We start from the raw sequence: 57671 nt of genomic DNA on the forward strand, positions 1-57671 counted from the left end.
CTACTCATGCCTGCATTTAGGTGCAGCGTTGCGTGTTTCTTGCCGGAGGTAGAGCTACTGGATGGCCGATGGGCCCTAAAAGGTTACTGACGTCAGCTAAACTCCGAATGCCGGTAAGTGAGAGCGCAGCAGTGAGACTGTGGGGGATAAGCTTCATAGTCGAGAGGGAAACAACCCAGATCACCATCTAAGGTCCCAAAGCGCGTGCTAAGTGGAAAAGGATGTGGAGTTGCTGTGACAACCAGGAGGTTGGCTTAGAAGCAGCCACCCTTGAAAGAGTGCGTAATAGCTCACTGGTCAAGTGATTCCGCGCCGACAATGTAACGGGGCTCAAGCACGCCACCGAAGTTGTGGCATTCATATTACAGGTAGGCCTTCGTGGTCCAGCCGTATGGATGGGTAGGAGAGCGTCGTGTGGCGAGTGAAGCGGCGGTGTGAACCAGCCGTGGATGCCACACGAGTGAGAATGCAGGCATGAGTAGCGAAAGACGGGTGAGAAACCCGTCCTCCGGAAGACCAAGGGTTCCAGGGTCAAGCTAATCTTCCCTGGGTAAGTCGGGACCTAAGGCGAGGCCGACAGGCGTAGTCGATGGACAACGGGTTGATATTCCCGTACCGATTAGTAACCGTTCAAGACCTAACTAGTAGTGCTAAGCAAACCAAAGCTTCATGGATCCTTCGGGTGAAGTGGGGTGGCGGCTGCGAACCCGAACTGGGGTGGTGAGCGTGAGGTGTGACGCAGGAAGGTAGATGATCCCGGGCGATGGTTGTCCCGGGCTAAGCATGTAGCCCGAGTCGTAGGCAAATCCGCGACTCGTATAAGGGTGAGATGCGATGGGGACCCGTATGGGGAAGTCATTGATCCTATGCTGCCAAGAAAAGCATCGACGTGAGGTTGCTAGTTGCCCGTACCCCAAACCGACACAGGTGGTCAGGTAGAGAATACTAAGGAGCTCGAGATAATTATGGTGAAGGAACTCGGCAAAATGCCCCCGTAACTTCGGGAGAAGGGGGGCCATCCACTTATTAGGATTTACTCCGAAAGGGTGTGGTGGCCGCAGAGACCAGTGGGGAACGACTGTTTACTAAAAACACAGGTCCGTGCTAACACGCAAGTGGACGTATACGGACTGACGCCTGCCCGGTGCTGGAAGGTTAAGAGGAGCGGTTAGTGTCTTCGGACGCGAAGCTGTGAATTTAAGCCCCAGTAAACGGCGGTGGTAACTATAACCATCCTAAGGTAGCGAAATTCCTTGTCGGGTAAGTTCCGACCTGCACGAATGGCGTAACGATTCCCCAGCTGTCTCCACCATAAACTCGGCGAAATTGCAGTACGAGTAAAGATGCTCGTTACGCGCAGAAGGACGGAAAGACCCCGTGACCTTTACTACAGCTTGGTATTGGTGTTCGGTGTGGCTTGTGTAGGATAGGTGGGAGACTGTGAAGCTGGCACGCTAGTGTTGGTGGAGTCATTGTTGAAATACCACTCTGGTCATATTGGATATCTAACGACGAACCCTGATCGGGTTTTCGGACAGTGCCTGGTGGGTAGTTTAACTGGGGCGGTTGCCTCCTAAAAAGTAACGGAGGCGCCCAAAGGTTCCCTCAACCTGGTTGGTAATCAGGTGGCGAGTGTAAGTGCACAAGGGAGCTTGACTGTGAGACTGACAGGTCGAGCAGGGACGAAAGTCGGGACTAGTGATCCGGCAGTGGCTTGTGGAAGCGCTGTCGCTCAACGGATAAAAGGTACCTCGGGGATAACAGGCTGATCTTGCCCAAGAGTCCATATCGACGGCATGGTTTGGCACCTCGATGTCGGCTCGTCGCATCCTGGGGCTGGAGTCGGTCCCAAGGGTTGGGCTGTTCGCCCATTAAAGCGGTACGCGAGCTGGGTTTAGAACGTCGTGAGACAGTTCGGTCCCTATCCTCTGCGCGCGTTGGAAATTTGAGAGGATCTGACCCTAGTACGAGAGGACCGGGTTGGACGAACCTCTGGTGTGCCAGTTGTTCTGCCAAGGGCATGGCTGGTTGGCTACGTTCGGGATGGATAACCGCTGAAAGCATCTAAGCGGGAAGCCGGCCTCAAGATGAGATTTCCGTAGGGTTTAACCCTGTGAGGCTCCCAGTAGACTACTGGGTTGATAGGCCAGATGTGGAAGCACGGCAACGTGTGGAGCTGACTGGTACTAATAAGCCGATGACTTGATTTTATCCCACCTGTTAGTGGTGGGGCATGAGTCTGTTATGTAACGATGTTCGCGTCTACTTTGTGGTTCTTGACGTACGGCCACAACCCCCGAAAGTGCATCCGTGTGGTGCTTGTCTGGGTGGGTTGTTGTTTGTCAATAGAGTTTCGGTGGTTATAGCGTCAGGGAAACGCCCGGTCACATTCCGAACCCGGAAGCTAAGGCTGACAGCGCCGATGGTACTGCGAGGGGGACCTCGTGGGAGAGTAGGACACCGCCGAACAATTATTGGAAAGCCCCGGAGCAGTTATGCTCCGGGGCTTTCGTCATTTGTGGGTTGTTTCACCGAGGCGATAGTGGCGAAAGCTCCTCCGCCCCACACAGCCCAAGGTGCGTAAATGCCTGTGATCAGGTAAGCTATTGAGGTTTGTGTTTGCGAGCCATCGCTGATGCAACAACACCGCGCGCCGGAACGGCCGGCGAGGCGGGAGAACGGGTGCGAACGCACTCGTTCGGCGAAAGGAAACAATCATGGCAAAAGCCAAGAAGGTTACCGGTCTGATTAAGCTTCAGATCGCAGCCGGCGCAGCCAACCCGGCACCCCCCGTGGGTCCTGCGCTGGGTCAGCACGGCGTCAACATCATGGAATTCTGCAAGGCGTACAACGCTGCGACGGAATCCCAGCGCGGCAACGTTGTGCCCGTTGAAATCACTGTCTACGAGGATCGCTCGTTCACCTTCATCCTGAAGACCCCGCCGGCGGCGGAGCTCCTCAAGAAGGCTGCTGGCGTGCAGAAGGGCTCGGGCACCCCGCACACCGTTAAGGTTGCGAAGGTTACTGCTGAGCAGGTTCGTCAGATCGCCGAGCAGAAGCAGGCTGATCTGAACGCGAACGACATCGACGCAGCGTCGAAGATCATCGCGGGCACCGCTCGCTCCATGGGCATCACGGTCGAGTAGGGATACGAACATGGCACAGAAGTCGAAGGCGTACCGCGCCGCTGCCGAGAAGATTCAGGCAGACAAGTTCTACACTCCCGCCGAGGCAGTTGCCCTCGCGAAGGAGACAGGTTCGGCAAAGACCGACTCGACCGTTGAGGTCGCAGTTCGGCTCGGCGTCGATCCCCGCAAGGCCGATCAGATGGTTCGCGGCACCGTGAACCTCCCCCACGGCACCGGCAAGACCGCACGCGTCATCGTGTTCGCGAACGGTGCAGCTGCTGAGGCAGCTATTGCCGCTGGCGCTGACGAGGTCGGCGGCGACGAGCTCATCGAGAAGGTAGCCGCTGGCTACACCGACTTCGATTCGGCAGTCGCGACCCCCGAGCTCATGGGCAAGGTCGGTCGTCTCGGTAAGGTGCTTGGCCCCCGTGGCCTCATGCCGAACCCGAAGACCGGCACGGTCACGATGGACACCGCTAAGGCTGTCACCGAGATCAAGGGCGGCAAGATCGAGTTCCGCGTTGACAAGCACTCCAACGTGCACTTCATCGTTGGCAAGTCCTCGTTCTCAGCTGAGCAGCTCAACGACAACATTTCGTCGGTTCTCGACGAGATTGTCCGCCTGAAGCCTTCGTCGGCTAAGGGCAAGTACGTCATCAAGGGCGCCGTCTCGACCACCTTCGGTCCCGGCATCCCGCTCGACGTTTCGGGCATGTAATTTCGTCGCTTGGGCATCGCGCCCAGGCGCACAACGAGGCCCCCTCCGGGTTACCGGAGGGGGCCTCGTTGCGTCTAGCCGAGGCGTCGCACCGGTAAATAAGTTGTGCACAACTCAACGTCGTGTGCGCGCAGGGCCGCGGCACTGCGTAGGATAGCTGTATGCACGCCGCCGCCTCTCATCTGGTTGCGCGCGCACGCCACTTTGGGGCGTGTGATGGGTGATCAGCGACAGCTACGACCCCCGGGAATCCCGGGGTTTTCCTACGTTCGACCGCTGGGCTCTGGCGGATTCGCTCGCGTGTATCTCTACGAACAGGACATGCCGCGACGGGTAGTGGCGGTGAAAGTGCTCGATGGCGGCAACGGTTCACCGGACGCGCAGCGATTGCGCGAGGTCTTTGAAGACGAGGCAGACGTGATGGCGCGGCTCGCGAGCCATCCGTCGATTGTCACGATCCACCAGGCGAGCATTTCGCTCGATGGCTCTCCCTACATCGCGATGGAATACTGCCCTGCGTCGATGGGGGCGCTCACGAAGGGCAAGCCCGCCCCGCTCGCTGACGTGCTCGATGCGGGCGTGCGGATCGCGGGTGCGCTCGAGACGGCGCATCGCGCCGGTGTGCTGCACCGCGACATTAAGCCCTCCAACGTGTTGCTGACGACGCTGGGTAAGCCCGTTCTCGCCGACTTTGGTATCGCGTATGTGACGCAGCGCGGTCAGGCGGAGGAGGCCGAGGTAGCGATGTCGATCCCGTGGTCGTCGCCCGAGGTGTTGCAGCTGAAGGTGAGCGGATCGGTGTCGAGCGAGGTGTGGTCGCTTGGGGCGACGCTGTATTCGTTCGCGGCGGGACGTTCGCCGTTTGAACTGCCCGATCGAACCCAGAATTCCCGGTCGAAACTGTCCGACAGGATCACGAAGGCCATCTACCCGTCGATCCCTGGAGCGCAGGGCTACGAGCCGCTCGACGATGTGCTGTCGCGGGCGCTGCGCCGCGCGCCGGAGGATCGGTTCGCGTCGATGGCCGAGTTTGGGGCGGCGCTGCAGGAACTGCAACGGCACTATCGCTTCGACGTCACCCCACTCGAGGTGGTTTCGGAGGCCTGGTTGCCCCGCACCGAAGCGATCGCCGCGGGAACCCGGGGGCCGGTGGTGTCGAGCCTCGGGAGAGTCTCGCGCGCCGAGGCCCGCGCGGAGCATCTCGCCCAGCTGCGCGGAACGGATAAGGATGGCCTGGTGCTCGATCGGCCGACGAGCTCGCCCGTGCGGGCAGGGCTGATCGGTGCGGGTATTGCGGTTGCCGCGATCGCGGCGATTGGCGCGGTCATCTGGGCGGTCGTCGGGGGTGCCGGGTGAGTGCCGCCCGCGTGCGACAGGCGGCAGAGCGCGGCCAGCCGCGGCCGAGTGGCAGTAAGGATCAGTCTGCGCGAGGCCGGTTTATTCGGGCTCGCGGGTGGATCGCGGGAGGCGTCGTCGCCGCGCTCATTGGCACCGTTGCGGTCATCTCGAGCGGCTTTGACGCGCAGGAGGTTCCGCGCAAGGAGCCGAACGTGTGGGTTGCGCGCGACGCAGGCCAGTACGCGAGGGTGAACACCGAGACAGGCGAGATCGACACGGTGCGCAAGGTGTCGGAGCCGAGCGGGGTCGTGCAGCTCGGAGCGGAGAGCCTTGTGCTCACGAACGGAAACGGCCGCGCGTGGCCCGTGAACCAGGCACAGACTGTTGATTTCACGGATTCTGACTCGGCCGCGTCGACGGGCGAAGCCGAAGCGGGCGACGAGGGTGCGGAAGGCGAGGGTGCGGAAGGCGAGGGTGCGGAAGGCGCCGAGGGCGAGAACGCTGACGCCAGTGCGACAGTGAGCACTGCGGGGAGCACCGAGGGCGAGGGTGCGGCCGAGGCCGTTCGGCTTCCCGACGGTACCCGAGAGGTGCTCGCGGCTGGTGACCACCTCATGCTCCGTACCGAGGCGGGCGCCGTGTACGTTGGCGCGCTCGGTGCGGACGCTGCGCTCGCGGGTGCAGGGGACGGCACGGGTTTTGCGCAGGGCGCATCGTCCGGGGCATTGTCGCCTGAGGAGCTAGCGGCAAGGGTCCAGTCGCTGCAGCAGATCGATCCGCTTGCCGAGGAGGCCGCTGCGGCCCGAGAGGCGGCGGAGGAAGCCGCGAGCAAGGCCGAAGCGAAGGGCGATGGTGCCGGTGATGGTGCCGCCGACGTCGACCAGTTGGGGCTGAGAGCTGACGCGATTGCGCTGTCGCCCGACGGCATCGCGGCGATCTACTCGGCGAGTGACGGCACGATCTGGCGTTTCGACCTGCGGCGCGGCGAGTTCGTCGGCGGCGCTGAGAAGGTCCCGAGCTCGGCGGCCGAGCTTGCCGGTGCCCAGCTCGCCCTCGTCTCGGGCGACTGGGTGCTGCTGGACGCAGAGTCTGGCACCCTGTGGCGTCAGGGAGCCGGTGAGGTCGCGCTCGAACTCGACGGCGCGGCGAGACTGCAGGCGAGCGGCGAAGGCGATGGGCGCGGTAGCGGCGGCGGCACTGCCGCGCTCGTTGCAGACGTTTCGGGGCTGTGGCGCGTTCCCGCACAGGGCGGGCCGGAGCGGATCGCTGAGGGGAGCGGAACACCGGCCCAGCCGAGCAGCGTCGACGGCACGCGGTATGCCGCGTGGGTTGGGCAGAACGGTGGCACCCTCTGGGACTCTGAGAACGCTTCGACGCGTGAGCTGAGCTTCGACGAGGCCGCGCGTGATCTCGGTGAGGTCGCGCCCGTGTTCTACACAAACGGCGACAGGGCGGTGCTGGGTGAGGCGCGCACAGGCATGCTGTGGACGCTTCCAGAGGGCAGGCTCATCCCGCTCTCGCAGTGGACGATTTCTGATCCGCCGAAGGAAGACCAGGGAACCGTCGTCGTCGAGGAGGTGACCGAGCAGGTCCCCCCGACCGCCGTCAATGACTCCTTCGGCGTGCGCAAGGGCGAGCCGGCACCGCTGCCTGTGCTGCTCAACGATTTTGACCCGAATAAGCGCGATGTGCTCACGATCGTGCCTGAGTCACTCGGTGAGTCGCCGCTCCCGAGCGAGTTCGGGGTGGTTGAGCTCATGCCTGATGGGCAGTCGCTCATGGTTCGCCCGCAATCGGGGGCAACCGGCACAGCGACGTTTACCTACAGGGTGTCTGACGGTGCGCTCAGCTCCGAGGCGGCGACGGTGACGCTAACGGTGGTGCCCGAGGGCACGAACACCGCTCCCGAGTGGTGCCCGGTTGAGGGCTGCCAGCGGGCCTGGGAGGTCCCCCCAATCGCTCCGGGTGGCACGCTTGTCTATCCGATTCTTGAGGGGTGGGTGGATCCAGAGGGGGATCCGATGATGCTCGCCGAGGTCGAGTCGCTTCGAGTTGAGGATCCAGCTGCGGCGATCGTCACGGCCGATGGTCGGCTCGCGCTGCGCCACACCGATGCGAACGCCGGAGCCTCCGAGCTGATGCTGCGGTTGACGGTGCGTGACGGGCACGGCGCGGAGCAGACGCGCGACCTGCAGGTGTCGGTGCAACCGGGCGCGGTCGCAGAGTTCCAGGCGATGGCGACGACGGTGAAGGTGGGGGACCCGACCCTGCTGAAGCCGCTTGAACGGGTCGCGGGTGGCTCGGGTTCGTTCCAGCTCGTCGACGTGACGGTGCAGAGCGGCTCGGAGCGGGTGAGTGCGGTTGCGCGGACAGCTGATGGCAGGGTGGAGGTCACCGCGTCGGACGCTGGCGAGGCACTACTCTCGCTCGGTGTGCGTGACACTGTCACGGGCAACGAGTTCGCCGGCCTTATCCGGGTGACGGCTACGCCTGGCTCGCCCCCGCTCACGTTGCCGCCGTTGCGGGCATTCGTGCGCCCGCTGGCTGATTCGACGGTAGAGGTGCTCAACGCGATCCCTGGCGGCTCATCGCGCGCCGTTTCGGTCGAGGCGGTGAACGTTGTTGACGGAGACGTGCGAGCCGACGTGATCGAGCACTCGCGGGTGCGCGTCGCCGGAAGCACCCCGGACGGCGGGCCGGGACGCGTTGGAGCGGTCGACGTGACTGTCACCGAGGGGGCCGCTGGCGCTCAAGGCAGGCTCACGGTATTCCAGGTGCCGGAATCTGGCATGAAGGGCGCGGTCGCGGTCGCGGATTCCGCTACTGTCAGGGCAGGAGCGGTCGTCGATATCCGCGTGCTCGACAACGATGTTGCCGCGCCGGGAGAGCGCCTCATTCTGCACCCCGAGGTGACCGGGTCGGGAACGGAGGGCGAGCTCGCGTTCGCCTCGGGCAGCACGCTCCGTTATCTTGCCCCGCAGCAGGCGGGCACCTATCGCCTGAGCTACACGACCTACGGCGCATCGAACCCCGAGGCTGGCGACGTTGGCAGCGTTACTGTTACTGTCGTGCCGCGGGGCGCGAATCAGGATCCGCAGCCCGCGACCGTCACCGCGCGCGTGGCGGCCGGCGAGCGTGCGCGTGTGGACGTTCCGCTCTCGGGGGTTGACCCCGATGGCGACCGGGTGCGACTCATCGGTGTGGACGCGATCTCTGATCCACAGCTCACCGCGAACCTCGCGACGACAGGCACCGCGATCGAGGTCGCGGCCTCCGGGCAGGCGAAACCCGGTGTGACGAGCGTGAGCTACACGGTTCGCGACGGCGAGGGCGGCACGGGTACGGGCACCCTGCGGATCATCGTGAACCCTGCGACGCAGGATTCAGGCGCGCCGATCGCTTCGAGCGACTACGTGCGGCTCGTGCGCGGCTCAGCAGACGAGGTCGCGGTACGTCCCCTCGACAACGACATCGACCCAGCGCATGGCACGCTCAAGATCCTCTCCGTTGTTCCGAACCTGCCGGGCGGCGAATCAAACCCCGACTTCAAACGAGCGAAGAACCGACTGAATCTGTCGAAGCTGAAGGAAGGCATTGTTTCGATCGCTCCGGGCGAGGAGCTCGGCACCGTCTCGTACCGCTACACGGTGAAGTCTTCAGCGTCATCGAGCACGGCCGAGGGCCTGCTGCTCGCGCAGACTTCCGAGCGCGTTGGGGCGCAGGCTCCGCGGGTGACTGACACCGTGCTCAACGTGCGTGAGCGCAGTGAGCTCGCGCAGGGCGGCGTCGACGTTGTCACCGACAAGGTGCGGTGGGCTGCGGGTGATCCCGGGTCGCTGAAGCTCTCGCTGTGGGAGGGCAACCGCTCCGGTTACCGCGTCTCGGGCAACTCGATCGTCGGTGAGTACAACCCTGACGGCGACCTTGTCGCGTTCGAGCTTTCCGGCCTTGATCCGTCGGGAACTGAGGTGTCGAGCTTCGGTTTCCTCATCATCCCGCCGCTCGACGAGCTGCGCATCACATTGAAGCCCGGCCTCGCGCCGCTGACAGTCGACGAGAACAAGTCGGTCGACGCCAGCCTGCGTTCGTTCCTCGACGTGACCGCGAGCGACCGCGTCGAGCTCGCGCAGCGCGCGTTCCCCGTTGGGAGGGGACAGGCGAGCTGCTCGGCGGTGTCCCAGGACACCATCCGGTACGCTGCCGGCGGCGAAGCCCCGTGGGATGATGCGTGTCTCGTGAGCGTGCGCCTGGTCGGTCAGAAGAGCTGGACCATGCTCCCGCTCCCCGTCGAGATTGTGCCGCGCGCCCCCGTTGTGCAGTTGAACGCGCTGACCCGCACGGTGCCACCGGGCGGGGCCGAGACGATCGATCTCACCGACATGGTGCAGTGGCAGGGAAACCGTGAGGGTGACGTGTCGAAGCTGCGCTTCGCCGTCTCCGGTGGCGGTTCACTGTTCAACGTGCAGCAGTCGGGTTCGAGTGTGACGATCGACGCCCGCGCGGATGCCGCGCCGGGCAGCCAGGAAGGGCTCAGCGTCTCAGTGTCGGGCGCGGGCGAATCCCTCGCACCCCTCACGCTGCGCGTCGGCGATGCGCCGCGTGAGCAGCCGCGCGGTGGCACCGTCAACCTGACGTGCACGGTCGGCTCGAACTGCGCGATCGACGTGATCGGTGCCTCAGGAGAGTATGACCCGTTCGCAGGGAAGCGCGGCGGCGGGCTGCAACTCGAGACGGTGAGCGGGGCGGCGTGCACGTTCGGCACGGTCACGCGGGCGAGCGAGCGCGGTGTCTCGGTGTCGTGGCCCGACAACCGCGGGCCGGGCGGACGTTGCACCGTTGGCTTCACGGTGCGCGATGCGCAGGGCAGGATCGGCGAGGGCAGCATCGAACTCGACGCGCAGGGCGTGCCGCGCGCGCCCGCCAGCCTGAGCCTGCAGAGCTACTCTGGCAACAGCGTCACCTTTGTCGCCGAGCTGGGTGCAGCGCAAAGTGCGCACCCGGCGGTGACCGGCGTTGAGGTGTCTGGCGCGGGATCGAGCTCGTGCACCCCGACCGGGCCGGCGAGCTACCAGTGCGTTGTGAGCGGACTTGAAAACGGCGCGCAGCATGCATTCACGGCGCGGGCTGTGAACAGCGTCGGGTCGTCTGACCCGAGCTCTGCCGCGACCGCGTGGGCGTACAAGAACCCGGATGCGCCGACCATCGGCGAGCCGAGGAGCGTGAGTGGCGCGGAGGTGACGGCGTCGACCGGTGTGGTCGAGTTCACCCTGCAGGGCGGCTCCGACGTCGCGAAATACGTTGCGACGATCGGTGGATCCCAGCGGGAGTTTGTTGGGCGCGACCAGACGCCTGCGCGCATGCCGGCCGGTGTCGGGCCGAACCAGACGCTCACGGTCGTGGCGCTGAGCAGGTTCGAGCCGCCGGGCGGCGGGTCCGTGCCACAGGCAAACCCGGCGACCGCTTCGGTGACTGTCGTCGGGTTGCCGACGACGGGAGCCCCGCAGCTCGCTTCTCCTGGGAAGGGGCAGCTGACGGTTGCCGAGTCGGGCACCAACGGCAACTTTGCTCCTCCGAGCAGCCTCAGGTATTCGTTCTCGCAGCCCGTGCCACAGGGCACGAACCCCGCTGAGTGTTCGGCCAACTCTGGCGGCTACGGGGGCGAGACTTCGAAGACGTTCTCCGGGCTGAACGACTTGGAGGTTTACTCGGTTCGGGTGTGTGTGCGGAACAGCGTCGGCGTTGGAAGCAGCACTGTCGTGAGCGGCAGGCCACTCGTCCTCCGCGGCGACCGGATCGACCCGATTGCAGGGCCGCTGACGTTCGCCGTGAACAACAGGCCCGTCGTTACCGGCGGCACGCTCGGCGAATACCGAATGAGCCGGGAAGCGAAGCCGAGGCCGCAGCGCGGACTCGAGCTGCAGTACCTCCTCGACGGGAACCCAGTCGACGGACCGGTGCACAGTCTCGACTACGTTGGGCAACTCGCTGTGAAACAGTGCGTGCCTGGCACCAACGGGGAACTGTGTTCAGACCCGACTCCGATCACCCCGGAGGGGGCCCCGACGATCGTGAGGGCCGAGCTCACGGACACGTGTGTGCCCGTTGGCGATGCGAAGTCGATTGTGAACATCTCGGCGGCCGCGAGAGATTTCGCGACTGTCGTCGGTGATGACACGGGCAAGGTGACGATCACCTGGGGATACCTCTTCTCCACGCTTGACCCGCTTGTGCTTCAGGGCAAGGCCTGCGCGCAACCCGGGGAGCCCAACCAGCAGCCCGACCCAGGCACTCCCAACCCAGGAACAGCCGGCACCGCCACACCCGGTCCCTAACCTCACCAGCCAAGGGCCGACAGGCCCGGATCCACCGAAGGACACCATGATCAGCGAAACCTCTTCCAAGACCGAAACGTCGCAGGCGATGACCGCCGAGCAGGCGCAGTGGGTCGCGCAGGTGTTCAACGCGAGCGCGAGCGCGATCGAGCAGGTCATCCACGGCAAGCGTCGCGTGATCGAGCTGGTGCTGGCCAGCGTGCTCGGCGGTGGACACGTGCTGCTAGAGGACGTCCCTGGAACGGGCAAGACGGCACTCGCCCGCGCCCTCGGGCAGGTCATTCAGGGCACGTCGACGCGCATCCAGTTCACCCCGGATCTGCTGCCTGGCGACGTGACCGGTGTCTCCGTTTTCGACCAGCGGGCCGGGGTGTTTGAGTTTCACGCGGGCCCAATCTTTGCAAACGTTGTGCTTGCCGACGAGATTAACCGTGCGAGCCCGAAGACACAGTCGGCGTTGCTTGAGGTCATGGAGGAGGGGCACGTCACCGTCGACGGCACGAGCCACGACGTCGGTACGCCATTTCTCGTCATCGCGACGCAGAACCCCGTCGAGCAGGCGGGAACCTACCGCCTGCCCGAGGCGCAGCTTGACCGTTTCATGATCAAAACATCGGTTGGCTACCCCGACGATGCGGCGATGGCACGGATCCTCCTCGGCGATCAGGGCCGCGCAACAGTCATCAAACCGGTCGTCACGACCGAGATGATCGCGCAGGCCCAGGCCCTCGTGCAGCGCGTGCACGTCAGCCCGCTCGTCGCTGACTACGCCGTGCGCATCGTCGAGGCGACGCGCAGGGCGACCGACGTGCGTCTCGGCGCGAGTGTGCGCGGCGCGATCGCGCTTGTGCGGATCGCGAGCGCGTGGGCGGCGGCGAACGGCCGTCACTACGTGGTCCCCGACGACATCCGCGATCTCGCGCTTGCGACGCTTGCGCACCGTATCGTGCTCGAGCCAGAGGCTGAGTTTGACGGTGTGACGGCGCTCGACGTTGTTGGCCGGGTGCTCCTCGACATTCCCGTCCCGCAGGAGAACGGCACCGCGTGAGCCACGATACTTCCCGGGCTCCCGACTGGGGAACCGGAACCGGGAGCCGTACCTACGGCACGACGCGTTGGGGTGAGACCGGCACTGGCCGGGTGCGCACCCAGCGCACGCGTGCGCGCAGGTGGTGGCGGCGCAACAGGCGGCGGTTGCTTCGCACCTGGCGGCGATGGCTCCAGACGGTCACGCCGACCGGCTGGTGTGTGCTCGCGGTGCTGCTGGTTTCGGTGATCCTCGGTGCGACGCTCGGCTGGGTTGAGGCGTGGTTCGTTGCGATTGCTGCGGCGGTGCTGCTCGTCGTCGCGCTGCCCTTCCTCATCGGCAGCAGGGCGTACCTCATCCGGCTCGAGATCGACCGCAAGCGCGTCGTCGTTGGGGGTGCGGTACATCTGGGTATCGATGTTGAGAACGCGGGCGTGCGGCCCGCGCTGCCCGCGACGGCAGAACTGCCGGTTGGCGACGCGCTGCGCGAGGTCCCTGTGCCGTTCATCGCGGGGCGCGGCCGCACGGTCATCCCCGTACCGATCGCGGCGGATCGGCGCGGCATCGTTGAGGTGGGGCCGATCACCCTCGCACGGCGCGACCCCCTGAACCTGTTTCACCGCGAGGTCACCTGGCGCGACAAGCACCTTGTCTACGTGCACCCGCGAACGGTGCTGCTGCCGCAGGGCTCCGCGGGCCTCGTCCGCGACCTTGAGGGAACGGCGAGCAGGCGGCTCACCGACTCCGACCTGTCGTTTCACGCGGTGCGCGAGTATGTGCGCGGCGACGCGTTCAGGCATGTGCACTGGAAGTCGACTGCGAAGACGGGCACGCTCATGGTGCGCCAGTATGAGGAGTCGCAGACGGCTCGCGCCGCCGTGCTGTTCGATGCGAACCGTGATGAATACGCGAGCGACGAGGAGTTCGAGCTTGGCGTAAGCGTTGCGGCCTCGGTTGCTGCGAAGGCGGTGCACGAGGGCCGCGAGCGGTTCATCGCGTCCGCGTGGTCACCCGGGCGGATCCGCCCGAGTATCGACGGCCTCGAAGAGCTTCCGTCAACCACGCCGCAGCAACTGCTCGACGCCTGGGCCGAGCTCGAGGGAGCGGAGGAGCCGCGGCCCATCGAGAGGCTGACACGAGCCCTCGCGGAGTCGCGCAGGCCGCTCTCGGTCGTCACGATCGTCACGGGCTCGGTGCCTGATCCTTCGCGGTTGCGCCGGGCTGCCGTCGCGTTCCCGCCCGACGTCGCCGTCATCGCTGTGCGGTGCGAGCAACTTGCCGATCCGAGCGCGCAGCTCGTTGACGGCACGTGGCTGCTCACTGTCGGTGAGCTTGGCGATCTGCCGCAGCTGCTCCTGCGCGGGGGGCTCGTATGAACGCCGGTGCGGAGCGCGTGCGTGCGCGCGGCGCGCGAGCGCGATCGGGCGGCTCAACACTTGTCGCGCTGCTCATCGCGGCACTCACCCTGCTTCCGATTCCGGTGCTCGCGGTGTGCGCAGCGTGGCCGATCTATGAGACGGCTCGGCTCTGGACAGTCGCAGGACTCGCAGCGGTGTGTGTGTTTGCCATCGTATGGCTGGGAGTGCGGTTCCGCTGGGGCGCGATGACGCTCGTCGCCCTCGCTGTCGCGTTTCTCGTGATGGTGCTCCCGCTCGGGGTGCCGAGCGCCCTCGCAGGCGGCCCCCTCGGGTGGCTGCGCGGTTTGGGCGATGGGCTCGCGGCCGTCGCCCTCGGCTGGAAGCAGCTGCTCACGCTGTCGCTGCCGCTGGGGAGCTACCAGACGGTGCTCGTGCCGTTCCTGCTCGTGGTCTGTGTGTCTGTCGCCGGATCAGCCGCTCTCATGCTGCGCGGCGGCCGGTGGGCGCCGTTCGCCGCGCTCGGGTTCGTGCTGCCCGTCATGTTTGGCACAGTGTTCGGTTCGTCCGCGGTAAGCGCGCCGCTCCACATCGCAGGGATCACGGTCGCCGCGCCGCGCGAGCTTGCGCTCTGGATCGCCGCGTTCAGCGCTGCCATCGCGTGGGTCGCGTGGTCCTCGGGCCGGGATCGTCGTGCGGCCCTCCGCCGCGGACGCATGGCCGACGCAATGCTTGATTCCTCGGCCGAAGGCGAAGCGGCCGATCCGCGCCCGCTGACGGGCAGGGGTGCCGTGCGACGGAACACGATCGTGCGCGGCGTTGTCGCAGGGCTCACCGTCGCCGCTGCGCTCGCGGGGGCCCTCGTGATCGCCCCGATCGTGACGCAGGGCGCCCGAACGGTGCCGCGCGATGCGATCGACCCCGAGCTCGTCGTGCGTGACACGGTCAGCCCGCTCACTGCGTACCGGGCGTGGAAACGCGACGCCACACTGCAGGCCGAGCTCTTCGCCGTCACGGGCGACGACGGCGCACTTCCTTCGCGCCTTCGGCTCGCGGTGTTGCCGGCCTATGACGGCGTTGACTTCACCGTCGGTGCTGGGTCGCAGGCGGGGCGCTTCGCCCGTTTCCCGAGCGGTGGGGCGGTGCCGAACCCGGCCGGTGTTCGCGTCGAGATTCGGGCGGGCTACGCCGACGTGTGGGTGCCCATCGCACCCCCGCTCGCTGAGCCGCCGAGCTTCTCAGGGTCGCGCGCCGGCTCGCTCGAAGACAGCTTCTACCTCAACCGTGACACGGGCAGCGCAGTCGCGGTGCCCACCGCGGCGGGGCTTCGCGCCGGAGATGGATTTCGCGTGACAATGGACGCGTCGCCAGACGCCGCACTCGACACGAAGCCGGCGAGCGAGGGTGCGCTCATCGACCTCGAGGAGTACCCAGAGCTCGCTCGGTGGGTGCAGCTTCAGGAGCTGCCGAACAGCGGCGAGGGGCTCGCTGCCGCTGTCGACCGGCTGCGCGAGCGCGGCTACCTCAGCCACTCCCTCACCGACGGCGACGGCGAGAACCTGTGGCTGCGCGACCTCGCTGCCGAGCAGGGCCTTCGCTTTGTCTCGAGCCCAGGTGGTCACTCCTCGTCGCGCGTTGAGCAAGTGTTCTCGCAGCTCACGGAGCAGCAGCTTGCGGCGGGCGAAGACAGCAAGCCCGCGATGCTCGTCGCCGGAATCGGCGATGACGAGCAGTTCGCGGCGGCCGCCGCGCTCATCGCGCGCGCGATGGGCTTCGAGTCGCGGGTCGTTGTCGGCGTGCGCCTTGGTGGGCCCGACGATGGCGTGCCTGGGATCCCCGCCTGCGCCGACGTGTGCACAGGCGAGCATGTCGCCGCCTGGGTGGAAACGGCGGGAGCCGACGGCGTCTGGGCGCCCATCGATGTGTCGCCGCAGGTCGCGATTCCCCCGACGATGCTGCAGAAGGGCGAGCAGCTTCCCGAGTTTCCGACGCAGCCTGAGGATCGCGATGCCAGCGAAAGCGATCCACCCGTCGGCATGACGAATCAGGAGAGCGGTGAGAACAGTGACACCGACCCGACTGGGCTGAGCGCGCTGTGGCCCGTGTTGCGCCTGATTGGGCTGACGCTGCTCGGCGTCGCATTGCTCGCGCTGCTGCTGTTGTTTGTACCGGTCGTGAAGCGCACCCGCACACAGCGCAGGCGCGCGATCGCCGAACCCGAGGTGCGTGCGCTCGCGGCGTGGGATGAGCTGCTCGACACCTACCGCGACGGCGGCCGGCGGCCCTCGGCCGGCAGCAGGGCAGCGACGATGCAGGAGCTCGGCGTCGACGGCGGCGACTGGATCGCGTGGACGGTTGACCAGGCGGTCTACGCCCGCGAGGGTATAAGTGCGGAGACAGCCGATACGCTCTGGGAGATCGTCGATGCTCGGGTTGCTGAGCAATGGGATGATCGTAGCGTGTGGCAGCGCCTTCGGGCGCGATTCTCGTTTGCTTCGTTTGGGAGCTTTACGTGGACGAGTGTGCGCGACGCGTTGCGTCGCCGCGGACAGAAGGAGGCATCGAAATGATGCGTGGCGTGGAGCTTGACTTTGCGGTCATGAGCGACGTCGGTCAGCGGCGCGCGGTGAACGAGGATTCGGCGCTTGCGCTCGCTCCATCGTTCCTCGTCGCAGATGGCATGGGCGGACACGAGGCAGGCGATCTCGCGAGCCAGGCAGCGATCGCGGCGTTCGGCGAGCGCATCGCGCCGGGTCGACCGTCGACGGTGCCCGAGGTGTCGGCCGCGTTAGACGCGGCGCGAGTTGCGGTCGCAGCCGTCGCTTCCGGCCGGGAGAAGGGCGCTGGCTGCACGCTCACAGGAGCGGTGCTCGTCGAGAGCGAGGGCGAGCTCGCCTGGCTGGTGCTCAACGTCGGTGACTCCCGCGTGTACCTGCACCGGGGGGCCGAGCTGCAGCAGCTCACAGTCGATCACTCGCTGCGCGACGAGGTCGAGCCCAACTTCCTTGGCAACCGACCCCCGCGCAACATCATCACCCGGGCGCTCGGATCTGCAGACACCACGGCAGACTCGTGGCTGCTGCCCGTCGAAACGGGTGCGCGCTTGCTGATCTGTTCGGACGGACTGACGACGGAGCTCGAAGATGAGGAGCTCCGGGCGACGCTCACGATGGGTGGCCGGGCCGAGGCAGTTGCCGAGGAGCTCGTGCGGCGCGCGAACGAAGCGGGCGGCCGCGACAACGTCACCGTGATCATCGTCGACACCGTCGGCGGCGGGCGCGCGTGGCATTTGCCTTCCGAGCACCCATCGGTCGGCGAAACCGACGGCGATGACACCGTGACGGCGACGGTCCCGCGGCGCCGTGCAGCCGGAGGAGTTGCGCGATGACCGAAGACGAGACCGAGGCTCGCAAGCGTGCAGCAGAGGGCGCGAGCGAAGACGTCGAAGTTGACGATGCCACGGTCGTCGTAGCCCAGGAGGACGCCACCGTTGTTGTGGCGGCCGCCGACAGGCCAGGCCACACTGATGAGGCGACGATCGCGGCGGCCCAGCGACCGGGTGCCGCCAACGGCGCCCACGCGAAGCCGGGCGCGGTAGCTGGCAGGCGTGCCCCCGTCGGGGCTCCTGTCGCAGCGCCGGTGGAAGAGCCCGATGAGATCCCGCCCGAGCTCGCGAAGCTCCTGTTTAAAAACCCGCTGGATGCGAAGCGGCGTGCGCCGGCAGCCCCGTTCCCTGTCGAGCAGTCATCGTTGCCGCGCGGTGGAGTCCGCGGCGGCATTCCCGTCGTGTACGGCGCGCGGAGCGAAGCGTTCGTGGAGCGCAGTGTCGCTGGTGAACTCGGGCGGAGCCTCGGGTCGCCGCCAGTCGGCTATGACGTTCCTGTCGCGGTGCGCGAGGCCCTGCCGTCGCTCGCGAGGCTCAACCGGCGCTTCAGCGCGCTCGCGTGGGCTGGTGCCTTCGTGGTGCCCGTCGTTGCAGGCGCTGGGCTGTGGTGGGTGCTCACTCAGCTCCTGCGCCCCTAACCAAGCGTTACCGCGGCCCGTACGGATCGTCGTCGTCTTCGTCACTGGTCTCTTGAGTGCCAGCTGCACCCGCGTCGCCGGCAGCTGTCTCTGACTGCGGGTTCGCTGCGGCAGCCCGGCGCCGCCTGAGCTGAGCGACAAGCGCGAGCACAATGATGAGCCCGCCAAGCGCGGCAGCCCCGATGATCGCCGGCGCCGGGTTCGGCTCGGCGGTCTCGCTGCGTGCGATCTGCGTGTGAGGGCGCGCGACGGCCGAGCCGCTGGTGTCGGCGAAGGGGCTTGCCGGCCCCCGGGTGGTGCGGTCGGGCCGCAGGCTCAGTGCCGCGGCGGGCGAAATGCGGCCCCAGCCGATGAGATCGTCGCGACCGTCGGGGTTTGGGCGGTCGGCGGTTGCTTGCAGGCGATACATCCACCCCTCGGGGCCCTCGTTCGGGTACGCCTCGGCGAGCAGCGCTGCGGCGCCCGCCGCGTAGGCGGTCGAGAAGCTCGACGAGGGTGCGTCGCCGGCGTAGACGCAGTCGCCGGCACCGGTTGCGGTGGTGAGCACATTCTGGCCGGGCGCGGCAACGTCGACGTGGCTGCCGTGAATCGAGTCGTCGGTGGGGCGCCCAGACAACGTCACCGCGGTGACGGCGAGGGCGCCGGGGTATGCCGCTGGGTAGCGGGGGCTGTCGGTTGTGACCTCGGTGGTGCTGCGGTTGCCGGCGCTCGCGACAACCAGCGAGCCGCGCGCGTACGCGTCTTGGGTTGCCGCGCGCAGCGCGGCGGTGTCAAGGTCGTCGCTCATCGCCACGACGATGATTTTGGCGCCGAGGTCGGTGGCATCTCTGATGCCGGCGGCGAGCCGTTCGGCATCGGGGCCGGTGCCCGCGCGCTTGGCCTGCTCGTCGGTGCTGCTGAACACCCGAATCGAGACGAGTTGCGCGTCGGGGGCGATGCCGGTCACGCCGGAGCCGCTCTCGGGCCTGGCAGCGATGATGCCGGCCACCGCGGTGCCGTGGCCGAAGGGGTCGCCGAGGCCGTCTGGCCTGGCGTCGTCGCTGACGAGGGAGCGGCTCCCCGGGGCGAGCGCCGAGGCGAGCTGGGGGCGGGTGCCGTCGACGCCGGAGTCGACGACCGCGACGAGCACGCCCTTGCCCGTGTACGGCAGTGTGCCGGGCGCCGCATTGAGTGCCTCGAGCACGGGCGGCGGCCCGGGAATGCGCGCCACCGCACCGGGCGAGCAGGCCTCGGGCGCTGCGGCGTCTGCCGTCGGGACCGCAGCGGAGGGTTGCGCGGTCGTCGCGAGCATGCCGAGCGCGAAGCCGGCGATGAGCGCGGCACCGACCCCGAGCTGTGCAGCCCCGGAACGCACGAACACACGCTTGCCCGTCACGGGCTCTCCGGTGTGGCTCCAGCGGCCTCGGGCGTGAGCTCTGGGCCCGCGGGGAGTAGCCGCACCCAGCCTGCCGGCACCGTCGTCACGTTCTTCGCCGTGTAGCCGAGCTGCTTCGCGTTTACCCCAACGCCGCCGGGTAGCTGATAGGCCGTGCCCGTCGAATCGATGAGCACGAGGGAACCGGTCTTGCCGCCGCGCACGAGCGCGCCGACGTTCTCCGGCACGTGCACGGTTGCGCCGCCTGCGACGGGGGCGACCCCCGCGACGGGCCGAGACTCCCGAGCGAGTGTTGTGTGCTGATCGGTTGCGGGCCCCGCGAGAGTCGCGCACGGGGCTCCGGTGGCTGCGCTCGGCGCGAGCGTATCCTCCGGCCAGTCCTCGCCGCCCGCGCGCTGAACGGTCGGCAGCTGTGCGATCGCGGCAGGGCTGATCTCGGCTGGCGTGCCAAGCCCATCGCCGCCACTGCCGAGCAGGTACAGGCGGTGCGCGAGCGGCGATAGTGGGGCGAGTGCGCCCTCGGCGGTCAGGATGTAGCGCTCGTCTTCGGGGCTCCCGGTGGGGCGGATCACGCTGCCAGCGGGCAGGTCTTGGCCGGCAACGGCGGCGCCGGCGCCTGCGAACTTGAGCGGAGCGAGTTCCTTGCCGGTTTCGAACAGGGCGAGCCAGTCGCCCCGCACGGGCTGGGGCGTGACGCTTTCGAGGCCGATTGCGCGCAGCACAGCAGTTTCTTGCCCGGCCGGGATTGCGTAGCTCACACCGTCGCCGATGACGAACATCTCGCCGTCGCGGGTGACGACCGAACCGACGCCGGCAGGGGCCGCAGTGCGGTTCTGGCCGCCGAGCCACACCTCGGTGTTTTCATGGGTCCCGCATGACAGCCAGTTGCGGCCGTCGAGATCCTTCGCCGCAGGGAGGGTGTCTGGGCCCCCGAGAATTCCGATGGTGCCGCCGATCGGGATCCCTGCCAGCGACGACTGATTCACACTCACGACCGCGAACTCGTCTGCCGGAATGAGTACGCGGGCGCTGACGGTGTTGATCACCGGGTGCAGTGTGCCCTCGACGCTGACGTAGCGTGCGCCGGTGTCGCGGGCGACGACGAGGCGGTTGTTCTCCCAACCGCCGGGCAGGCCCGGGCGGAGCAGGCCGATGAAGACACCGGCGAGAATGACCATGGCGGTGAGGGCGATTCCCCCGAACACGGCGCGCAGCGGTTTTGCGGGCTCGAGCTCTTTGCCGCCGGGCGCCCCGCCAATGAACGCTGAGAGGAGCCGGTTGCGGCTGAATGCCTGCGCCTCGATGAGGTCTTTCTTGGTTGCCACGGTTACGCGATCCCTGCGGCGATCACGGAGAGTGGCAGCAGCAGCGCGAGCAGAATGACCTCAATGGCGTCGCCGACCCGCGTGAGCCGCATGCGCACCCGGTCGCTCAGCAGTGTCAGCCCGGTGATGATGCCGGTCGCCGCGAGCAGCACGATGAGCAGCATGGGGGCTTCGTCTGGGTGGCTGAGGATCGCGGCGAGGCCGCTGACCGCCATGATCGCCGTGCCGCCAATGAGCAGCACCAACACTGAGGCGCGCCGCGCGGACTGGCGTGACTGGAACATGAGCGTCGCACCGGCCGCGACCGTGAGGATCGTGCCCATCCAGTTTCCGGCGGCAACGACGGGGGTCGCAACGAGCACCGCGAGCGCGAATGCTACGCGCACGGCCACGAGCAGCCGGTGCCCCGCGCTGATGCGCGCCTTCACGCGGTCGCCGTCGATCGGTGGCGGCGGCGCAAACATCTCGGTCTCGCTCGTCGGCGACACCACGCGCACGCGGGTGCTGCTGAGGGTCAGCCACGGCAGCGCGCCGGCGACCATTGCGGCAACAGCGACCATGATCGCGTACGGCCCAGCCGGGGCGATGTCGGTGACGCCGACCACGCTCGCTGGCAGCGCGATAATCACGCCGAACGCAATGGGTAGGGAGAACATTTCTACGGGAGGTTTAACAGTGAGCATCGCGGTGCCGCCGGCAGCGATCGCGCCGACACCGGCGAGCGCAAGCGGGTAACCCCAGAGATCTGCGCCCTGCGGCGCAAAGAGGTAGCCGCTGAGCGCGCCAAATGCGGCGGCGGCGATACCGAACGCGACGCCCGACTCGTGCTGCCGCAGGCGGCTCAGCGTCGCAGCGAGCGCGAGTAACACCGCGGAACCGACGCCGGCGATCACCGCGGAGGTGAGACCGGTGCGTGGCTGCAGGGCGAGCAGGATCGCGCTGAGCCCGAGCAACGTGAGGCTCACGGCGGTAGCGGTGCGGGCCGCATCTTCGGGCTTCCACGCCGCGTGGTGCGCGGAGGTCGCGTCGATGACAGCCTCAACGAGATCGTCATACTGCTTGGGGGCCGCAACCAGGCCGCCGAGCGCGAGCGTGAGAATCTCGCCCTGGTCAATGCCCTGCGCGAGTGCGCCACGGGTGGGGTCGAGGCTGCTGCCGTCTGCGCGAGTAAGTCGGTACCCGCCGTGCAGCACGGTTGGGTCGAGTACGCCAAGCCCGCGAGCGATACCGGGGAGTACCTCAACGAGCGGGAGCCGCCCGGGGAGAACAAGGTCGACGCGGCGCTCGGCATGCACCACTGAGACGCGCACAATCGCGTCGAGTTCGGCGGGCGCTGAGGCTGGCAACATCTTCTCCGAAGGTTTGCGGATACGGGCGAACGCTATTGATCCTATGCCCTGTCTCCCGCAGCGCCATAGCTGCTTCTGCTCAGGGGTGGGCGCCCAACCGCCCCGCAAATCTGTGCACACCAACGCGATTAGGCTTTGTGCTTCGCGGAACCCTGCCGTAGGTTGGTGGGTAGGCGAGCGTTGTCTCCTCGGTTTTGGCTTGGGGCGTCGGGTTCGTCTTCTCAGAACATTCACCCCACCGCGCGCCCGAGGGTGCGTTATCCGAAGGAGGCTGAGTTGGCACAGACCATCTCCGCAGAAGAAGGAGCCCTACGCCGCGGTCAGCAGGCCGTCGCCGAGGCAAAGTCAGGGATCGACCAGCGCACCAAGCAGGTCCGCAGCGAGATCGAGCAGCTTCGCGGTTTCTGGACGGGCTCTGCTGCGCTCTCGTTCACCCAGCTCATGGCGCGCTGGGACGCAGAGACCGTAAAGCTCAACAACGTGCTCATCGAGCTCGAGACCGCACTGCGCGGCACCGAGCAGGATCAGGCTGCCACCGAGCAGGAGCACCAGTCGGCCATTTCAGGGCTCGGCGCAATGATGGGTGGCAACTAGTTTCGGCCCGCCGAGACCGGTTGTAGAAAGGTTTTAGATTATGCAGTCAATGTCAGTACAGACCGCACAGGTCAGTGCATCCGCAGCTCAGATTCGCCAGGGCTCACAGCAGATTCGCGCCGAGATCGACCGTCTCGAGTCTGAGGTCGGTAAGCTCCGGGCAGCTTGGAGCGGCGACGCGCAGAACACTTACGATGCCGCGCAGCGTAAGTGGACCCAGTCGCTCACCGAGATGCAGTCGCTCCTCGAGCGCATCTCGGCAAGCACTGAGCAGATCGCTCAGACTTACAACCAGAGCGACGCGCGCAACGCGGGCCGCTTCTCGATGTAGCACCAAGCTCAGGGGGCCACGGGGGTTTCCCGTGGCCCCCTTTGCTTCGCCACGGTTTAGTCCGCGCCCGTGGCCCGACAGTGAGCCCTGAGCAATCAGGCAACGATTGGTGTTGCGACAAGCGTTCCCGGCAGCACAACGACGAGGTCGAGGAGACCCCTGCGATGAGTAGCAAGATCAACTACGACTCCCCAGTCATGGAAAACGCGGCGGCCGGTGTCGCCGAGTGCGCCAAGGCGGCGCGCGAGATAGGCCGATACGCCCAGCAGCACTGCTCGCTCGACGGTGCCTTCGGCATTCTCCTGCAGCCGCTGCAGCCGATTCACAACGCGGCACGCGACGCCGTCATGGACAACCTCACCGCGCTGAGCGAGGCTTTGTACGCGACCGGAATGAGCGTACTCGCCGCCCGCGACGACATGGCTGAGGTTGAAAAGGAAGCCGCTGCAACCTGTGAAGGGCTTGCGGCGGAGATCGATGGCGGCGTTAACACCGGCGGAGGCGGCGGTGACTTCGGCGGTGGTGGTGGCGGTGGTGACTTCGGAGGCGGCGGAGGCCCCGCGCCCGTCGCAGAGCCGCCAGTCTCTGAGCCCCCGGTGACGCCGCCGGTAGTTGTTGAGCCCGAGATCGAAGACCCAAAGCTGCCAGAGACGCCCGATGGTGAAGACACCGATGGTGAAGACACCGATGGTGAAGACACCGATGGTGAAGACACTGACGGCGAAGACACCGATGGTGAAGATACCGATGGTGAAGACACCGATGGTGAAGACACCGATGGTGAAGACACCGATGGTGAAGATACCGATGGTGAAGACACTGATGGTGAAGATACCGATGGTGAAGACACTGACGGTGAAGACACTGACGGTGAAGGCGGTACCGGGGGCAACGGTCACCCGGTCGGGTGCCGCTGCGGTGAGTGCGACGCGCACCCCGCCGGTTGCCAGTGCAACGTCTGTCTCGGTGAACAGGTTCAGCAGGGCTGCCCGCCGCACTGCGGCCGCTGCCACGCTGGTACAGCGCACGCCCCGGACTGGGTGGTCGAGTGCGGGCTGCCGCCCGAGGTTGCCTCGAAGATCGGCACCTCTGAAGAAGTGTTCGCCGAGCGCTGGGCACAGCGCGACCCGATCGTGGTGGTGCGCCCCAGCGAGGCCGGAGGCACCGTGACCATCGGCTTCACGCCAGCGGGTGCCGACACCACGACACAGGCGATGCCCGGGGCGATCGCCTTTGACTTTGATGATCTTGTGACCGCGGCATACGCCCGCGGTGAGAGGAGCCCACTGTGACCGGCACCGCTACCCCCATTGACCTGAGCTCGGTACTGGTTGCGCCTGTGGCGCCCAGCCAGGTCGACCAAGCGATTGATCGTATTACGTCGAACGCCATTCCCGGCCTCTCGCAAATCGATGCGGTTATCGGGCTTTTTCTAGAATTTAGCCCTCTCGAAGAGTTCGTGTTCAAGCCCTTCGTCGGTGACTGGAACGCGCTCGAGCGCGCCGCCGTCGCCTGGCCCCAGTGCGGCGAAGCCGTGGCGCTCGTGAATCAGCGCGTGATTGGTATGGACGACGTTGTCGGCGATGGTTGGCTCGGCGAGGCTGCCGACGAGTTCGCGCGCTGCCAGCGCACCCTCGGCCAGTTGCTTGCAGACCTCCCGCAGCAGTGTGAGCAGGCAGGAGTGATGGATGCCGAGCTCGCCGCGTTTGCGCGTGGCATCGTCGAATTCATCGGCGAGGTGCTCCAGGGCATCATCTCGTACGGATTGGCCCTGGTCGCAGCGCTCGCCACGCCACCGGTCGGGACCGTCGCCGCCGTCGGACTCGTCGCCTCGGCGGTATCAACGATCATGGGGTGGATGGCGAGCATCGCCGACCTGTTCAACCAGTTCGTCGGATTCCAGGAGGCCGTTGCGGCCATTCACTCGGGCATCGTGGGCATGTATGCCTCGGTCCGACAGGCCGCGACGGCGCTCTCGCAGGCGGCGACGATCGTCTCTACCCTCGCCGGGCTCGTCGATTCTGGAGCTGGGATTGCCGGGAAGGTGACGAAGATTGCCGGCGCGGGTAACACGGCGCTGGCTGGTGCCGGAAACACCGGCGGATTCACGAGAGGGCGTTGACATGTTGAGCGCAGAAGAGGCAATCGCGCAGCTGCGCGAGGCGACGAAGAAAGTCGCAGCACAGACCACTGAGCTCCGCGAGGCCCGCGAGGCTCGCGAGCGCGAGCGCGCGGTTGCAGCGAAAGCGGCCGCCGAGGCCAGGCGGCGCGGCGACAGCGGCAAAGACTGGCAGGTGTTGCAGCAGCGCATCGACCTTGGGCAGACAACCGAGTTCGACATCATTCAGGGCTTCGACCTGTCGCCCGAGGCTCGGGCGGTGCGCAAGCAGATGGGCGAAGACATCGGCAAGATTGCCGACGAGCGCGCCAAAGAGGTTGGCGAGGGCGCAAAGCTGCCGCCGAACTTCGCGGCGGCGCAGGCCCAGCTCGCCGAAACCGTCGCGCGGCTGCGCGACCTCACGCCCTGAGCGCGTGCGACTCGTGCAAGGAAAATAGCGGATGATTCCCGATCCGAACCTGGCGAGGCTGCAGCGACAGGTTAACGCCGTCGCCGCCCTCTCGTGGGTCGCACTTGGTGTAGCCGTGATGTTCCTCGTTGGATATCTTGTGTTCACTGCGCTCTACCACACCCCGGTGATTTCGCGCGTGCCGATCGCCCTGGGATTCGCATTGGTGACCGTTGCTGCGACACTGCAAGTTGTCTTCGCCCAGCAGGCGCGGCGAAGCTTTCCGCACCTGGATGGCATGGTGCGTAAGGTCTCATTCGGTGTGATCGGCGTCGGTGCCGGCGGGTTCGCACTCGCCTTGCTGCTCAACCTCATAGTGATGGTCGCGTTCGGGAGCGGCCGAGCCGCGTCAGGCTCTAACTTGCTCTTTGGCTGTTGCGTCTTCGTGTTTGTGCCGGTGGCAAGTTACCTTCTCATCGCTGCGCTCAAAGTGCGTGAGGTCAACCAGAAGTACGGGCCAGAGGGTGCCTCGCAGTTGCTGGCGTACCAGCTCTACCAAGAGCAGCGAACGCATCAGGTGCCCCCGATTCATGGCTGACCCGAAGCGAAACGCTGTGACAAAACCGGAGAGAACTCTATAACCCTGCGTGTATCCGTCTTCGCCACCGATCGCTAAGCTGACATCGTGACTTCTGCCCCGGCTCCGCTTCGACGCATCGCCGTGCATGCCGCGGGATCTCGTGTGGATCTCGTGGTGCCAGCCGGCGATGCGCTCGACCACGCGCTCGCGGTCGCGGGCGTGCGGCTCGGGCCGGGAGACCGCGTCTTCGGCCCTGGCGGCACCACGGTCGAGCCCGGCACACAGGCCGCCGAGCTGCGTGAGGGCGGGCTGTACGCGATCGCGAGTGCGCGGGCCGCCATCGACGAAGATCGCCGGCGGCGCGGCGCGCGCTCGGGCGTGCGGTTGCTGCCCTGGGGGGTGGTCGCAGGGGCGCTCGCCGCCGCGGTGATCGCCGTTGCCTCTGACTCGGCGATGCAGCGCAACGCAGCTGCTCTCATCGTCGGCGTTGCCGCATTCGTGCTGGCGCTCGGCGTCGCTGCCAGCCCCGGAGCTGCACGGGTGGCTGCCGAGGCGAACCGGGCCGAGCCTGGCGAGAACGAGGCCGGCCCGCAGATCTTCCCGGCGCTGCTGCTCGGCGCGATCGCCGGGGTGCTCGCCGCACCGCGCGGAGCCGACGGCATACGCGGCCCGCTGTGGGATGCGATGCTCGCCTGCTCCCTGGGGTTCGCCGGCATCGCGCTCATCGCCGTGCTGCTCTCGGCTCTCGCACGCGCGCGCGTGGTGCGGGCCGGGGCGGCCACCGCCGCCCTCATCGCCACCGTCGCCGCGATCCTCGCCGCGGCGTGCCCGCTCATCGGGTGGGGCGCACGCGAGTTTTTCATCGTCGCAGCTGGGGCAAGTGTGCTCATGATTCGAGCGCTCCCCGCGCTGCTCGTGAACGTCGACGAGGGGTACTCGATCGACTACGGTCGCTACATGGCGCTGCGCTGGACGGTGCGGGGCAGGGTGCCGCGCTACATCGAACGCGTCGACGGCGACGAGGTGCTCGACATGGTTGCTGTGACCGAGTCGCGACTGCGCACGGCGACCGTGATGTTTGCGGTGCTCGCGGTGCCGGGCATGGCGCTAGCGGTTGAGCCGCTGTCGACGGGCAACCTCGTCGAACGCATTGGGGCAGGCGTCTTCGTGTGCTTCGCGACCACTGCGCTGTTGCTCGTGTCGCGCCGCACGGTCGCCCCGATGCTGAAGCGGCCGCAGCGCGTTGCCGCCCTCGCCGGAGTGCTCGGGGCCGCGGTGATGTTCGCTGTGGCGCCCGGTGTGCCGGTGCAGTGGCTGCTGCCAGCCGCCGGCGTGCTGCTGTTCGCGGGCGTTGCAGTCGGCGCGGGAAGCGTCGCACTGCAGCGCGGCGCCCGCTCGCTTGGCTGGTCGCGCACTGGAGATATTGTGGAGGCGTTTGCGGTAGCGATGGTGTTGCCGGCAGGGCTGCTCGCCGCGGGGGCGATTGACGTGCTTCGAGGAGTGTTGTCGTAATGAGTCATTTTCAGCCGCAGGGCCCGCCGAACCACGCGGGGCCGCCGAGCGTGCCATCTCTGAGGCCGCAGCAGACACCATCGCAAACGCCGTCGCAGACACAGTCGCGCCGCGACCGCCGAGCCGGCTCGCGGCAGCGCACGCAGCGGCCAGTTTTGCGCCCGGGCGCCGCCCCGAATGGCGCGGCGCCACACGCGAACCCTGCCGCCCAGCAGCGCGGTGTGTCGACGAGGCTCGCGCAGGCGCTCGCTGGCGCCAGGGCGTGGGCGCGCCCGGCGACGACGGGCGCGCGCCTCGGCGCGTTTGCCATCGACCTCGTCGCGGTGGTGCTCGTCGGTGTGGCGGTCTGGTTCGGCTCGCGGAGCCTGTGGCTCACGGGCATCGCGGTGCTCGAAGCGGCCGCCGTGCTCGCGTTTGTCGAGGCTCGCACCGGAGCGACGCTGGGAAATCTTGCGTTGCGGATCCGCACCGTTCGCGACGACGCACCCTATTCGCCGGGCGTCGCCCGTGGCGCCGTGCGCTCCCTCGTGCTCGGCGCGGGCACCCTCGTCGCGGTGATCGGCGGCTTCATCGTGGTCGCGACGAGCGCAGCAGACCCGATGCGCATGGGGCGCAGTTGGGCAGACCGTGCCGGGCGCACGCTCGTGGTGCGGGTGCCGACGCGGGCCGAGCGCGAGGCGTGGGCGCAGGGCGCAGAGGCCTGGGCCGCGAACGCGCTCGTCGCGCCCGAAAGCTCGCCAGCGCAGGCGTCGCCCCAGCAGGCGCCGGTGAGCCCGCAGCCCGCGCCGGCGGCCGTGCCCGCGGCAGCGCCCGCGGCAGCGCCCGAAAACCAGCTGCCGAGCGGCGTTGTCTCGGTCGATGCGCCGATCGCCGCGCCGCCGCCCGTGCAACAGGTTGTTGTGGGGGAGCAGCTGCTGCTCACCCTCGACACGGGCCAGCGTGTGCAGCTGCCCATTCCGCTCGCCCTCAACCTCGGCCGCAAGCCAGACCCGACAGAGGCATCAGACCAGCTCTGGGTCGTCGAAGACCCAGACAGCTCAGTGTCGAAGACCCACCTGCGCATCGAGTGCCGCGGCGAAAGCGTATGGCTCACCGACCTCGGCTCGACGAACGGCTCGGCAATGCTCGACGAGACGGGCACAGCGTCGCCGCTCGCACCGGGCGTGCGTGTGCGACTCGAAGACGGCTCGCGCGTGAAAGTCGGCGACCGCAGCTTCACCGTCGCCACGGTTGTCGGAGAAATGCCGAGATAGGGAGCCGGCCCTCAGCTGGCGACAAATTGACTGGGCGTGGCCTGTGCAGTTGCGATTAGAGTGAAAGTGTCCACTCCGCACCGTTCGAAGGAGCGCACACTGAGCGCGTCAGCAGCAGAGAAGATCGTCATCGATGACAACGTGTGCGACAGCCAGCAGCAGGGGCTCGCTGCACAGGCGAGCACGCTGGCAGGGGCCGTTGGCCCCGCGTCAGCGAGCCTGGGGTCGGCTGCGTTCGGGGTGATGAATGGCCTTCTCGTCGGCCCAATGAACAGCCTTGCAAGCCGAACGGGCGAGCTCGCCAGTACGGCATCGGCGTTCGCCTCCCGCATGTCAGAGGGCGTGGGGGCTGCGAGGGCCACGTTCGCGGAGGTCGAGGAGGCTGCCGTGGCAGCGTTCGACGGCACGGAGGTCGGCGAGTGAGCGTCGCCCTGGGCGGGCTAACGGGCGCGGTAAGAGGCGGAGCGTGGGCGAACGGCCTCATGGCCCCGACGCCAACCGGTGTCCCGAATATTGCGCCCGATATTGTCGGCTGGGCGCTGAGCTACGTGCAACCGCTCGAGGCCTGGTTCCGCGAGCTCCTCGGCGACCCCGGCCAGGTGGAGGGCGTCGCTGCCTCGTGGGAACAGGTCGAGAGCACGCTCGTCGGCGTCGCTGACGAGCTCAGCACCCTTGAGCAAGAGCTTGGCTCGCTCGAGGGCCGCACTGTGCGAGCTTTGGAGCTTCGCTACGAAGACTTAAAGCCTGTGGCGCGTGATGCCGCCGACTGGTCGGGGGCGGTTGCCGCTGCTGCGCGGCTTGCCTCCCGCGTCGTCGCCGGGGTGCGACAGTTCATCTTCGACTTCCTAGATAGGCTCGCCCGCTTGATCGGGGCGCTCTTCGGCTTCACGCTCAACCCGTTCGAGAAGGTCGAACAGCTGTACAAACTCGCCTCGGCCGCAGCCGAACTCATCATGGCGGGCCGAGAGCTCATTGCAAACATGCTCGGCGCATTCGCAGACCTCGCCGGCTTGCTGCAGAAGCTCGGCCCGGTCATCGATGAAGCGCTGAGCCAGCTGCGCGAGACGCTGGCACTCATGCTGCCGGTTGCCGGCGGGTTGGTTCTCGGCCTGCCGGGCGTAATTCTGGGTGGGGCAAGACGGGACGCGCTCACCGCGAGTGGCGACGTGAAGCGATATGACGATGAGGCGCTTGCGAGCATTCGGTCGGAAGTGGACAAAGACGTTGCCAGCGCGACAGGGAGAACCGTGGCAACAGACCGCCTCGATTCGCTCGCTGATCTGGTGCAGGCCAATTCGCTCACTGACAAGCTCGGGGAGGCGCGCTCGACCGCGATCGACGTGAAGCTCGTGCGCGGGCCCGATGGCAGCGAGCACTGGGTCGTGTCATTACCCTCCACGCAACAGTGGTTCGATCTCTTCGGCGGTGGGGCGATGAACGACCTCAACACGAATGCGGCACTCATGTTTGAGAAGAACCCCGAGATGGCATCTCAATACGAGCGGGCGGTGATGCGCGCCATGCGAGAAGCCGGGATGTCTGCGGGAGACCCTGTCGTGTTCACCGGGTTCAGCCAGGGCGGCATCATGGCCGCCAAGCTCGCAGAGAACACGAACCTGCCGTATACCACCATCGGGGTGGTAACGAACGGGTCGCCGATTGACACCTTTAACATTCCCCCGTCTATTCCGGTCGTTGCGTTCCAGCATGCAAATGACCCAGTTGCAATGCTTGACGGGAACATTTTTGGTGCGACGGCGCCGAACGTTGACCGCGTGGTGTTGCCGATGCCGGGGGATCTTGGAGATATTGGGCAGGCCCACAATAACAACAACTATGCGGCGTCAATCGACAAGTACGCGAGCGAGCTCTCTGCTCAGTACAGCTGGATGGGCGGTGAAATCATTGACCACCAGGTCTTCGAGAGCGTACAGCGATAGCCGGCGGCGCAGACTTGCCGCGGCAGCCGCGGCAATACCGCTCGCCATTGCTCTGTCCGGTTGTGCAGCGTTGCTGCCTGACACCCATGCGAAAGCGGTCCCCGAGAGGGTTGCTGCGGCCGAGGCCGGCGCTTCGAGAGTGCGAGCGAGCACTTCCTGGGAGGGGTTCTCCAAGAAAGTCACCGTTGATCTTCATTTCGGGACCAGCAGCATCACGCCCGATCAGGTCACCCGCTCCCTTGTCGCCGTGAGCGAAGGCTTAGGGCCGAACTCTGGCGCGAAGTTGACGGTAGCCTTCTTCAGCGAGGGCCCAGATCAGTTGGGCGGTGTGGCGGAGACCCTGCAGTCGCTGAACCGACAACTTGGCAGGAGTGGCAAAGACGCGGTGGACGACGACAACGCGATCATCGTTTTTTCCTCCGGCAAAGAGCTGCAGGAGTTCGTCAGCGACCTGCGCAACGCGGGGCTGCTATGAGGCCCAAGGTAGCGGCGGTCGTCGCCCTCGTGTTGGTTGCCCTGCTCGCAGGGTGTGCTTCACTGCTGCCAGACACGTTTACACGGGAGGTGCCCCAGAAGCTCTCCGACGCCGACATCGGTGTTGTCGGCGTCGATGCCTCGACGAGCTGGGAGGGTTTTTCGAAAGTCATTACTGTCAGAGTGCAGTTTGGGCCCGATACGATCACAGACGAGCAGTTCCGTGGCACGCTGGTGGCGGTCAGTGAAGGGCTCGGGGTGAATGCCGGCGCGAAGTTGATGCTGTCGTTTCGGGGTCAAGAGTTTGAGCCGGCAGAGGGCGTTGTAGAAGCAACGCAGACACTCAACCGCGAGCTGGGGCTGAGCGGGGGCGAAGCGCTCGACGGCAGTCTTTCGCTCCTGCTGTTCTCATCGGGTAAAGACCTGCAGGCCCTCGTCACCGAAATGCAGAACGCGGGGCTGCTGTGAGGCCAAGAGTAGCGGTGAATGTTGCCGCGGCGTTCGTGCCCTGCGCGCGGGGTGTGCTTCACTGCTACCAACCGGTCGCGACCTGGCAGCGCTTCAGTGGGTCACGGCGCTGTGATGCGCTCCGCGAATGGGCAGAACCGAAAGGGAGGCAACATGTCACCAGAGAATGACGCTCAAGAGGCTGCCGCGGCTGCACTCGCCAAGGTCGACGCGCAGGTAGCCGAGGCTGAGGCCAGGCGCGCTGGCATCGACCAGCTCGCTGGCGAGATCGCAACACTGACAGCGACGGCGCGCTCGCCGCAGGGCGAGGTGAGCGTGGAAGCACAAAGCGGCGGCAGGGTGCTGCGGGTGGCTGTGACTGAGCGGGGCGCGCAGCTCTCGGCAGCACGCCTCTCTCAGTTGCTCACCGACACCGTTGCCGATGCGCAACGCAAGGCGGCTCTCGCTGCCGTCGACCGAAGCGCGCAGGTGCTCGGCACCGAGTCTCCGTTCGTCGGCCAGCTACGGGCTGAAGCCTCCGAGGCGTTTCCGGGCGCGAGCACTGGCTCGGACGATATTGGGTACCGGTAGGGAGCGCAGATGAGCACGCTAGAAGTCACTCCGTCAACACTGCGCACCGCTGCCAAGGTTCTCGGTGATGCAGCGTCGGGAATCAACGACGAGCTCGAGCAGCTCAGCAATGCCGCTGACGCGCTTCGGCTCGCATGGGAGGGTGACGCGCAGACCGCGTTCGATCGCTCCCAGACCCGTCTGCGTGCACGCATGGAAGAGCACAGGGCGCAGCTTACCGCGATCGCTGCGCAACTCGCGAAGCTCGCAGACAACTATGGCACCGCAGACCGGAACGCCGCCCGCGGGCTTGGTGGGCAGTAGCGCGGGTCGCATAGAATCGCGGTGGGGGCGATACCAATCACACCTGGAGGTACGCGTGGCCGTCTGCGATGACAACGGCGTTGGTGAACCCACTCGGCGAACGGCTGGCTTGCAGTGCTCGCCGGCGCGGGCCTGGCGCGCCGCGGGCACGCGCACGGGGTGCCCCCGGCACCGCGGGTGGCGTGCGGCGGAGCGCGCAATGCCGGGTGGTGGATCTTGGCTTGAAGAGAGGGCTGTCTGATGGTGCGTAGCGTGGTGACGTTGCTTGCTGGTTGTGTGCTGTTGGGTGCTGCGGTGCTGGGTGGTGTGGTGTCTGGTGGGTCGGCGGCGCAGGCCGCTTCGTTGACCGAGGAGGAGCGTGTCGCTGGGCTGTGGTACGCGGATCGGTTGGGGTTCAATGAGCTCCAGGCGCAGGGCGCGACCGGTGCGGGTATCAAGATTGCGGTGATTGATATTGCCATTAACCCTGACGTTCCCGAGCTTGCTGGCGCGAACATCACCGTGAAAGGTGGGTATTGTGCGTACCCCGAAACGGGGGAGACTGTTCCTGCGGTGAGCGATGACGCGGAGCGGGCTTCACACGGAACTGGAGTCGCAGCGATGCTCGTTGGGACCGGGGTTGCAGCTGATGGTGGGCCGGGTACTCGGGGGATTGCGCCAGAGGCCGAGTTGTGGTTTTACGCTACGGGTATGCCTGGCGAAGAAGCGGCAACTGAGTCTGCCGGGTGTGAACACTATGACGCTTCGCGCGGTGAATTCTATGAGCAGCCTCAAGAGGGTGAAGCGTCGGCAGACTTCTTTAGGGGTTCTGCTGGTGCGTACGCTGCCTGGAACGCGGTGCGCGATGGGGCAGATGTAGTTGTCTATTCGAATAGCGGAGCCGACGCCGAGGGGTGGTCGGCAGTAGTAGTTGAGTCCGCGCGGCAAGGGACACCAGTCTTTGCGGCTACACATAACCCTGATGGTGATATCGAGAGCCAACTCCTGCGCCGATTTCCGTTCGTGCTGAACGGCGTTGTCAGTGTCTCTGGTGTTGACTCCGATGGCAACCTCCTGAGCGGAGGTGGAATAACAGCGGGGGTCGATGGGGAAGCCGGAGGGTCGAACAACCTTGCCTTCCTGTCGGCAGGCTCGGGGCTATTGACTCCTTCGTCCGAGAAAGCATGGGGGCCGAAGATCGGTTTTGGCAATTCTCTTGCTACGCCGTTGGCTGCCGGTACTTTGGCTTTGGGTTTGCAAAAGTACCCAAACGCTACCGCGAATCAAGTTCTTCAAGCAATGATTCGTACCACTGGCGCTGACGGACTACATGAACCCAGCTGGAGTGGGAGCCAACTTGGGTATGGAATTGCGATGCCACTAGCACTGCTTGAAATTGACCCATCACAGTTCCCGGACGAGAATCCGCTGTTCGTGATGAATATCGACGACCCCAGGTGCCTTGATCCGGGAGACACGTCAGCAGCAGCTCCGACCTCGATGGACACCTGTGCATGGGCAGGGTATCCGACCTCTGATGTCGTGTGGCCCAGCGGGGCAGAGGAGCCAGGCGGAACGACAGAGGTCGGGCAAACGAAGGCCCCTGGGTGGGTGCCGATTGCAATTGCTGGTCTTGCAGTTCTTGTCGTAGGGCTGATCGCAACGGCGATTGTCGTGCCGATCGCAGTGTCGCGCTCGCGCAAACGCGCGGCGGGAGTCGTCTCTCGAGGGAGGTTATCTGATGGCGCGTAGCGTGGTGTCGATGGTTGCTGGTGGTGTGCTGTTGGGTAGCTTCGTGTTTGGTAGCGCGGTGCCTGCAGAAGCTGCACCGTTGGCACCCGATGAGCGTTCGAGTGCTCTGTGGTACGCGGATGGCCTACGGTTTGATGAACTTCAGGCGCGGGGCGCGACGGGCGAGGGTGTCAAGATTGCGGTCATTGACGCGGCGTTGAACCCTGATGTGGCTGAGCTTGCCGGGGCGAATATTACGGTGAAGGGAAGCTATTGTGCGTTCCCGGATACTGGCACCCCGGTGCCAGCGGTGAGTGATGATGTGGCGCGTGCCGGGCACGGGACAAGTGTTGTTGCGATGCTCGTTGGGAATGGTACGTCTGCTGACGGTGGCCCGGGTACGCGGGGCATTGTGCCTGATGCTGAGGTGTGGTTCTACTCGACCGGGTTGCCTGAGGAATCTGCCGGTGATGATGGTGGGGTGAAGTGCGAAAACTACGATGGTGCTCGAGGCGAGTTTTACGACACCGATCTGCCGGCTAGCTCGCCTGAGTATTTTTTGGGTGGGCCGGAAAGTTATGCGGCTTGGAATGCGGTCAGGGACGGTGCAGACATCGTTGTTTACTCGGGTATCGACGGCGATATTTATGGGTGGACGCCTGCGCTTGTGACTGCGCTGCGAGCCGGGGTTCCTATCGTCGCGGGTACGCCGAATCCGGATGGGGATATGCAAAGTCAGCTGAATCTATTCTTTCCGTTTGCCCTGAATGGTGTTGTAGCGGTGTCTGGATTGGATAGAGAGGGCAGTATCCTCAGCGGAGGAGGAGACCGTTTGGACCCCTTGACCGGGGAGGCGCTGGGTTCTAAGAACCTTGGGTTCTTGTCCGCTGGGTCAGAACTCTTGGTGCCCTCTGGGCGGGACACGTGGGGCCCAGAGTTGGGGTATGGCACCTCGCTTGCCACGCCCCTGGTTGCTGGTGTGATTGCGTTGGGGCTGGAGAAATTCCCTGAGGCCACTGCGAATCAGGTGTTACAGGCGATGGTGCGAACCACCGGCCCGAACGGTTTGCACGAGCCAGAATGGGTTGACCCCAAAAGGGGGTATGGTCTGGCGAACCCGGTGTCGCTGTTGAACGTCGACCCGACGCAATATCGTGACGAGAATCCGCTTTTTGTGGCTTCACCGGACGACCCAAGGTGCTCGGAGCCTGGCGAACCAACACCGGAGAGCATGGAAACCTGCCTTTGGGCTCCGGGGCCCACCTCCGAGGAGGTTTGGCTCAGCGGAACAAGCGACGAGGTTGGGTCGAGAGAGCCGAGCTCTGAAGCCACAGCTGTATGGCCGGTATGGGTGACAGTAGCAATCGTGCTGCTTGTCGTTGGGGTAGCCGGCACAGCAATTATCGTGCCGATCGCGGTGACGCGATCACGGAGGCTGCGCGGCTGACCACGAATGAGTGGCTGCAATGGCTTACTCGCGGGCGAACTGTTGAACCTCACTCAATTCGGTGGTCGACGAGTAGGGTGTGAAACCCGAGCGCTATCTCGGCCAGCTAGATAGTGACAGATCGAAAACTTCGCCCCCAATAGGCGCGGAGGTCGATTAGACTCAAACCGGACCGAGACCACATCACACCTGGAGGAACACCCATGGCTGGCGGCGACGAGATCCTAGTTGATGAAGAAGCACGGGGCATCATGCTTGCGCTTGGTAAACACGACCCTGGGACCCCGGGCTCGATGGACGTTGCGCGAGTCACTGGCCCGGCCTCTTCAGCCGGCACTCAGAGCTACCGTTTGGCGATGCAAGACGTAGGAGCGGGGGCCCATTTGTGGTTTTTGGACTACCTTGGGAGTATCCGTCGCGATTGTGCAAATGGGGCCAAAGCTCTCGACGATTTCACTGCACAAGACGCGGAAATTATGGCTCTTCTTCGCCAGTATGAGGAAGAAGCCGCGTCGGTCGCATCGCAGAGTTCTAGTCAACGAGCGTCTTCGGCTGGCGGAGAGCCTCTGACGACTCCAGAGCTCATCGTCCAGGAGAACCCCGGTGGATCTGACGTTACATCCTGGGGTAAGCCCGTTGGGGGCTAGGGCAGCGAGCGCAGTGGTAGGCCTTGCGGTGGCGTCTACTATGCTGCTTGGCGGCGTGGGGGCTGCAAACGCGGTCGCGCTGCCTGAGAATGAGCGTTCGAGTGCTCTGTGGTACGCGGATGGTCTGAGGTTTGATGAGCTGCAGGCGCGGGGCGCGACAGGCGAGGGTGTCAAGATTGCGGTCATTGACGCGGCGTTGAACCCTGATGTGGCTGAGCTTGCCGGGGCGAATATTACGGTGAAGGGAAGCTATTGTGCGTTCCCGGATACTGGCACCCCGGTGCCAGCGGTGAGTGATGATGTGGCGCGTGCCGGGCACGGGACAAGTGTTGTTGCGATGCTTGTTGGGAATGGTACGTCGGCTGATGGGGGCCCGGGTACGCGGGGTATTGTGCCTGATGCTGAGGTGTGGTTCTACTCGACGGGTACTGGCGAAGACTCTGCTGGTGATGCTGGTGGGGTGAAGTGCGAGAAATATGATGGTGCGCGTGGCGAGTTTTATGACACCGCTCTGCCCTCCGACTCGCCTGACTACTTCTTAGGGAGAGCGGATAGCTATGCCGCGTGGAACGCGGTGAGAGACGGTGCAGACATCGTTGTGTACTCAGGTCTTGACTCAGATATCTATGGTTGGACGCCTGCGCTTGAGGCAGCTTTGAGGGCGGGGGTTCCGATCGTGGCCGGTACGCCGAACCCGGACGGAGACGTTACAGCTCAGACGAGGCTGAACTATCCGTATGCGCTGAATGGTGTTGTTGCGGTGTCTGGGCTGGATAATGAAGGAAACATTCTCACTGGTGGGGGTGACCGTCTCGACCCGATGTTTGGGGAAGCGCGTGGCTCTCGGAACCTGGGGTTCCTATCTGCTGGCACGGAGTTGTTGGTGCCGTCTTCTTCTGATGCGTGGGGCCCGAGTCTTGGGTTTGGTACGTCGCTTGCGACTCCGCTGGTTGCTGGTGTGATTGCGTTGGGGTTGGAGGAGTTCCCTGAGGCGACCGCGAATCAGGTGTTGCAGGCGATGGTACGCACCACTGGCCCGAACGGTTTGCACGAGTCAGAATGGGTCGACCGTAAAAGGGGGTATGGTCTAGCGAATCCGATGTCGCTGTTGAACGTCGACCCGACGAAGTTCCCTGATGAGAACCCGCTGTTCGTCACGTCGTCGGATGATCCAAGGTGCTCTGTGCCTGGTGAGCCCCCGGCCGCGAGCATGGACGAGTGCTTTTGGGCCTTCAGCCCGACGTTCGAAGACGTTTGGCCTAGCGGAACAAGCGAGGAGGCTGGGCCGAAGGAGCCGAGCTCAGAAGCCACAGCTGCATGGCCGGCATGGGCGACAGTGGCGATCGTGCTGCTTGTCGTTGGGGTAGCCGGCACTGCCATTATTGTGCCGATCGCAGTGACGCGATCTCGTCGAGGTAAGACACAACAGGCCCAGCAACGGGTATGAAATTCGGAGGCTGATAATGGGTGAATACGAAGACAAGCTGCGCGATCTCGCTGAGGGTGCTCCGTGGAGCGCCCCTGGCATCGGGGCGCTCATCAAAGCGATCGGCAAACAGCAGGCCGAAGTTCAGCGCACCATCGCAGCGCTGCCACAGCACTGGAAGGGGAAATCCGGAGATATCTTGCTTGCCCGGTTGAAAACACACGACCGAAATCTTAACCATCTGCAAGAGAGCCTTTACACAGCGCAACGGCAGATTACGGGCACAGGACAGTATTCTTGTTCGGCCGAAAGCGATAACCAGGAACGTGTTCGGCTGGCACAGGAAGCGCTAAACTCGCTCCCTTCATCGATCATTCCTCAGGGTGTACTCGACGCTGTCAACCAGGGAGCTAAGACCGTTGCAGTTTCCGGTATCGGGGTCGTTAACGTCGGGGCGCAGACTGTTGGATGGATCACGGATCAACTGCTTTCAGGGCGTGAGACCGCTGCCAAGAAAGCGTTCGATCAGATCGATTCGCTGATCAAGGATTGGAGCGAGACTCTGACGAAACAAGTGGTTCGCTTCGACCCAATCCCTGAGTTCGGCAAAGCACCGACCCCTGTCCCCCCACTGGTCTATGACACCGGTAGCACACCGAGCGGCAACTTCGGCGGGCCTGGCGGTGGGGGTAGCGGCGTCGGCGGCTTCCCCGGTGGCGGTGGCGGTGCTGGTTACCCGAGCTACCCCGGCGGCCCCGGCGGTGGCGGCACTGGGTGGACCCCGCCAGGGGGCACCACGAACCCCGGCGGCACGGGCAACCCCGGCGGAGATGGCTCTGGCGGCGGTAACGGCGACGGCTCCGGCGGCGGCGATGGCAGTGGCACACGGCCGGTGTACCCGGGTGGCGATGGCACGACGCCGACGCGGCCGGGTGGCCCGTCGGTTGACAGCGGGCTCGAGGGTGGCCGGCCGGGCTTTGGCGTCGGCGCTGGTCTCGGAGCCGCAGGCCTGGGCGCTGTAGGGCTTGCTGCTGGCGCGAAGATCGCCGGCGGTGCCGGTGGCGCGGGCTTTGGCGCGGGCGGCTTTGGTGTTGGCGGTGCTAGCGCCGCCGGTGCTGGCACGGCCGGTATGGCCGGCACCACGGGCACGGGCGCTGCGGGTGCCGGGGCCGGCAACTCCGGCTCGGGCGCCGCGAAGGGCGCTGGCGCTGGCCGGCCCGGCATGATGATGGGCGGCCAGGGCGGTGGTGCGGCAGACAAGAAGGGCGGCACGAACCGTCTCGGCTACGTCGCCCCGAAGTTCGAAGATGAGTATGAGGAGAACATGCCCCACCCCGCGTCGCGCGCGGGTAAGCGTGGAGAATAACTGAATGAGTAGCCGCCTCGCGCCGCCACGCGTCCCTTCAGGGACGCTGTCGGTTCAGCCCCCGCCCGAGCTCGAAGCTGCAGACGGCGGCGGCGGCATCCTCACCTCGATGCTTCCCATGCTCGGAAGCGTCGGCGCCATCATCATGGTGTCGGTCTCAAACTCCGGCCCAACCGGGTGGCTCACGGGCGGCATGTTTCTCATCTCAGCCCTCGGCTTCGTGTTCGTCAACGGGTGGCGGCAACGCGCACAGCGACAAGCGCAACTGATGAGCTCGCGGCGCGAGTACCTCGCCTACCTCGCAGAGCTTCGCACGACGGTGCGCAACGGCGCGCGGGCGCAGCGGCGCGAGCGCAACTGGCGCTATCCCGACCCGGGCACGCTGAGCTACCTCGTCGAAGACAGCACGCGGGTGTGGGAACGCGACGCCACCAGCGAAGACCACCTCACCGCCAGGCTCGGCGTGAGCGACCAGCCGCTCGTGTTTACGCTTGAGGCCCCCGAGATTCCGCCGGCCGCGCAGCTCGACCCCGTCGCCGCGACGGCGGCCCACCGCTTCATCGCCACCCACGCGATGCAGGCCGGGCTGCCCACCTACCTGCGCATTCCGGGCTACGAGGCCCTCGAAATCGTCGGTGAAGACCTCGACCGGGTGCGCGGGCTCGCACGCGGCATCATCACCCACCTGGCAACGATGCAGAGCCCCGAAGACCTGCTCATCGTCGTCGCTGCAGGCCCCAACGAGCTGCCCCACTGGGAGTGGGCGAAGTGGCTGCCGCACGTGCAGTCGCCCAGGCTGCGCGACAGCCTCGGCCCCGCCCGCATGATCGGGGCAGACACCACCACGCTGCTGAGCATGCTCCCCACCGAGGTGCGCGAGCGGCCACGCTTCGTGCGCGACGCCCCCGTCGAGGGGCAGCAGGTGCTCGTCGTTGTCGACGGCGCGCGAGTCGCGAGCGGCGACGCCGTGTTCGGCGGCGGGCTGCAGGGCGTGACCGTGCTCGAGCTGCCGCAGGAGTGGGACGAGTCAGACAACCCCAACCGCGGCAGGCTCGCACTCTACGACGGCGGCGCCGACCTGCTCGAGGGCTCACGCCGACTGCTGCACTTCGCCCCAGACAACATGAGCGTCATCGAGGCAGAGGCCGTCGCCAGGCGACTCGCCCCGCTCCACAGCGCCGACGGCAGCGGACCGGTAGCGAAGAGCGGCAGCAATCGGCAGCTGGAACTCGTCGATCTGCTGCGCATGCCCGACGTGCGCGACCTCGACTTCGCCCAAACGTGGCGCTACCTGCCAGAGCGCGACCGCCTGCGCGTGCCCATCGGGCAAGACACGTCGGGGGCGCCGCTGATTCTCGACCTGAAGGAGTCTGCGTCGCAGGGCATGGGCCCGCACGGCCTCATCATCGGCGCGACGGGCTCGGGTAAATCTGAGGTGCTGCGCACCCTCGTGCTGTCGCTCGCACTCACGCACTCACCAGAGCAGCTGAACTTCGTGCTCATCGATTTCAAGGGCGGCGCGACGTTCGCAGGCATGGCAGACATGCCCCACGTCTCGGCGATCATCACGAACCTCGGCGAAGAGATCAGCCTCGTCGACCGCATGGAAGACGCGTTGCTCGGCGAGATGACCCGCCGCCAAGAGTTGCTGCGCGCCGCGGGCAACTTCGTCAACGTCGGCGAATACGAGAAAGCGCGAAAGAACGGCCGCGACGACCTGCCACCGCTCCCCGCGCTGCTCATCGTCGCCGACGAGTTCTCCGAACTGTTGAGCGCCAAGCCCGAGTTCATCGAGACCTTCGTCGCCATCGGTCGCCTTGGCCGTTCGCTCCACGTCCACCTGCTCATGGCCTCGCAGCGCCTCGAGGAGTCGAAGCTCAAGGGCCTCGACACCCACCTCTCGTACCGTGTCGGCCTGCGCACCTTCTCCGCTGCCGAATCGCGCAGCGTCATCGGCGTGCCAGACGCCTACCACCTGCCGCAGGAGCCGGGCGGCGGCCTGCTGAAGGTCGGCAGTGATGAGCACCTGACGCAGTTCCGTGCCGCGTACGTGTCGGGCCCGCCACCGGCACGGCGTGCAAAGGTCGAGGCGATCGATGGTGGCGGATCCGCGACGGCAAACATCGTGCCCTTCACCGCGGCAGCCCACGGCCTCGTCGACCCGGCCGCGGAGGCCGCCTCTGCGAACGCCGAGGCGGAGCAGCGCGCGGCCGAGCGCGCCGCCGCAGAGCCCGAAGAAACCCGCAGCACCTTTGACCTCGCGGTCAGCCGGATGGCGGGGGAGGGGCCGGCCGCCCACCAGGTGTGGCTGCCACCACTCGAAGACCCTGCAAGCCTCGACCAGCTGCTCGGCGAGCTGTCGGTCAGCTACGAGCTCGGCCTGCACGCGCCCCGGTGGCGCGAGCACCGCAGGCTCACCGTGCCGCTCGGCATCGTGGACGTGCCGCTGCAGCAGCGCCGCGACACTCTCGCCATCGACCTCTCCGGCGCACAGGGCAACCTCGCCATCGTCGGCGCGCCGCTGTCGGGCAAGAGCACCGCGGCCCGGTCGCTGCTCGCCGCCCTCGCGCTCACGCACACGCCGCACGAGGTGCAGGCCTTCGTTATCGACTTTGGCGGCAGTTTCGCGGGTCTCACCGGGCTGCCGCACCTCGCGGGTCTCGCGACACGTAGCGAGCCCGAGGTGATCAGACGTACCGTCGCAGAAGTGACCTCGTTGCTCAACGCACGCGAGGGGTTCTTCCGCAGGCACGGCATCGACTCGATCGACACCTACCGGTCGCGGCGCACGCAGGGGCTCGTCGACGACGGCTACGGCGACATCTTCCTCATCGTCGACGGCTACGGCACGCTGCGCAACGACTACGAGACGCTCGACCTCGCGCTGCAAGAGATCGCGGCGCGCGGCCTCGGCCTCGGCGTGCACCTCGTCGTCACCGCGAACCGGTGGCTCGAGATTCGCCCGGCGCTCAAAGACCTGCTCGGCGGCAAGGTCGAGCTCAGGCTCGGCGACTCCGCCGACTCCGAGATCTCGCGCAAGGCTGCGGGCAACGTCACCGCGCTCCCGGGCCGCGGCCTCGACCAGAGTGGGCTGCAGATGCTCATCGCGGTGCCGCGCATCGACGGTGTCGGGTCAAGCGAGGCGCTCTCCGAAGGCGTGGAAGATCTCGTCGCGAAGATCTCGAGTGCGTGGCAGCGCGAACCGGGCCCGAAACTGCGGCTGCTGCCGTCCGTGTTGCCGCTCGAAGAGCTGCGCGAACACCCAGCCGCCGTCTCGGGAGAGCTGCTTCTCGGCCTCGACGAGGCAGCGCTCGCGCCCGTCGGGATCGACCCGGCGACGGAGTCGCACCTCTTTCTCTACGGCGACTCGGGCTCGGGAAAGTCGTCGATGCTCCGCGGCCTCGTTCACGAGATCACCCGCCGATACGCAGAGGGCGATGCGCGTATATTCATGATCGATTACCGCAGGGCGCACCTCGGGGAGATCCCCGAGCCATACCTCGGCGCGTACCTCACCAGCGCGGAGCAGGCGACGGCGGCGATCGCGGAGCTCGTTGAGTTCTTCCGCGGGCGCCTGCCGGGCCCGGAAGTCACCACGGACCAGCTGCGCAACCGCTCCTGGTGGAGCGGAGCAGAGGGCTTCGTGATGATCGATGACTACGACCTCGTAGCCACTCAGCAGGGGAACCCGGCGGCGCCGCTCGCCCAGCTCCTCGCGCAAGCCGGCGATGTTGGCCTGCACGTCATCGTCACGAGGCGCAGCGGCGGTGCCTCGCGCGCAGCCTACGACCCGATCCTGCAGGGAATGACCGACCTCGGCGTCACCGGCATTCTGCTGAGCGGCAGCCCAGATGAGGGTCAGCTCATCGGCAAGGTCAAAGCTGTTCCGAGCTTGCCCGGCCGTGCGCAAATCGTGTCGCGAGCTCGCGGGCACCAGGTCGCCCAACTTGCCTATGTGCCCACGAAGCACGGCAACGAGTAGGAGCCAGCAAGATTGGCGCAGCGGAAGTAGAGCGTCTGCAAAGAGTCGCGGTACCGTTGGTACAGCAAAACGTCGCTGCTAAAGTGAGGAAACCATGCCCAACGATATGGGATTCGGCGGATTTGGCGGGCCCATTCTCGCCGTCATCGGCATTTGGTCTGTCGTGGGCCTCGGCGTCTACGTGTGGTACCTCTGGGCGCTGGCGAGGCTGTTCCCCTACCTCGGCCTGCCCGCCGCGCACGGCTGGATCCCCATCTGGAACCAGTGGCGGCTCATCGAGCGTGGCGGCTTGCCGGGATGGACCGCTGTGCTGGGGATTATCCCCGGCCTGCAACTCGTCACCTACGTGATGTCGGTTATCGCGATCCACCGCATCAACCAGGAGCACGAGGAGACCACCGGGATGACGGTGCTCGGCGCACTGCTGGCGCCCATGTGGGCGACCCTCCTCGGCAGCCGGCTGCAGGATCGCGGCTACGCCGCTGGCGCAGGTACCCGCCAGGCAGAGTCCTGGCGGCCACACGCTGGCGGCCTCGTCGAGTATGGGCCAGACGGGCAGGTCTACCCGCTGCTCCCTGGCGCAGCGCCTCACCAACGCCAACAGCACACCGCCATGCCACCGGTGCCACAGGGGTTCGGTTCGCAGCAAGCCCAGCCGACCCACCCCCAGCAAGCAAGCCCGACTGGGCCGTTGCCAACACCAGCCCCGCACCCGGCGGCGACACCGCTGAGCCCCGGCGATCACCCGACGCCAGGCCCTGTTCCTGCAGCGCCGCCCTTCCCGTCAACCCCAACAGCCGGTGTGCCGCAGAACAACCCGTGGGGCCTCGGAAAAACCACCGAGGGCAACTTCCAGCGCCTCGCCAACGAACAGCAGCCCTCGCGAGACCCCTCCTTCGGCAGCAGCTTCGACGCGCGTCCATTCTCATGGCCGCAGCCCGCGCCCATTCCCCCGGAGGCCCCGCTACTCCCGGAGCCACAAGCGCCAGCCACATCCGCCGAGAATGCTGCTGCTGCCGCGGCCAACGATGCGTGGACGCCCTCGGCTCAAGCTGTCGAAGCCGCTGTCGGGGCTGCTGCCGCAGCCGAGCCGGAGCCGGCACCGGCGATCCCCCAGGCCGTCGCGGAGACGCGAGTCACCGCGGCTGAGGTCGCGCCAGTGCTTCCCCCGCTCGCTCCGCCCGTTCACCCGAGCGTCCAGCCTCCCGCGGCATCGGTAGCCGGACCAGCGGATGGGGCGGCTGCGGCCGCGATTTTGGAGCCCGAGCCTGTTCCCGCGCCAACACCGCTGCCCGAGCCCGTTTCGCTTCCAGAGCCTGCGCCCGTGCCCAACCCCGCGTCGCAGCCAGAACCGATGGCCGCCCCCGCTGCGGTCGTTCCGCCCGAGGCGTCGACTTCCGCGGCACCGGTGGCATCGCTCGCGAGCCGTGCCGAGTCGCAGCTGAGCGAGCCGGCACCACTTGACGACGACTTCGATGAAACGGTCGTCGTTTCGCGCAGGGTGAGATGGGCAATACAGCTCCCTGACGGGCAGCAGCTTGAGCTTGCCTCGGACGACGTCGTCGTCGGACGCAAGCCGGTTGCCGTGGAGGGCTCGGAGGTGCTGCTGGTGCCTGACGCGACACGCACGCTCTCGAAGTCTCATGCACGGCTGCGCCTGACCGGTGACGACTGGACGATCGAGGATCTTCACTCAACGAATGGAGTGTTCACGATTGACGCTGCCGGCGAGCAGCGGGAGCTCGCGCCCGGCGTGCCAGTTGCCGCGACGCGCGAGCTCATCATTGGCACGCTCGAAGTTCGGCTCGTTACCCTCGACTGAGCACAGCTGAGGTTTCGACGCGGTCGAGGCACATCAACCCCCGGGGCCGACATGGCCCCGGGGGTTCTTGTTTTGGGGGCGCGGGGCCCAGCCCCGCGCCCGGCTGCGGACGGCGCTCTTGTCGCGTTCATGTGAGACCGTGTCGGAATCGTGACCTGTTTTGTTTGCGCTCCCCAAGCAAATCAGTAACATTGCACTGACGGGTACCTGCTGGTGTCGAGAGTATTTGGCCAATGACGGCCTGTGCGGCGCAGAATGCATCCCTGTCACTAATTCAATGATGAATGATTGGAAGGAATCGCAAATGATTTCACGTTCTAACTCACGCATGCGGCGCGTTGCGGCCATCGGCGCGATCGCGGCCTCCGCTGCGCTGGTGCTCTCTGGCTGCTCCGGTGGGCTTGCGGGCGGCGGCGACGGTGGATCGAGCGATGGCCCGATCAAGCTCGGGATGCTGGCACCCTTCTCCGGCTCCGAGGCCGCCTTCGGTGACTACATGAAGTTCGGTGCGCAGCTCGCAATCGACGAGATCAACGCAGACGGCGGCGTCGACGGCCGCGACCTCGAGCTCATCACGGAAGACGACGGCTGCGACGCAACTCAGGCCGTATCCGCTGCGAACAAGCTCGTGAGCGCCGGTGTGCACGGGTCTGTCGGTGGCTATTGCTCGGGCGCAACGCTCCCGACGCTTCCGGTCTTCGAGGGTGCGGGAGTGCCGATGGTCATTCCCGCAGCAAACTCGACCAAGCTCGTCGACCAGGGTGCGTTCCTCATCAACGGTACGGGAACGCAGCAGGCCGCTGCGGCAATCGCCTACGCCGAGAAGCTTGGCTCGAAGAATGTTGTGCTGATTGACGACAACACCGACTATTCGGTGGACCTTGCGAACTCCTTCGAAGAGCAGGCGGGCGACCTCAACATCGTGAAGCGTGAGTCGGTGAATCCCGATGAGAAGGACTTCGCCGCGAACATTAACAGCGTGCTTGGCGTCAGCCCCGACTTCATCTACTGGACCGGCTACTACCAGGCCGGCGGCTTGCTCATTGACCAGCTCCGCTCCTCCGGGTACGACGGCGTCGTCCTCGTCGGCGACGGCTCGGTAGACGCCCAGCTGGCCGCGATCGCGGGCCCCGCGATCGACAACGTATTTGGCACGTTCACGCGCACCCCCGACATGCTCGAGGGTGGCGACAAGTGGGTGGCGGCATACACTGAGCTCGCCAAAGCCGACCCGGGCCCGTACTCGATGCAGACCTACGAGGCGGTTAAGGTCATGGCGGCAGCCATGGAAGAGGCTGGCGGCACCGACGCGGAAGCAGTAAACACGGCGCTCAAGGGGATGAAGGCGTTTCCGCTGCTCTCCGGAGACCTCACCTTCGCAGCTGACGGTTCACGCGAGGGCGGCGGCTTTGTAATCGTCGCGCCGACCGGCGAGAAGGGCTCATTCGTTCTCTCCGACGACCTGTCCTAGGGAACACGGTGACCGGCCGCGCCTCGACCCGTTCTGGTCGAGACCGGCCGGTCGCCACACCCCTCCAACCCCTCCTCACCGTCGCAGAGAGGTTCACCTGTGTTCCAACTCATTTGGAACGGGCTCTTCGTTGGCTCGTTCTACGCCCTAGTCGCCCTCGGCTACAGCATGGTCTACGGCATCATTAAGCTGCTGAACTTCGCCCACGGCGACCTGTACATGCTTGGCTCCTTCCTCGCCTTTGTCGTGCTCGGTGGCTTCACTGGGCTGTTCGGCCTTGGCTCGATCCCCGTTCTACTTCTCGTCCTCCTCATCACGATGCTGCTCACCGGCGGCATTGGGGTGGCAATCGAGCGGATCGCGTACCGTCCGCTGCGCACGAGCCCGCGACTCGCGGCGCTCATCACCGCCGTCGGCGTATCCTTCACGCTCGAATACGCGGTTCGCCAGATTTTCGGCGCAAGTCCGCTCGTCTTCCCGATCCGGCTGCAGGGCGAGCCGCTCGAGATCCTCGGCGCTCGCGTGACGATGCCGCAGATCGTGCTTATGCTCGTCGCAGCGATCCTCATGTTCGCACTGCAGCGCTACGTGATGCACTCGCGGGAGGGCCGCGCGATGCGTGCCATCGCGCTTGACCAGAAAGCCGCCCTGCTTATGGGCGTCAACGTCAACCGGGTGATTTCTCGCACGTTCTTTATCGGCTCCGCGCTCGCGGGGGCCGCAGGCGTCATGGCCGCGGCCTACTACGGCACGATCGACTTTCTCATGGGGTTCGTCATCGGGCTGAAGGCTTTCACGGCAGCCGTCATCGGAGGCATCGGCAACCTGTACGGCGCCATGTTGGGCGGTATCGTGCTCGGCCTACTCGAGTCGTTCGGCACCTCATGGTTCGGTGGCCAATGGCGCGACGTGTTCGCGTTCGGCTTCCTCATCCTGTTCCTGGTATTCCGCCCCACCGGCCTGCTCGGTGAGCGCGTGGTTGAGAGGGTGTGATCATGGCTAAAGCAACTACGCCGCGCCTCGTGGCGCCGAAGCCGTTCATCCAGCGGCCTGCCCCCATTGCCGGCTTGCTCGCCCCTGACCGCTTCATGAAGATCGTCGGCGCGGTGCTGTTCATCGCGGCGCTCGTGCTCCCGTTTATCTCCGCCACCCCCTACCTCATCTCGATTCTCACATCGGCGATGATCTACATCGTCCTCGCGATGGGCCTCAACGTCGTTGTCGGCTACGCAGGTCTCCTCGACCTCGGATACATCGCATTCATGGCGGTCGGCGCCTACACGAGCGGCATCCTCACGACGCAGTTCGGGCTCTCGATGCTTGAGACGATCCCGTTCGTCGTCATCGCCTGCATCATCGCCGGAATCGTCATTGGCGGGCCAACGCTCCGCCTGCGCTCCGACTATCTCGCGATCGTCACCCTCGGCTTCGGAGAGATCATCCGAATTACCGCGAACAACCTGAAGATCACCGGCGGCCCCTCTGGCATCCACGGGATCCCAAGCTGGTCGTTCTTTGGCTGGTCCTTCGACGACGGCCTCGATATCGGCGGCGTACACTTCGGGCCGAAGATCCTGTTTTACTACTTCGTGCTCATCGTCGGTATCGGCCTCGCCGTCGTCGCCGTCGCAAGGCTCGGCCGCGGCAAGCTCGGCCGCGCATGGAAGTCGGTCCGCGACGACGAAGACGTGAGCGAGGCGATGGGAATCAACGGCTACACCACCAAGCTCGCCGCCTACATCATCGGCGCAGTCTGGGGCGGCTTCGCCGGTACGCTCATGGCCGGCCACCTGTCGGCAATTTCGCCGAACAGCTTCGAGTTCTTGTATTCGGCGCTCGTGCTCATGGCGGTCGTGCTCGGCGGCATGGGCTCGACGCCGGGTGTCATCATCGGCGCGCTGTTCGTTTCGCTCGCCCCCGAGTTCCTCCGCGAATTCTCAGAGTGGCGATTCCTGCTGTTCGGTGTGCTGCTTGTCGTCGCGATGATCTTCAGGCCGCAGGGCATCTGGCCAGCGAACGCCGTGTTGCCGTTCCTCAAAAAACGCGAGATTCCCGAAATCCCACCAACAGTGGCTGTTGGGGTTGTCGGCGTCGACGCCGACTACGACGGAGAGGTGCACGACGGCGCAGACCATGCGACCGAGCGGGCCGAAGACGAGGAGGGGAAGCGATGAGCGCCACGGAGAGCCCAACAGTTGCCGCGGGAAGCAGCACAGCACCCGCAGACTCGCGGCCAGTGCTCCTTGAAGTGCAGGGCCTCGCGGTCTCGTTCGGCGGGATCAAGGCCGTCGCCGGCCTGAGCTTCTCGGTGCACGAGGGCGAAATCGTGTCGGTGATCGGGCCCAACGGTGCGGGGAAAACGAGTGCGTTCAACTGCATCTCGGGCTTCTACCGCCCCAACGAGGGCACGGTTGTCTTTGACGGCGAACCTGTCACACGCCGCAAGCCCTCCTACATCACCACGCGCGGGATGGCGCGCACGTTCCAGAACGTGCGCCTCTTCTCAGACATGACGGTGTTGGAAAACGTGAAGACGGGTATGCATTCGCACCTCGGCCAGAACGTGTTCGATGCGATGCTGCACACTCCCCGCTACAAGCGCAGCGAGGCGCAGTGCACGGAGGACGCCCGCGGGTGGCTCGACTTCGTCGGTTTCCGGGCTGACGACGAACTGCTCGTCACGCAGCTCCCGTACGGTGAGCAGCGGCGGGTTGAGATCGCCCGAGCGCTTGCGACGCAGCCGAAGCTGCTCCTCCTCGACGAGCCTGGCGCCGGTCTGAACCACAACGAAAAGAACGAGCTCATGGGGCTCATTCGCAAGATCCGCGACCTAGGCGTGAGCATCGTGCTCATCGAGCACGACATGGGGCTCGTGATGGAGATCTCGGAACGCGTCGTCGTGTTGAACTACGGAAAAGAGATCGCAGACGGGACACCGGAGCAGGTCAAGAATAATCCTGTGGTTATCGCCGCCTACCTCGGAGAGGAAGAGGAATGAGCAAGCTCGTACTCGAAAACGTTGAGCTCTACTACAACCGTGTGCACGCGCTCCGCGAGCTGAGTCTCGAAGTGAACGAGGGCGAGATCGTCTCGCTGCTCGGAAACAACGGCGCAGGGAAGACATCGACGCTGTCGATGCTCTCGGGGCTTGTCCGTGCGAAAAGCGGCAGGGTCACCTGGGGCGACATGGACCTCACGAAGCTGCAGCCGTGGGACATGGTGGGGGCCGGACTCTTGCACATCCCCGAGGGGCGCCGCATATTCTCGACGCTGTCTGTGCACGAGAATCTCCTGCTCGGTGGGTACCTGGTGAAGGACCAGAAGCTCATCGCGGCTCGCGCAGATCACGCGTACGAACTCATGCCTCGACTCGCAGAGCGACGCGACCAGCAGGGTGGCACGCTCTCGGGCGGCGAGCAGCAAATGCTCGCGCTCGGGCGTGCGCTTGTTGGCGGGCCGAAGCTGCTGCTGCTCGACGAGCCCTCGATGGGCCTCGCACCCCTCATCGTGAAGCAGGTCATGGAGATCATTCGCGAGGTCAACAAAGCGGGGACGACGGTGCTGCTCGTTGAGCAGAATGCGAAGGCCGCGCTGAAGATCGCCGACCGGGCATATGTGCTCGAGTCGGGCCGGGTGACCCTGCAGGGGCCCGCCTCGGAGCTCGCGGAGGATCCGCGCGTCATCGAGGCATACCTGGGCGCGTAACCCAGCGAACGCCGCCGAGGAGCAGCACGCCGCCCTGCGAGACCGAATGTTTCGTGGGGCGGCGTCACGCTGCCAGGTCGCAGACCCGACTCACCAGAGGCGCCATCTGAGCTGCACACTGGCGCCTCCACCGTCGGTACTCGCGTTCGGCGCCGCGGGTGCGCTCGCGTTGATATCGACAACCTCGACGACGCAGAACGCCCCAATGCGCGACCTGTCACCGACCGAAAGCGCACCCGTCTCGGTGCCGAGCAGACGGACCGAACCGTCAGATGAGGCCGCAACCCCGACCCGTGTCCCGCACACCTGAGCCTCGGAACCCGCGCCTACGGTGCGGCCGATGCCGATCACTCCGAACACCAGCAGCGCTGCGATCATAGCGACGCCCGAGATGACCGCGATCATGCTGCCGACAGTTATTCGCATGGTCACCCCGTCTCTCGTCACAGGAACGCGCTCGTGCCAGCTCGCATCGATCCTCGCACACCGAGCGGCCGCGGGCGCAACGAACGCTGCACCTGGCTTGCGGTGGGATCACGTCGCGTCCCGAGACCCACTTCCGCCAGCCGACCGCGCCGGTGTCGACCCAGCACCGAAACGGCCAGCGCCCGCCAAATACGAGGCAGACCTCGGGCGAAACGGGCATCGTGAGTATCTTGATGTGACCATGATTCTGCTCATCGGCGGAATGCGTCTCTCCAATACCCAGGCCTGTAGCGCGCTCGTTCCGATTCTGGCGCTGGCGTGCGAGATGCACAGATGCCTGGCGGGGGATGACCGGTGCCTGCGACAGGGCCGTCGCAGTACCCACGGGCGCTCTGCCGGGTCATCCATAGAATTGCTACAGCAATGATCGTTCATCTGTCGACCGAAGGAGGCCGTGGCCGTGACGAGACCAACAACGCGCGTAGAGCTCCTGGACGCCGCTGGCGCCCGCTATGCAGTCCTGACCGAACTCATCGCCGGCATGACGCCGGACGAGCGCACGTCACCGCTGCGATTCGGCCCTGCGTTCTCAAAGCCCGAAGCTCACTGGCAGCGTGACCGGAACCTGCGCGACGTGTTGGTGCATCTCGCTTCTTGGCATGGCCTGCTGCTCGACTGGGTTTCGGCCAATGAACGCGGTGAAGCCGTGCCCTTTCTCCCGGCACCCTATTCTTGGCGCAACTATGCGGGCATGAACGTGGAATTCCGTGACTCGCATGTCGACACGACACTTGCTGAGGCCCTGGCGGCGCTCGATAACAGTCACGCCTCGGTGCTCGACCTCATCGCTAGATACACGGACGTCGAGCTGTTCGAGAAGCAACACTTTTCGTGGACAGGCACCACCTCACTTGGCGCGTACTGTGTCTCAGCAACTTCGAGTCACTACGACTGGGCCTGCAAGAAGCTGCGCCTTGCCATCCGCGCTGCTCGTTCGAACCCGTGACAATGGGCCGCCGAATCCCAATGAACGCTTCCAATTGATCGGTATCAAGCCAAGAAAGCCCGGGAGACTCCGCAATGGTGCCGGCACACAGGGTTGGCAACCGCGTTCAAAGCGTTAGTGCTGCCGCGTCTGGAACGGATCACGACGCTGTCAGCTCTCTCCAATGCTGCTGTCGCAGTTCACCCACCCGGCATCGTTAAATTTGGTGGTGTCGAGCTCACCATCGACATAGACCGAGCATCTGAGGTCTCCACTATTGGCGGTTCCCTGGGGCATCGAAACACTGAACTGCAAAGAACTTGGCGCTGACTCAAACTCTGCGGCGAAGTTCTTACTTGCATGCTCTTCCACCGAGATTTGATTGCCTTCAGCGGTGATGTACCGGTAAATGACTTTGAAATCGGTCGACGACTGGACACGAAGCTCGACCTGATGCATTACGGGTCTCTTCGTGAACCACCCGCTCCCAGTCATCGCCATGACGGCAACGATGATACCGAGTGCTGCGACAACCACAGTCGCAACAACGAGCGCGACTTTGGGTCGGCGACGTGGCGCAACAGCTTCGGTCAACTCGAAGTCCTCTCGTGGGTGCCAGTGTGAGGCGAGCCTATCGCGTAGATCCGTGTCATTCGCGAGGGATTTGGGCGCGGCACCGCTCCCATTGAGGGCTTCCCTAGCGGCAGAGGATCAGCGGCACGACCCTGGACGCGTCGAGCAGTGCTCGTGCCGGGGCGACGAACGCGCACAACACCACGGGCACTGCGTAAAACGTCGAGAGCACGACCTGCCCGGTGGTCGCATACACTGCAACCTGCACGATCGCGGCGACAGTAAAAGGCTGCAAGAATCCGCCGGAGAACGGCAAATGCCGTGCGCCAACTGGCTCGGCCGATGGTCTCAGGGGTTGCGAGCCCCCTATGAGCGGTCTCCCGAAGAGCGCAGCGGGAACGAGCACCAATACTGCGGCTGCGACCGTGAGACCCAGGCTTACCGCCGAGTGTTCCGGCTATCCCAGCCCACTAAAGCCCTGGGCCCTCCCCAAGCTCCCGCAGCGCGCTCAGCGGCAGCGGCTGGGCGAGGGGGCGCTTCGCAGACTGCGCGAGCGAGGCCGCGGCGTCGCGCGCTGCGGGGGCGGGATCGCTGCCAACCCGGCCAGCTCCCGCCGACAGGCACGACACGGCGAACCCGCAGACACGCCCCTGACACCAGCCCATGCCTGCGCGGGTGAGGCCCTTCTCGGTGCGGAGGTCGTGCGCAGCGAGGCTGTCGTGCGCGTGTCCAAGCTCGCCAGCGCTGACTTCCTCGCAGCGACAGACCGTGGTGTCCGGGGTGAGGCGGTCCGCCCAGCCAGCCGGGACGGGGTGCGCGAGGTGCATAGCTTCAGCAAACGAGCGATTCCGGGCGAGTGCTCGTCGTTCAGCGCCCGTGAGGGCGGTAGCGCTCCCCAGAGCGTCGGCTGCGGCTGCGCGACCGGCGATCTCGCCCTCGAGCACCGACAGTGGTGCGCCTCCAACGCCAGTGACCTCTCCGGCAAGGAAGAGCCCAGGGGTCGACGCGCGGCCGACCTCGTCCACGACACCAACGAGCGAACCGTCGACGTCGACGCGTGTCTGCACGCCGAGTTGCACGGGGAGTTCGAGTTGCGGAGTGAAGCCCCACCCGAGGCCGACGCCATCGATACCGAGGATTTCACGTTCGCTGCCCGCAATGAGCTCCCCGCTGTCGCGGATCTTCGCTGTGCGCACACCGGCTACCGTGTCCTCGCCGAGGATTTCGGTAATCACCGTGCGGATCCTGTAGGGGACCCTGTGCCTGATGAAGGCGGCAACATACCCTGCTCCCTCGATTGCCTTTGACGGCACGCCGGCGGCACGGTGAGCACGCGGCAGCCAGGCCATGAGCGAAGCGGACTCGAGCACAGCCGCGACCGAGCCGCCTGCCTGGGTGATGTTTGCCGCGACGGGAAGGAGGAACGGGCCGGTTCCGGCGATGACAAAACGCTTGCCTGGGAGCATGCCGTTCTGCTTCACGAATGCTTGAATGCCGCCTGCAGCCATGACGCCGGGAAGCTGCCAGCCGGGAATCGGCAGCTGTCGGTCGTAGCCGCCGGTTGCGAGGACGAGTGTCGCCGAGCGGATCCCAGGCACTGGGCTGTGCCCACCGCCGTGGGCGGGTGCGAGTTCGAGCGCGAACGCGGGGGCCGCAGCCTCTGGCGACGCCTGTGCGGGAAGCGCGCGCGCCATCCACACCGAGGTTGCCGGGAAATAGCTGATTGTGCCCGCGGTCACGCCCGCGTCGAAGCGTGCCCGGAGGGCGAGGTACTCGCCCCAACCATGGTGGAACTCTCCGCTGTCACGCACCCCAGCTGCCTCTGAGCGGTGCCGCCAGTACTGGCCGCCAGGCTGTTCAGCTGAATCGATGACAGCGACGCGTGCGCCACCCGCGGCGGCCGCGGCGGCTGCGGCCAGACCGGCCGGCCCCGCCCCCACGACGGCGACGTCGAACTTGGGTGCGGCTCCCACTTGGCGAAGACCCGCTGCAGTGTCGTTACTCATGCCTCGTCGCCCTCGCCGGCTGAGAGCACTGAAGCTTCTCCGCTGTGATCGCCTGCGCCTGGCCCGGTCGCTCGCCGCACGTCCATGCCATCGGCGAGCGGGATCATGCACGCGCGCTGGCCCGATTCGCCATCGATCTCTACGAGGCAGTCGAAGCACACGCCGATCCCGCAGAAGAGACCGCGGCTCGCGCCACTGCGGGTCTCGCGCCAGGCGTTCTTGCCTGTTGCGATGAGTGCCGCGGCAACGCTCGCCCCGGGCGCGCAGGTCAGCGGCTCTCCTTCGAAACTCGCTTGGACCTTGCCGCCTGGTGACGGCTCCTTATTTGTGCTCACGCGGAGGCCTCCGTTTCGACCTGGGTGGGGGTGCCGTGCTCATGGTCGCCGTATCCCGGTTCGTCGAAACGCTCCGGTCGAAATTCCGTCAGCGGCATATCTGGATGGAGTCCGGCGAGTGCCTGGCCGAGCAGCTTGCCGGTGCCGACGGAGAGGCCGATGCCGGCGCCCTCGTGGCCGGCCGCGTGCCAGAGCCCCGGTGCCCGGGGGTCGTGCCCGATGACGGGCAGGTGGTCTGGGCAGAACGGCCGAAAGCCGTGGTAGTGCCTGAGAATGCGGGTGCGCTCGAGAAACGGAAAAAGCTCGATGGCGTTCGCCGCGATCTGGCGCAGCGCGTCTGTCGACACGGTGCTGTCGAAGCCGATGCGCTCGCGGCTCGAGCCGATGAGAATGGTGCCGGCGGGCGTACCCTCGACAACGGGCGATGATTGGAGGGATGCGTCGCCCGAGCCCACGTTGTCTATGTACTCGGCGGCATACACCTTGTGGTGCACCATCGGGGGGAGTGGCTCTGTGACGAGCACGAAGCCGCGACGCGGGTTCACTGGCACATTGACGCCCGCAAGTGCCGCGATCTCGGGCGCCCATGTTCCCGCGGCGTTCACTACATGCTCCGCGGAGAATTCACCCTGTGGGGTGCGCACGCCGGTCACGCGATCGCCGTCGCGCAGCAACCCGGTCACCGGCGCGTTCACGACGAGGTTTGCGCCCCGATCGCGTGCGAGCCGGAGCAGGTGGGAGGCAGCGAGGATGGGTTGTACCTGACTGTCCTCCGGATAGAACGCGGCACCGAGCGCCTGGTCGGTGACGTTGGGCTCGAGTGCGCGGAGGGCTGCAACGTCGAGCGGCTCGGCGACGATGCCGTGGGAGCGCTGGGAGGTGGTGACGCGATCGAGCGAGGCGAGACTTGTTTCATGTGAAGCAACGATGATGCCGCCCTTCGCCTCGAACTCCCAGAGGTGGCCGAACTCGGCGAGCTCACCCTTCCAGACATCGAGGGAGTAGCGCATGAGTTCAAGCTCGGGTCCGAGCTCCTTGTCGGAGACGAGGATGTTGCCCTCGCACCGAGACGTTGTGCCGCTCGCGGGAAGCCCGCGCTCGACCACAGTGACCGACAGGCCGTTTAGCGTCGCGAAATAGGCGGTGGCTGCGCCAATGATGCCCGCGCCAATGATGATGACGTCTGTGCGGCCTGTCATGCTGGGCTTCCTGTCATTCGTTGGTGCCTGCTGCCTCGGGGTGTTCGTCGGTGCCGGTTGCCCACACGGTGCGCGCGTGGCCGATGTGCTCGCGCATGAGCCGTTCGGCGCCTGCGCCGTCGCCCGCGCGCAGCATGCGGATGAGTTCGTGGTGTTCGTGTGCCGACGGGCTCAGTCGCCCCGTTTCGGCGAGTGCCTTCAGGCCGTAGAGGCGGGTGCGGACGCGCAGCGAGGTGGCGAGTTCGGTGAGCTGCGGGTTGTCGATGTGCGAGAGCACGAAGTGGTGAAACTCGCGGTCGTAGCGCAGGTACTCCTGCAGATCCTCGGTCTCCGCGGCCACGAGGCAGGCGTCTGCCATGCGTTCAAGCTCTTCGAAGCCCTCCTCGGAGATGCGGCCTACAGCGGCCGGCATCGACGGCGGTTCGATGAGCATGCGGATCGCGGCGAGGTCGTCAAGCTCCTTGTCGGTCATCGCCGTGATGCGGAAGCCCTTGTTCTTGATCGTTTCGACGAGGCCCTCACGCGCAAGATCCATCATCGCCTCGCGCACGGGCGTCGCTGACACACCGAGCGCCTGCCCGAGGGTCGGGGCCGACACGAGTGCGCCCTCAGCAATTTCGCCGGTGATGATCGCGGTGCGCAACTGCTCAAGAACAGATTCGCGCAGGTTTAAGGGCCGCTTGAGCGGGGTCAGGCGGCGTTCGGGCGTTGACTGAGGGGACATTTGGGCTCCTACGGTGGCTATGGGTGCGTGCGCGCCGTGTACACAGCGCTCGCACACACAAGATCCTCCCACGACATACCTACGCCGGTATAGAACGCCGGTCTGTCGGATGTGCGGGTGAAATTGCCGAGCACGAGGTCTTGGAGGTTTGCCGGTGGCGCCGACTCCCATGCGGCATCGTCGTAAGTCGTTGCGAGGTTGCCGTTTTCGCGCCTCGCGGATCCGCGCCCCTCGACGACCACGTCTGCCCGACGCACGAGGGCATCATCAACCTCGCGCGCGTCGAGTCCGTGGGTTCCCGTCGCCGCGACGATGGCGTTCGCGCCGACGAGGCTTCCATCAAACACGGGGCTGGTCGACGTCGTGGTGAGGATGATGATGTCGGCTGCGGAGACCGCCCCATCATGGTCGGCTGGTGCGACGACGGAAACGCCCGCGGTCGCCGCGCGTGCCCCGAGCTCTGCAATCATTGCGGCGACGCGCTCGGGCCGCCTGCCAATGACCTCGAAGGTGGCGTCTGGGAAGTCGACGAGGGCGGCACGAATGTGCTCGATTGCCTGTGTGCCGGCGCCGAACACGAGGATGCGCGGGTCGGTGCCAAGCTCGGCGCCAGCCGGTGCGAGCCGGGCGAGGTGGCGCACCGCGGTGAGGGTAACGGAAGGGGTGCGGATCGCCGTGAGGCACGACCCCTCCATCACCGCGATTGGCGCGAGCGTGTCGGACGAGTAGAGCAGGTAGAGGCCCTGGATCTTCTCGAGCCCGCGCTCGGGGTTCTCAGGCGCGATCGTGAGGGCCTTCACTCCGCTGAAGGTGCCGCTCTGGGCGGGCATGAGCAGGAACTCACCGTTCGGTGCGTCGGCGAACAGACGCGGCCCATCGCTCTCCGGTGAGAGCCCGTCACGGAGGGCGACCTCGAGCGCGTTGATGGCGGTCTCGAAGCTGAGCAGCTCGCGCACTTCGTCGGCCGAGAAGAACTCGACGCTCTGCGCCGCGGGGGTGGAGGTCACAGCAGGAATCCCTTCGGGAACGGGTCGCTCGGGTCGAGCATGTACTGCGCGGTACCAGTGATCCACGCGCGGCCGGTGATTTTCGGTATGACCGCGGGGCGGCCGGCGACGATCGTCTCTTCGACGAGGCGACCGACGAAGCGTGAGCCGATGTACGACTCGTTGATGAAATCCTTGTGGAGCGGCAGCTCGCCGCGGGCGTGCAGCTGCGCCATGCGCGCGCTCGTGCCGGTGCCGCAGGGGGAGCGGTCGAACCAGCCGGGGTAGATCGCCATTGCGTGGCGGGAGCGTTCAGCGGTGGATCCGGGGGCCTGCAGATACACGTGGTGGCAGTCGCG

The 57671-nt window shown here is 66.0% G+C and carries 48 protein-coding genes and 2 rRNA genes (1 of these 50 running past the window's edge); 37 read left to right on the plus strand and 13 right to left on the minus strand.

What is annotated here, in order from left to right:
• From SD72_RS17455 to SD72_RS12270, 11 genes are all read left to right on the plus strand, one after another.
• Positions 1 to 2210: ribosomal RNA gene (locus SD72_RS17455) — 23S ribosomal RNA — on the plus strand; the annotation flags it as partial.
• A 142-nt stretch (positions 2211 to 2352) separates the two neighbouring features.
• Positions 2353 to 2469 (plus strand): 5S ribosomal RNA (rrf, locus tag SD72_RS12225).
• A 248-nt stretch (positions 2470 to 2717) separates the two neighbouring features.
• On the plus strand, positions 2718 to 3146 hold the full coding sequence (gene rplK, locus SD72_RS12230; protein WP_042544751.1) for a 50S ribosomal protein L11: 429 nt from the start codon (positions 2718 to 2720) through the stop codon (positions 3144 to 3146).
• A 10-nt stretch (positions 3147 to 3156) separates the two neighbouring features.
• On the plus strand, positions 3157 to 3846 hold the full coding sequence (gene rplA / locus SD72_RS12235) for a 50S ribosomal protein L1 (RefSeq protein WP_042544752.1): 690 nt from the start codon (positions 3157 to 3159) through the stop codon (positions 3844 to 3846).
• A 216-nt stretch (positions 3847 to 4062) separates the two neighbouring features.
• A complete protein-coding gene (locus SD72_RS12240; protein ID WP_042544753.1) occupies positions 4063 to 5202 on the plus strand; it encodes a serine/threonine-protein kinase in 1140 nt (379 codons plus the stop codon).
• The gene (locus SD72_RS12245) at positions 5199 to 11516 is read left to right on the plus strand and encodes an Ig-like domain-containing protein (protein WP_052492658.1); all 6318 of its coding nucleotides are present in this window, start codon (positions 5199 to 5201) and stop codon (positions 11514 to 11516) included. Before SD72_RS12240 ends, SD72_RS12245 begins: the two co-directional genes overlap by 4 nt.
• Positions 11517 to 11562: 46 nt before the next feature.
• The gene (locus SD72_RS12250; protein WP_198141960.1) at positions 11563 to 12564 is read left to right on the plus strand and encodes an AAA family ATPase; all 1002 of its coding nucleotides are present in this window, start codon (positions 11563 to 11565) and stop codon (positions 12562 to 12564) included.
• Positions 12561 to 13919, plus strand: a complete 1359-nt coding sequence (locus tag SD72_RS12255) for a DUF58 domain-containing protein (protein WP_042544754.1) — start codon at positions 12561 to 12563, stop codon at positions 13917 to 13919. Before SD72_RS12250 ends, SD72_RS12255 begins: the two co-directional genes overlap by 4 nt.
• Positions 13916 to 16468, plus strand: coding sequence for a transglutaminase domain-containing protein (locus SD72_RS12260; protein ID WP_052492659.1), 2553 nt, complete (start codon positions 13916 to 13918; stop codon positions 16466 to 16468). Before SD72_RS12255 ends, SD72_RS12260 begins: the two co-directional genes overlap by 4 nt.
• Entirely contained in the window at positions 16465 to 17286 is an 822-nt protein-coding gene (locus SD72_RS12265) for a PP2C family protein-serine/threonine phosphatase (protein WP_042544755.1), read from the plus strand. Before SD72_RS12260 ends, SD72_RS12265 begins: the two co-directional genes overlap by 4 nt.
• The gene (locus tag SD72_RS12270; RefSeq protein WP_042544756.1) at positions 17283 to 17921 is read left to right on the plus strand and encodes a hypothetical protein; all 639 of its coding nucleotides are present in this window, start codon (positions 17283 to 17285) and stop codon (positions 17919 to 17921) included. The genes SD72_RS12265 and SD72_RS12270 overlap by 4 nt, the downstream gene beginning before the upstream one ends.
• A 7-nt stretch (positions 17922 to 17928) precedes the next feature.
• On the opposite strand, the gene SD72_RS17035 is transcribed toward SD72_RS12270, so the two are convergent.
• From SD72_RS17035 to eccD, 3 genes are read right to left on the minus strand one after another with little or no spacing between them, the layout of a single operon-like run.
• Positions 17929 to 19296 (minus strand): S8 family serine peptidase, encoded by a 1368-nt coding sequence (locus tag SD72_RS17035; RefSeq protein ID WP_052492660.1) that lies wholly within the window; start codon positions 19294 to 19296, stop codon positions 17929 to 17931.
• Positions 19293 to 20621, minus strand: a complete 1329-nt coding sequence (gene eccB / locus SD72_RS12280; protein WP_042544757.1) for a type VII secretion protein EccB — start codon at positions 20619 to 20621, stop codon at positions 19293 to 19295. Before eccB ends, SD72_RS17035 begins: the two co-directional genes overlap by 4 nt.
• Before the next feature lie 2 nt (positions 20622 to 20623).
• Entirely contained in the window at positions 20624 to 21970 is a 1347-nt protein-coding gene (gene eccD, locus SD72_RS12285) for a type VII secretion integral membrane protein EccD (RefSeq protein ID WP_042544758.1), read from the minus strand.
• 276 nt (positions 21971 to 22246) lie between these two features.
• Between eccD and SD72_RS12290 the strand changes: the two genes are divergently transcribed.
• Both SD72_RS12290 and SD72_RS12295 read left to right on the plus strand, forming a co-directional pair.
• Positions 22247 to 22564 (plus strand): WXG100 family type VII secretion target, encoded by a 318-nt coding sequence (locus SD72_RS12290; RefSeq protein WP_042544759.1) that lies wholly within the window; start codon positions 22247 to 22249, stop codon positions 22562 to 22564.
• A gap of 49 nt (positions 22565 to 22613) precedes the next feature.
• Positions 22614 to 22895, plus strand: coding sequence for a WXG100 family type VII secretion target (locus SD72_RS12295; protein WP_084767186.1), 282 nt, complete (start codon positions 22614 to 22616; stop codon positions 22893 to 22895).
• A gap of 95 nt (positions 22896 to 22990) precedes the next feature.
• On the opposite strand, the gene SD72_RS17040 is transcribed toward SD72_RS12295, so the two are convergent.
• Positions 22991 to 23908, minus strand: a complete 918-nt coding sequence (locus SD72_RS17040; protein ID WP_052492662.1) for a hypothetical protein — start codon at positions 23906 to 23908, stop codon at positions 22991 to 22993.
• 27 nt (positions 23909 to 23935) lie between these two features.
• On the opposite strand from SD72_RS17040, the gene SD72_RS12305 reads away from it, so the two are divergent.
• The 23 genes from SD72_RS12305 (at position 23936) to SD72_RS12420 (ending at position 50078) form a co-directional block, all read left to right on the plus strand.
• Positions 23936 to 24187, plus strand: coding sequence for a hypothetical protein (locus SD72_RS12305; protein ID WP_042544761.1), 252 nt, complete (start codon positions 23936 to 23938; stop codon positions 24185 to 24187).
• Positions 24184 to 25017: a hypothetical protein gene (locus SD72_RS12310; RefSeq protein ID WP_042544762.1), complete on the plus strand. Its 834-nt coding sequence runs from the start codon at positions 24184 to 24186 to the stop codon at positions 25015 to 25017. The genes SD72_RS12305 and SD72_RS12310 overlap by 4 nt, the downstream gene beginning before the upstream one ends.
• Position 25018: 1 nt before the next feature.
• Positions 25019 to 25423, plus strand: a complete 405-nt coding sequence (locus SD72_RS12315) for a hypothetical protein (RefSeq protein ID WP_052492663.1) — start codon at positions 25019 to 25021, stop codon at positions 25421 to 25423.
• A 31-nt stretch (positions 25424 to 25454) separates the two neighbouring features.
• Positions 25455 to 26000, plus strand: coding sequence for a hypothetical protein (locus tag SD72_RS12320; RefSeq protein WP_042544763.1), 546 nt, complete (start codon positions 25455 to 25457; stop codon positions 25998 to 26000).
• An 87-nt stretch (positions 26001 to 26087) separates the two neighbouring features.
• A complete protein-coding gene (locus SD72_RS12325; RefSeq protein ID WP_157000567.1) occupies positions 26088 to 27494 on the plus strand; it encodes a hypothetical protein in 1407 nt (468 codons plus the stop codon).
• Complete coding sequence (locus tag SD72_RS12330; RefSeq protein ID WP_084767187.1) at positions 27494 to 28747, plus strand: RDD family protein; 1254 nt, start codon at positions 27494 to 27496, stop codon at positions 28745 to 28747. Before SD72_RS12325 ends, SD72_RS12330 begins: the two co-directional genes overlap by 1 nt.
• Positions 28748 to 28813: 66 nt before the next feature.
• Positions 28814 to 29170, plus strand: a complete 357-nt coding sequence (locus SD72_RS12335) for a hypothetical protein (RefSeq protein WP_042544766.1) — start codon at positions 28814 to 28816, stop codon at positions 29168 to 29170.
• Positions 29167 to 30687 carry a hypothetical protein gene (locus tag SD72_RS12340; protein ID WP_157000568.1) on the plus strand — a complete coding sequence of 507 codons (1521 nt, stop codon included), beginning with the start codon at positions 29167 to 29169 and terminating at the stop codon, positions 30685 to 30687. The genes SD72_RS12335 and SD72_RS12340 overlap by 4 nt, the downstream gene beginning before the upstream one ends.
• 139 nt (positions 30688 to 30826) lie before the next feature.
• The gene (locus tag SD72_RS12345; RefSeq protein ID WP_042544768.1) at positions 30827 to 31162 is read left to right on the plus strand and encodes a hypothetical protein; all 336 of its coding nucleotides are present in this window, start codon (positions 30827 to 30829) and stop codon (positions 31160 to 31162) included.
• Positions 31159 to 31629 (plus strand): hypothetical protein, encoded by a 471-nt coding sequence (locus SD72_RS12350; protein ID WP_042544769.1) that lies wholly within the window; start codon positions 31159 to 31161, stop codon positions 31627 to 31629. The genes SD72_RS12345 and SD72_RS12350 overlap by 4 nt, the downstream gene beginning before the upstream one ends.
• A gap of 153 nt (positions 31630 to 31782) precedes the next feature.
• Entirely contained in the window at positions 31783 to 32199 is a 417-nt protein-coding gene (locus SD72_RS12355) for a YbaB/EbfC family nucleoid-associated protein (protein ID WP_042544770.1), read from the plus strand.
• Between the two features lie 9 nt (positions 32200 to 32208).
• Positions 32209 to 32502, plus strand: coding sequence for a WXG100 family type VII secretion target (locus tag SD72_RS12360; protein ID WP_042544771.1), 294 nt, complete (start codon positions 32209 to 32211; stop codon positions 32500 to 32502).
• Between the two features lie 240 nt (positions 32503 to 32742).
• Entirely contained in the window at positions 32743 to 34233 is a 1491-nt protein-coding gene (locus SD72_RS17460) for a S8 family serine peptidase (protein ID WP_084767188.1), read from the plus strand.
• Entirely contained in the window at positions 34223 to 35659 is a 1437-nt protein-coding gene (locus SD72_RS12370) for a S8/S53 family peptidase (protein WP_042544773.1), read from the plus strand. The genes SD72_RS17460 and SD72_RS12370 overlap by 11 nt, the downstream gene beginning before the upstream one ends.
• A 675-nt stretch (positions 35660 to 36334) precedes the next feature.
• Complete coding sequence (locus SD72_RS12380) at positions 36335 to 37753, plus strand: S8/S53 family peptidase (protein WP_157000570.1); 1419 nt, start codon at positions 36335 to 36337, stop codon at positions 37751 to 37753.
• Between the two features lie 16 nt (positions 37754 to 37769).
• Positions 37770 to 39098 carry a hypothetical protein gene (locus tag SD72_RS12385; protein WP_042544776.1) on the plus strand — a complete coding sequence of 443 codons (1329 nt, stop codon included), beginning with the start codon at positions 37770 to 37772 and terminating at the stop codon, positions 39096 to 39098.
• A gap of 4 nt (positions 39099 to 39102) precedes the next feature.
• Positions 39103 to 43080, plus strand: a complete 3978-nt coding sequence (locus SD72_RS12390) for a type VII secretion protein EccC (RefSeq protein WP_042544777.1) — start codon at positions 39103 to 39105, stop codon at positions 43078 to 43080.
• Between the two features lie 94 nt (positions 43081 to 43174).
• Positions 43175 to 44902, plus strand: a complete 1728-nt coding sequence (locus SD72_RS12395) for an FHA domain-containing protein (protein WP_084767189.1) — start codon at positions 43175 to 43177, stop codon at positions 44900 to 44902.
• A gap of 304 nt (positions 44903 to 45206) precedes the next feature.
• Complete coding sequence (locus tag SD72_RS12400; RefSeq protein WP_232299756.1) at positions 45207 to 46373, plus strand: branched-chain amino acid ABC transporter substrate-binding protein; 1167 nt, start codon at positions 45207 to 45209, stop codon at positions 46371 to 46373.
• 99 nt (positions 46374 to 46472) lie between these two features.
• Positions 46473 to 47366, plus strand: a complete 894-nt coding sequence (locus tag SD72_RS12405) for a branched-chain amino acid ABC transporter permease (protein WP_042544780.1) — start codon at positions 46473 to 46475, stop codon at positions 47364 to 47366.
• 2 nt (positions 47367 to 47368) lie between these two features.
• On the plus strand, positions 47369 to 48547 hold the full coding sequence (locus SD72_RS12410; RefSeq protein ID WP_198141961.1) for a branched-chain amino acid ABC transporter permease: 1179 nt from the start codon (positions 47369 to 47371) through the stop codon (positions 48545 to 48547).
• A complete protein-coding gene (locus SD72_RS12415) occupies positions 48544 to 49371 on the plus strand; it encodes an ABC transporter ATP-binding protein (protein ID WP_084767190.1) in 828 nt (275 codons plus the stop codon). The genes SD72_RS12410 and SD72_RS12415 overlap by 4 nt, the downstream gene beginning before the upstream one ends.
• Positions 49368 to 50078: an ABC transporter ATP-binding protein gene (locus SD72_RS12420; RefSeq protein ID WP_042544781.1), complete on the plus strand. Its 711-nt coding sequence runs from the start codon at positions 49368 to 49370 to the stop codon at positions 50076 to 50078. Before SD72_RS12415 ends, SD72_RS12420 begins: the two co-directional genes overlap by 4 nt.
• Before the next feature lie 90 nt (positions 50079 to 50168).
• Here the strand turns inward: SD72_RS12420 and SD72_RS12425 are convergent, their stop codons facing one another.
• Positions 50169 to 50504 (minus strand): hypothetical protein, encoded by a 336-nt coding sequence (locus tag SD72_RS12425; protein ID WP_198141962.1) that lies wholly within the window; start codon positions 50502 to 50504, stop codon positions 50169 to 50171.
• A 460-nt stretch (positions 50505 to 50964) separates the two neighbouring features.
• Between SD72_RS12425 and SD72_RS12430 the strand changes: the two genes are divergently transcribed.
• On the plus strand, positions 50965 to 51510 hold the full coding sequence (locus tag SD72_RS12430; protein WP_042544802.1) for a ClbS/DfsB family four-helix bundle protein: 546 nt from the start codon (positions 50965 to 50967) through the stop codon (positions 51508 to 51510).
• Between the two features lie 150 nt (positions 51511 to 51660).
• Here the strand turns inward: SD72_RS12430 and SD72_RS12435 are convergent, their stop codons facing one another.
• The 8 genes from SD72_RS12435 to SD72_RS12470 form a co-directional block, all read right to left on the minus strand.
• Complete coding sequence (locus SD72_RS12435; RefSeq protein ID WP_042544783.1) at positions 51661 to 52083, minus strand: hypothetical protein; 423 nt, start codon at positions 52081 to 52083, stop codon at positions 51661 to 51663.
• Positions 52084 to 52186: 103 nt separating this feature from the next.
• Positions 52187 to 52357, minus strand: a complete 171-nt coding sequence (locus SD72_RS12440) for a hypothetical protein (protein ID WP_157000572.1) — start codon at positions 52355 to 52357, stop codon at positions 52187 to 52189.
• Positions 52358 to 52532: 175 nt separating this feature from the next.
• Complete coding sequence (locus tag SD72_RS12445) at positions 52533 to 54068, minus strand: (2Fe-2S)-binding protein (protein WP_042544785.1); 1536 nt, start codon at positions 54066 to 54068, stop codon at positions 52533 to 52535.
• Entirely contained in the window at positions 54065 to 54403 is a 339-nt protein-coding gene (locus SD72_RS12450; protein WP_042544786.1) for a (2Fe-2S)-binding protein, read from the minus strand. Before SD72_RS12450 ends, SD72_RS12445 begins: the two co-directional genes overlap by 4 nt.
• Positions 54400 to 55602, minus strand: a complete 1203-nt coding sequence (locus SD72_RS12455) for an NAD(P)/FAD-dependent oxidoreductase (protein ID WP_042544787.1) — start codon at positions 55600 to 55602, stop codon at positions 54400 to 54402. The genes SD72_RS12450 and SD72_RS12455 overlap by 4 nt, the downstream gene beginning before the upstream one ends.
• Before the next feature lie 13 nt (positions 55603 to 55615).
• Complete coding sequence (locus SD72_RS12460; RefSeq protein WP_042544788.1) at positions 55616 to 56326, minus strand: GntR family transcriptional regulator; 711 nt, start codon at positions 56324 to 56326, stop codon at positions 55616 to 55618.
• Positions 56327 to 56343: 17 nt separating this feature from the next.
• Positions 56344 to 57333 carry an ornithine cyclodeaminase family protein gene (locus SD72_RS12465; RefSeq protein ID WP_052492664.1) on the minus strand — a complete coding sequence of 330 codons (990 nt, stop codon included), beginning with the start codon at positions 57331 to 57333 and terminating at the stop codon, positions 56344 to 56346.
• Positions 57330 to 57671, minus strand: the 3' portion of a protein-coding gene (locus SD72_RS12470) for a proline racemase family protein (protein WP_042544789.1). The gene runs 666 nt beyond the window's last position; the window shows 342 of its 1008 coding nt (coding positions 667-1008); the start codon falls outside the window, past its right edge; it ends in the stop codon at positions 57330 to 57332. The genes SD72_RS12465 and SD72_RS12470 overlap by 4 nt, the downstream gene beginning before the upstream one ends.

Source organism: Leucobacter komagatae (genome assembly GCF_000834055.1).
Taxonomy (GTDB): domain Bacteria; phylum Actinomycetota; class Actinomycetes; order Actinomycetales; family Microbacteriaceae; genus Leucobacter; species Leucobacter komagatae_A.

Bases quoted from the DNA above. Each gene is read 5' to 3' on its own strand.
- rplK (WP_042544751.1), top strand. From the start codon at position 2,718: ATGGCAAAAGCCAAGAAGGTTACCGGTCTGATTAAGCTTCAGATCGCA.
- rplA (WP_042544752.1), top strand. From the start codon at position 3,157: ATGGCACAGAAGTCGAAGGCGTACCGCGCCGCTGCCGAGAAGATTCAG.
- SD72_RS12240 (WP_042544753.1), top strand. From the start codon at position 4,063: ATGGGTGATCAGCGACAGCTACGACCCCCGGGAATCCCGGGGTTTTCC.
- SD72_RS12250 (WP_198141960.1), top strand. From the start codon at position 11,563: ATGATCAGCGAAACCTCTTCCAAGACCGAAACGTCGCAGGCGATGACC.
- SD72_RS12260 (WP_052492659.1), top strand. From the start codon at position 13,916: ATGAACGCCGGTGCGGAGCGCGTGCGTGCGCGCGGCGCGCGAGCGCGA.
- SD72_RS12265 (WP_042544755.1), top strand. From the start codon at position 16,465: ATGATGCGTGGCGTGGAGCTTGACTTTGCGGTCATGAGCGACGTCGGT.
- SD72_RS12270 (WP_042544756.1), top strand. From the start codon at position 17,283: ATGACCGAAGACGAGACCGAGGCTCGCAAGCGTGCAGCAGAGGGCGCG.
- eccD (WP_042544758.1), bottom strand. From the start codon at position 21,970: ATGTTGCCAGCCTCAGCGCCCGCCGAACTCGACGCGATTGTGCGCGTC.
- SD72_RS12295 (WP_084767186.1), top strand. From the start codon at position 22,614: ATGTCAGTACAGACCGCACAGGTCAGTGCATCCGCAGCTCAGATTCGC.
- SD72_RS12315 (WP_052492663.1), top strand. From the start codon at position 25,019: ATGTTGAGCGCAGAAGAGGCAATCGCGCAGCTGCGCGAGGCGACGAAG.
- SD72_RS12320 (WP_042544763.1), top strand. From the start codon at position 25,455: ATGATTCCCGATCCGAACCTGGCGAGGCTGCAGCGACAGGTTAACGCC.
- SD72_RS12330 (WP_084767187.1), top strand. From the start codon at position 27,494: ATGAGTCATTTTCAGCCGCAGGGCCCGCCGAACCACGCGGGGCCGCCG.
- SD72_RS12350 (WP_042544769.1), top strand. From the start codon at position 31,159: ATGAGGCCCAAGGTAGCGGCGGTCGTCGCCCTCGTGTTGGTTGCCCTG.
- SD72_RS12355 (WP_042544770.1), top strand. From the start codon at position 31,783: ATGTCACCAGAGAATGACGCTCAAGAGGCTGCCGCGGCTGCACTCGCC.
- SD72_RS12360 (WP_042544771.1), top strand. From the start codon at position 32,209: ATGAGCACGCTAGAAGTCACTCCGTCAACACTGCGCACCGCTGCCAAG.
- SD72_RS17460 (WP_084767188.1), top strand. From the start codon at position 32,743: ATGGTGCGTAGCGTGGTGACGTTGCTTGCTGGTTGTGTGCTGTTGGGT.
- SD72_RS12370 (WP_042544773.1), top strand. From the start codon at position 34,223: ATGGCGCGTAGCGTGGTGTCGATGGTTGCTGGTGGTGTGCTGTTGGGT.
- SD72_RS12385 (WP_042544776.1), top strand. From the start codon at position 37,770: ATGGGTGAATACGAAGACAAGCTGCGCGATCTCGCTGAGGGTGCTCCG.
- SD72_RS12390 (WP_042544777.1), top strand. From the start codon at position 39,103: ATGAGTAGCCGCCTCGCGCCGCCACGCGTCCCTTCAGGGACGCTGTCG.
- SD72_RS12395 (WP_084767189.1), top strand. From the start codon at position 43,175: ATGCCCAACGATATGGGATTCGGCGGATTTGGCGGGCCCATTCTCGCC.
- SD72_RS12400 (WP_232299756.1), top strand. From the start codon at position 45,207: ATGATTTCACGTTCTAACTCACGCATGCGGCGCGTTGCGGCCATCGGC.
- SD72_RS12410 (WP_198141961.1), top strand. From the start codon at position 47,369: ATGGCTAAAGCAACTACGCCGCGCCTCGTGGCGCCGAAGCCGTTCATC.
- SD72_RS12415 (WP_084767190.1), top strand. From the start codon at position 48,544: ATGAGCGCCACGGAGAGCCCAACAGTTGCCGCGGGAAGCAGCACAGCA.
- SD72_RS12420 (WP_042544781.1), top strand. From the start codon at position 49,368: ATGAGCAAGCTCGTACTCGAAAACGTTGAGCTCTACTACAACCGTGTG.
- SD72_RS12425 (WP_198141962.1), bottom strand. From the start codon at position 50,504: ATGCGAATAACTGTCGGCAGCATGATCGCGGTCATCTCGGGCGTCGCT.
- SD72_RS12445 (WP_042544785.1), bottom strand. From the start codon at position 54,068: ATGAGTAACGACACTGCAGCGGGTCTTCGCCAAGTGGGAGCCGCACCC.
- SD72_RS12455 (WP_042544787.1), bottom strand. From the start codon at position 55,602: ATGACAGGCCGCACAGACGTCATCATCATTGGCGCGGGCATCATTGGC.
- SD72_RS12460 (WP_042544788.1), bottom strand. From the start codon at position 56,326: ATGTCCCCTCAGTCAACGCCCGAACGCCGCCTGACCCCGCTCAAGCGG.